This window comes from Halomonas urmiana (assembly GCF_005780185.1).
Lineage (GTDB): Bacteria > Pseudomonadota > Gammaproteobacteria > Pseudomonadales > Halomonadaceae > Halomonas > Halomonas urmiana.
In genome coordinates this window covers 54,176-101,105 of record NZ_VBUI01000018.1, presented here as the reverse complement: position 1 = coordinate 101,105, position 46,930 = coordinate 54,176, and the positions used below count along the sequence as shown (strand labels likewise).

Sequence of the window (46,930 nt, the reverse complement as noted above, 5' to 3'; positions counted from 1 at the left end):
TGGCTCCCCGAACAGGACTCGAACCTGTGACCCAATGATTAACAGTCATTTGCTCTACCAACTGAGCTATCGGGGAACGATGCAGGGTATTGCGAGGGATACGGCAGGCAGCTAGGAGCGGTTGGCTCCCCGAACAGGACTCGAACCTGTGACCCAATGATTAACAGTCATTTGCTCTACCAACTGAGCTATCGGGGAATGACCGCATGCCGTATGGTGCTCGTCGCGACGTGTACCGAGACACGCTGAGCGAAGCTGGCTCCCCGAGCAGGACTCGAACCTGCGACCCAATGATTAACAGTCATTTGCTCTACCAACTGAGCTATCGGGGAATGACCTCGAACACGGGGCGTAGTATACGGATCGGGCCCGCAAGGTCAAGTCGTGATTGGCATATCGGTGCCCGCCAGGCCGGGTGAACGCTCAACGAAAAACGCCCGACGGGCCGAGGCCTGACGGGCGTTCTTGCATGTTCTGGTGGCTACGCCCTGATTCGAACAGGGGACCCCATCATTATGAGTGATGTGCTCTAACCAGCTGAGCTACGTAGCCTTATCAACAGGTTGCCCGACCAGGGCCGGGCAACGGGGATGGATTATGCACGCGGGCCCGCGCCATGGCAAGCCCGCGAGGCACTCAGCTCTCGATATCGAGCGCGTCCTGCACCGCCGGCAGTCCCGGCTCGCCCTCGCGGGTCGTGACACCCTCGAGCCAGGTCTCGAGCACCGCGGGATTGGCCTGCAGGTAGGCGCGGGCCGCAGCGCGGGGATCCTCGCCCTGATCCATGATCTCGCCCATCAGCTGGTTCTCCATGGTGAGGGTGAACTCGAGGTTCTCGAGCAACGCGCCGACGTTGCTGCACTCCTCGACGTAGCCGCTCCGGGTGTTGGTATACACCGTGGCCCCGCCCAGGTTCGGCCCGAAGTAGTCGTCGGCCCCCGAGAGGTAGGCCATGTCGTAGTTGGTGTTCATGGGGTGCGGCTCCCAGCCGAGGAACACCATCCACATCTCGTCGGGGCTGCGCGCGCTCAGCTCGGCGAGCATGCCGGCCTCGCTGGAGTCGACCAGCGACCAGTCGCCGAGGCCGAAGGCGTCGTCGTCGATCATGTCCTGGATCAGCTGGTTACCGTCGTTACCGGCCTCGATACCGTGAATATTGCTGTCGAACTTCTCGGCATGTTCGGCGAGATCGGCCACCGAGGTGACGCCGGCATCGTGCACGTACTGCGGCACCGCCAGGGTGTACTTGGCGCCCTCGAGGTTGGCGCCGAGACGATCGACGCTGCCATCCTCGACATAGGGGTCGCTGATCGACGCCATGGAGGGCATCCAGTTGCCCAGGAAGACGTCGAAGTCGTCGTTCTTCATGCCGGAATAGGCGATCGGCACCGAGATGGTATCGATGCGCGTCTCGTAGCCCAGCGCCTCGAGCACCTCGGTGGTCAGGGCGGTGGTGACCGTGATGTCGGTCCAGCCGACCTCGGCGAAGCGCACCGTGTCGCAGCTCTCGGGCTCGGCGGCCTGCAGCGGTGAGACGGCAAACCCGAGGGCGGCGGCGCCGACGCCGAGGGCCGTGCGACGATTCAGGAGGGTCATGTTCATGGGAGCGTTCCTCTTGTTGGACATCCAGTATAGCCACGGCGACATCGCCACCGACTGACGGAAAATCGCATCAGACCTTTATTGATTGAACGTTCAATAAAGAAATGGCAAGCTACATGGTAACCACGCCTGATGCGTTGGGTGCAAGATCAATTCACGGGAGAGGAGCCAGCAACGGTGCCAAAGGTCGGAATGGAACCCATCCGCCGCCAGCAGCTGATCAAGGCGACCATCGCGGCCATCGACGAAGTCGGCCTGGCCGACGCGACGGTGATGCGCATCGCCCGCCACGCGGGGGTCTCCGCCGGCATCATCAGCCACTACTTCGGCGGCAAGGACGGCCTGCTGGAGGCCACCATGCGCCAGATCCTGGGCGACCTGGGCGAGGCGGTGGCCGCACGGCGCAACGCCCTGCAGACCTCGAACCCGCGGGCGCATCTCGGCGCCATCATCGACGGCAACTTCGATGGCAGCCAGGTTACCGGGCCGGTGGCCAAGACCTGGCTGGCCTTCTGGGCCAGCAGCATGCACCGGCCGACGCTGGCGCGCCTTCAGCACGTCAACGACCGGCGCCTCTACGCCAATCTCTGTCACCAGTTCCGTCGGCTGATGCCCCGTCACGAGGCGCGCGCCTGCGCCCGCGCCCTAGCCGCGCTGATCGACGGTCTGTGGCTGCGCGGCGCGCTGACGCCCGAGGGCCTGAACAGCGACGAGGCGCGTCGCCTGGCCCACGACTATCTCGACCGGCTGCTCGACACCCACGATACCCTCTCCCCTACCTGAACGGAGGCCAGCATGGCATCTTCCGCCCCCCAGACTCTCTACATCGACGGCCGCCACGCGGCCGCCACCTCGGGCGAGACCTTTCCCGTGGTCAATCCCTTCGACGGCTCGCTGCTCGCCGAGGTGCCCCAGGCCGCCGAGGCCGACGTGGACGCCGCCGTAGCCGCCGCTCGCCGGGGCCAGCAGGCCTGGGGCGCGATGAGCGGCATGGAGCGTGGCCGCATCCTCTATCGCGCCGTGGCGCTGCTGCGCGAGCGCAACGACGAGATCGCCGAACTCGAGACCCGTAACACCGGCAAGCCGATCAGCGAGACCGCGGCGGTAGACGTGGTCACCGGCGCCGATGTGCTCGAGTACTACGCCGGACTGGCCCCGGCCCTCGAGGGTGCCCAGATCCCGCTGCGCGAGGACTCCTTCGTCTACACCCGGCGCGAGCCGCTGGGCGTGATCGGCGCCATCGGCGCCTGGAACTACCCGATCCAGATCGCCTGCTGGAAGAGCGCCCCGGCGCTGGCCGCCGGCAACGCGGTGGTCTTCAAGCCCAGCGAGGTCACGCCACTGACCACCATGATCCTAGCCGAGATCTTCAGCGAGGCGGGCCTGCCCGACGGCGTCTTCAACGTCGTCCAGGGCGATGCCCGGGTCGGGGAGATGCTCACCGGCCACCGCGGCATCGACAAGATCTCGTTCACCGGCGAGGCCGGGACCGGCCGCAAGGTGATGGCCGCGGCCGGCGGCTCGACCCTAAAGGACGTGACCATGGAGCTCGGCGGCAAGTCGCCGCTGATCGTCTTCGCCGATGCCGACCTGGACCGCGCCGCCGACGCCGCGATGATGGCCAATTTCTACTCCAGCGGACAGATCTGCACCAACGGCACCCGGGTCTTCGTCGATCGCACCGTCAAGGCGGCCTTCGAAGCGAAGCTCGTCGAGCGGGTGGCGCGCATCCGCGCCGGCGACCCGCTCGACCCGAGCGTCAACTTCGGCCCGCTGGTGAGCTTCGAGCACCAGGAGAAGGTGCTCGCCTACATCGCGCTGGGCCAGCAAGAAAGCGCCCGCGTGCTGGCCGGCGGCGAGGCCTGGGATCAGGACGGCACAGGCGGCGTTGACTGGGCCAGCGGCGCCTGGGCCGCACCGACCATCTTCACCGACTGCACCGACGAGATGCGCATCGTGCGCGAGGAGATCTTCGGCCCGGTGATGGCGATCCTCGCCTTCGACGACGAGGAGGAGGTGATCCGCCGCGCCAACGACACGGAGTACGGCCTGGCCGCCGGTATCTTCACCGAAGGGCTCAACCGCGCTCACCGCGTGATTCGGCGCCTGGAAGCCGGCATCTGCTGGATCAACACCTGGGGCGAGTCCCCGGCCGAGATGCCGGTAGGCGGCGTCAAGCAGTCCGGGGTGGGCCGCGAGAACGGCATCGAGACCCTGGCCCACTACACCCAAACCAAGTCGGTGCAGGTCGAGATGGGGCCCTTCGAATCGGTGTTCTGATCGCACGCCGATGATCCGCCGCTAGATGAGCGCCGGGGACAAGCCATAGCGAGGGTCCTATGCCAGGGATGGCATCGGTAGCGCCCAGGGAAGGGTTCACAGCGCCCTCGCGAGGCTTGTCGACGGGCAAAGCTCATCGCACCGAAGAGTCAACGAAGCCCTTCACCTTCCCCGTCCACGCTCATCTCGTTGCCTTTTTCAATCATCACCCGGGCGCGGGGGCCTTTCCCCGCCGCCTGACCGGCGAGCACCTCGCCGTCGTAACCCTTTGCTCTCTCAGGGAGGCTCCATGTCACCGTCCCGCGAATTCGACTACGTCATCATCGGCGCCGGCTCCGCCGGCAACGTCCTGGCCACCCGCCTGACCGAGGACCCCGAGGTCAGCGTCCTGCTGCTCGAGGCCGGCGGCCCCGATCATCGCTTCGACTTCCGCACCCAGATGCCGGCGGCCCTGGCCTACCCGCTGCAGGGCAAGCGCTACAACTGGGCCTTCGAGACCGACCCGGAGCCGTACATGGACGGCCGGCGCATGGAGTGCGGCCGCGGCAAGGGGCTGGGCGGCTCCTCGTTGATCAACGGCATGTGCTACATCCGCGGCAACGCCCTGGACTATGACGGCTGGGCCAATAACTCAGGGCTCGAGGACTGGACCTACGCCGACTGCCTGCCCTACTTCAGGAAGGCGGAGTCCCGCGACATCGGCCCCAACGATTATCACGGCGGTGATGGCCCCGTGTCCGTAGCGACGCCGAAGGAAGGCAACAATCCGCTCTATCACGCCTTCATCGAGGCGGGCCAGCAGGCGGGCTATCCGGCCACCGAGGACGTCAACGGCTACCAGCAGGAGGGCTTCGGCCCCATGGACCGCTTCGTCACCCCCAACGGGCGACGCGCCTCCACCGCCCGGGGCTACCTCGACCAGGCTAAGGGCCGGCCGAACCTGACCATCGAGACCCGCGCCATCACCGACGTCATCACCTTCGAGGACAGGCGCGCCACCGGCGTGCGCTACGCGCGACACGGCAAGCCCCAGGCGGTTCACGCCCGCCGCGAGGTGCTGCTGTGCGCCGGCGCCATCGCCTCGCCGCAGATCCTGCAGCGCTCCGGCGTGGGCCCGAAGGACGTGCTCGACGAGTTCGGCATCGAGGCGGTCAAGGTCAACGAGAACGTCGGCGCGCACCTGCAGGATCACCTGGAGATGTACATCCAGTACGAGTGCACCCAGCCGATCTCGCTCTATCCGGCGCTCAAGTGGTACAACCAGCCGAAGATCGGCGCCGAGTGGCTCTTCCTCGGCACCGGGGTGGGCGCCAGCAATCAGTTCGAGGCGGCGGGCTTCATCCGCTCGAGCGACGAGGAGGCGTGGCCCAACCTGCAGTACCACTTCCTGCCCATCGCCATCAGCTACAACGGCAAGAGCGCGGTGCAGGCCCACGGCTTCCAGGCCCACGTGGGCTCGATGCGCTCGGAGAGCCGCGGCCGAGTGCGCCTGACCTCCCGCGACCCCGAGGCCGCGCCCTCGATCCTCTTCAACTACATGTCCACCGAGAAGGACTGGCAGGAGTTCCGCGACGCCATCCGCCTGACCCGTGAGATCATCGCCCAGCCGGCCTTCGACGAATACCGCGGCCGGGAGGTCTCCCCTGGACCGGATGTGCAGTCCGATGAAGCGCTCGACGCCTTCGTCAAGGCGCATGCCGAGACCGCCTATCACCCCTGCGGCAGCTGCCGCATGGGCGAGGGGGAGGATGCCGTGGTCGACGGCACCGGCCGGGTCCACGGCCTGGAGGGCCTGCGGGTGATCGACGCCTCGCTGTTCCCGGTGATCCCCACCGGCAACCTCAACGCGCCGACGATCATGCTCGCCGAGAAGATGGCCGACAAGATCCGCGGCCGCGAGCCGCTGCCGAGAAGCGATGCCCCCTACTACGTGGCAGGCGACGCCCCCGCCCGACGGGAACCGCAGCGCCGCCTGGCCTGACCCGCCCGGTCCCCTCCCTACGCCCCGCCTCGCGCGGGGCGTTTTCGTTGGTGGCCGCGCAGGATTCGGTGGTGGTCAGGCGGCGTTTATTGCGCTAGGCTGATAGGATTCAAACAAGTGTTCGAATTCGTCGGAGCCCACCATGCTGACCCTGATCCTGCTCGTGCTGGCCGTCATCGGCCTGCTCATCGTGATGCGCCGGGAGGCCGGTGCCCTGCCCGCCCTGGCCGTGACCGCGGGGCTCGGCCTCGTCGGCCTGGTGGCCGGCGCGTCGATCCTCGGCGCGCTGCTGCTCATCGCGGCCGCGGGCATCGCCGCCTGCGGCCTGCCCGCCCTGCGCACCCGCTGGCTGACGCCGCGGCTGTTCGCGCTGTTCAAGAAGGTCGCCCCCAGGGTCTCGGACACCGAGCGCGTAGCACTCGAGGCCGGCAGCGTGGCCTGGGACGGTGAGCTCTTCACCGGACGCCCGGACTGGCAGACGTTGCTCGACTATCGCGACGAGGGGCTCTCGGACGAGGAACACGCCTTCCTCGATCACCAGTGCAGCGTGGCCGCCGGCATGTGTAACGCCTGGGAGATCGCCCGGGAACGCGCCGACCTACCCCAGGAGCTCTGGGACTACCTGAAGCAGGAAGGCTTCTTCGGCATGATCATCCCCAAGGCCTACGGCGGCCTGGGCTTCTCGGCCAAGGCACAGTCCCTGGTGCTGCAGAAGCTGTCGATCAGCGAGACGCTGATGGTCACCGTGGGCGTACCCAACTCCCTGGGGCCAGGCGAGCTGCTGCTCAAGTACGGTACCGAGCAGCAGAAGGATCACTACCTGCCGCGCCTGGCCGACGGCCGCGAGATCCCCTGCTTCGGCCTGACCGGCCCGCGGGCCGGAAGCGATGCCACGGCCCTCCCCGACACCGGGGTGGTGTGCAAGCGGGTCATCGACGGCGAGGAGGTCCTCGGCCTACGGTTGAACTTCGAGAAGCGCTGGATCACCCTGGCCCCCATCGCCAGCGTCGTGGGCCTAGCCTTTCGACTCTTCGATCCGGACCAGCTGCTCGGCAAGGAGGAAGATCGCGGCATCACTCTGGCGCTGATTCCCCGCGATACCGCCGGCATGGAGATCGGCCGTCGCCACCACCCCATCGGCAGCCCCTTCCTGAACGGCCCGATCAAGGGCCACGACGTCTTCGTGCCGCTCTCCACCATCATCGGCGGGCCGGAGATGATCGGCCAGGGCTGGCGGATGCTGGTCGAGTGTCTCTCCATCGGGCGCTGCATCACCCTGCCCTCCGGCGCTACCGGTACCGCCCGCTACGCCCTGGGCTGGAGCGGCGGCTTCGCCCGGATCCGCCGTCAGTTCAACGTGTCGGTGGCCGAGATGGAGGGCGTCCAGGAGCCCCTGGCGCGCATGGCCGCGCTGGCCTATGTCTCTCGCGCCGCGGTCTACCAGACCGCCAACACCATCGACCACGGCGAGAAGCCGGCGGTGCCCTCGGCGATCCTCAAGAGCCAGCTCACCGAATTCCAGCGGGTGATCCTCGGCGACGCCATGGACATCCACGGCGGCAAGGCGGTGACCCTAGGGCCGCGCAACTACCTCGGCATCGGCTACAGCGCCAACCCGGTGGCGATCACCGTCGAGGGCGCCAACATCATGACCCGTAACCTGATGATCTTCGGCCAGGGCGCCATCCGCTGCCACCCCTTCGTGCTCGAGGAGCTGGCCGCCAAGGACGCCGATGACGTCGCGGCCTTCGACCGGGCCTTCTTCGGCCATGCCGGGCTGATCTTCGGCAACGCCGCCCGCGCCCTCACCCAGGGCTTGGGGCTCGGCCATCCGAGCGTGCCCTTCGACGAGATCGCCGCGCCCTACGCCCGGGACATCGCCCGCCTCTCGGCCGGCTTCGGGCTCTGCGCCGACGCCGCCATGGCGAGCCTCGGCTCCCGGCTCAAGCAGCGCGAGATGCTCTCCGCACGGCTCGGCGACGTGCTCTCCAACCTCTACCTCGCCTCGATGACACTCAAGCAGTGGCACGAGGGCCACAAGGTCGAGGGCGAGGCGGCCTTGCTGCACTATGGCTGCCGGTTCCTTCTGGGCCGCGCGGAACAGGCCCTCGACGAGCTCTTCGACAACCTGCCGAGCCGCGCCCTGGGCCGCGCGCTGCGCGTCATCGTGATGCCCACGGGCCGGCGCTGGAAGCGCCCCGAGGACACGCTGACTCGCGAGATCGCCCAGGCCGTTTCCCGGGACACGCCCCTGCGCCGCTACCTGCTCGACGCCACCTGGCAGGAGAACGACGGCAGTCGCGATAACCCGCTGGCCCGCTACAACGCCCTGCTGGCGAGCCAGGAGCGCGCCGAGGCGCTCTATCGCCGGGTCAACAAGGCCTACGCCAAGGGCGAACTGCCGGCCGAGGCACTGCATCCGGAACAGCGGGTCGAGGCCGCCCTGGCACAGGGGCTGATGAGTGAGGAGGACGCTACCTTCATGCAGGAGCGCGAGGCCGCGGTGCTGGAGCTGCTCAGCGTGGACGACTTCGCCTACGACGCCTTCGTCACCGACAAGACCAAGGTGCTGCGCCACCAGCCGGCCTGAGCCCTCTCCACCGAGGTCTGGCGAGCGGACATTTCTCCTGCCCCCCGCTACAGCGGCCAGACGACCAGGATCAGCGGGATCGCCACCGCCATCACCACCAGGGTCAGCGGCAGTCCCAATGTCCAGTAGTCGCCGAAGCGGTAACCGCCCGGGCCCATCACCAGGGTGTTGGACTGGTGGCCGATGGGGGTCAGGAAGGCGCCAGAGGCGCTGATCGCCACCACCATCAGGAAGGGGTCCAGGGAGACGCCGAAGCCCTCGGCGAGACTCGCCGCGATGGGCGCCATCAGCAGCGCCGCCGCGGCGTTGTTGATCACATTGGAGAGCAGCGTACAGATCAGGAACAGCCCCACCAGGATGGCCACCACCGGCCACTCGCGACCCATGACCAGCAGGGTATCGGCGATCAGGGTAGCCCCACCGCTGGTCTCCAGTGCCTGGCCCACCGGGATCATCGCCCCCAGCAGCACGATCACCGGGCCATCGATGGCCTGGTAGCCCTCGCGCAGCGACAGCACGCCCACCATCAGCGATACCAGGGCGGCAGCGGTCAGCGCCACCGACGAGGGCATGAGGTCCAGCACCATGGCGATGACCGCCGCGGCGAAGATGGCCACCGAGACCGCCAGCATGCGCGGCCGGCCCAGGGTCAGGTTGCGGCTGGCCAGCGGCAGGCAGCCCAGGGTGGTGAGGCTCTCGCCGATCTCACCCTCGCCGCCCTGCAGCAGCAGCACGTCGCCGGCCCGGAAGCGAATGTCGCGCAGGCGCTGGTTGAGGCGGCCCCCGTCCCTGGCTACCGCCACCAGGTGCAGGCCGAACTGGTTGTGCAGGCGCAGCTGGGTGACGGTGCGATGGATCATCATGGAGTCGTTGCGCACCACCGCCTCGACCAGTTGCAGGCCCTCAGTATCCACCGCGGAGTGCTTGGCTTCCTCCTCCTCGCCCTGCGGCTCGTCCTCCTGCGACGCATCACCCTGTCGGGCCTCGCGAGGCGTGGCCGACGCCTCACGCTCCTGCGCCTCCTCGTCCGGCGGCGGCTCGGGGCCGACCACCAGGCCCGCCTTGTCCTCGATCAGCTTCATCTCCTCGGGCCCGGCCTCCACTAGCAGGATATCGCCCTCGTCCAGGGTGCCGTGGAAGGCGTGCCCGGCATGGCGCTTGTCGCCGCGCACCACCGCCAGCACCGGGATGGTCTCCTCCAGGGCCTGGTGCAGGTCACGCAGCGACCAGCCCACCGCCTTGCCGTCCTCGGGTACGCGCAGCTCCACCAGGTAGTGGGCGGTGTCGAACATCTCCTCCCGGGAGGCCTTGCCGGCCCGCTGGGGCACCAGGCGCCAACCCACCAGCACGATGAAGGCCAGGCCGACCAGCGCCACGCTGGCCCCCACGGGGAAGAAGTCGAACATGCCGAAGCTCTCTCCGGTCGCCTGGGCACGGTAGCTGGAGATGATGATGTTGGGCGGGGTGCCGATCAGGGTGGTGAGGCCGCCGAGCAGGGAGCCGAAGGCCAGCGGCATCAGCAGCAGCGACGGCGGACTGTCGTGCTCCCGGGCCATGCGGATTGCCACCGGCAGCATCAGCGCCAGGGCACCGACGTTGTTCATCACCCCGGAGAGCACCAGCACGGTGCCGGTGAGCACCAGCATCTGCAGGATCAGGCGATCGCCGACCTTGAGGACCTGCTCGGCGATCAGGTCGACGAGCCCCGAGCGCTCGAAGCCGCGACTGAGCACCAACACCGCGGCGACGGTGATCACGGCGGGATGGCCGAAGCCGTAGAAGGCCTCGTCCGTCGGCACCAGCCCCAGCAGCACCGAGGCCAACAGCGCGCCCAGCGCCACCAGGTCGTAGCGAAACCGGCCCCACACGAAGGCCGCGAGCGTCGCGCCGAGGATCAGGAACACCTGGGTGCTGTCGCTCATCTCCGATCACCTCCCTGTGCCGTCAGGATGACGTCAGCACAACAGCCGTGGCCAAGAAAAGCCAGCGTTTCCCGCCGGCCATCGCCCACGATACGCGCCCCCGGCACGGGGCCGGGGGCGTGCAGGGTGGAGAACGTCGGACGGCTCGGCGCTGCCCGACGGCCCCGTTACGGCTCGGCGAACGGCAGGGGCTCCGTGCCCCGGCGCACCTCGAAGACGTTGAGGGTCATGGCCACCAGGGCGTAGTAGCCGAACACCCCCACCAGCTCCACCACCGCCGGCTCGCCGAAGGCCGCCACCGCCTCGGCGTAGAGCGCCTCGTCGACGCGCCGGGTGGTGTAGAGCGTCTTGCCCAGGCGGTATATCAGCGCCTCGTCGTCGCGCTCGAAGGCGGGCTCGCGCCCTTCCCGGAGCGCCTCGATCACCGCCTCGCCGATCCCGGCATCGCGGGCGATGGGCGCATGGATCTGCCACTCGGCCTGGGACTGCCACCAGGACGCGGTGAACAGGATCGCCAGTTCCGTGAGTCGCAGCTCCAGGCGGGTACCGTAGCGACAGAAGGCGCCGAGGCGCTGGGCGTGGTCGGCCAGCTCCGGGCTGTGGATCCAGGCCAGGAAGGGGCCGTCCAGGTTGCCGCGGGGGCCGCTCAGGATGGCGTCCAGGACGCGGCGCTGCTCGGGCGCCATGGTGGCCTCGTCCAGCGGGGAGAGGCGAGAGTCGATCGACATCGGACTTGGACTCCGTTAGGCGTGGTCGAAGACGGTCTTCAGGGTCGCGTCAAGCTTGTCGACGATCTCGTCCAGATGGGACTCCTCGAGAATGAAGGGTGGGGCCAGCAGGATATGGTCGCCCTGGCGCCCATCCAGGGTGCCGCCCATCGGATAGCACATCAGGCCCTTGTCCATGGCCGTGCGCTTGACCGCCGCATGCAGCTTGCGCGACGGATCGAACGGCGTCTTGGCGCCGCGGTCGGCCACCAGTTCGAGCCCACGGAAGAGCCCCCGGCCGCGGATGTCACCGACGTAGGGATGCTCTCCGAAGCGCGCCTCGAGGCGCTGCTGGAGCCCCTCGCCCAGGCGGACGACCCGCTCCAGCAGGCCGCGCTCCTCGACGGTACGCTGCACCGCCAAGGCGGCAGCGCAGGCGGTGGCGTGGCCGATGTAGGTGTGGCCGTGCTGGAAGAACCCCGATCCCTCGGCGATGGCCGCGCGGATTCGCTCGCTAACCAGGGTCGCCCCGATCGGCTGGTAGCCGGCGCCCAGGCCCTTGGCAATGGTCATCAGGTCAGGGGTCACGCCCTCCTGTTCGGCGGCGAACAGGCTGCCGGTGCGGCCCATGCCGCACATCACCTCGTCGAGGATCAGCAGGATGCCGTGGCGATCGCAGATCTCGCGCACCCGCTTGAAGTAGCCCGGGACCGGCGGCACCGCGCCGAGCGTCGCGCCGACCACCGGCTCGGCGACGAAGGCCATCACCGTCTCCGGCCCCAGGGTCTGGATCTCGGCCTCGAGCTCCGCCGCCAGCCGCTCGCCGTAGGTCTCCGGGGTCTCGCCGGGAGCCTGATCCCGATAGGCATAGCAGGGACTGACGTGGCTCACCTGGACCAGCAGCGGCTCGAACTGCTGCCGGCGCCAGGCGTTGCCGCCGGTCGCCAGGGCACCCAGGGTGTTGCCGTGATAGCTCTGGCGACGCGCGATCAGGTGCTTGCGCTGGGGCTCGCCGCGCTCGATGAAGTACTGGCGCGCCAGCTTGAGGGCCGCCTCCACCGCCTCGGACCCGCCCGAGACGAAGTAGACCGACGAGAGCCCCTGCGGCGCGCGCTCGACCAGGAAGTCCGCCAGGGCCTCCATCGGCTCGTTGGTGAAGAAGGAGGTGTGGGCATAGGCGAGCCGCCCGACCTGCTCACGTATCGCCTCGATCACCTCGACATTGCTGTGGCCCAGGCAGGACACCGCGGCACCGCCGCAGGCGTCCAGGTAGCGCTTCCCCTCGGCATCGATGAGGTAGGGGCCGTCGCCGCCCACGGCGGTCGGATACTGTTGATGCAGATGACGATGGAAGACGTGGCTCATGCTGACCTCATACGGGATATATGCAAATCACCTTGTCATTTTTATTGAAAGGAAATATTTTTGCAAATGGATTCGACACCTTTCTGACGCCACGACCGACGAGCGCTACAATGCCCTTCCCCGATCGCCACAGGACGTGCTGAGCCCCCATGATGACATCCGAGCCCCCTCGACCGGACACCCTCGGTGATCTCCAGCGCCTGCTCACCCAGATCGAGGAGGGCAGCAGTCCGATACGCCTGGGCAAGCGCTCGCGTCGGGTGCTGACGGCGATGGTCACCGCCCCCCAGCAGGCCGCGGTCTCGTCGATCAGCGACCTGGCGGACCGCCTGGGCGTCAGTCCCTCGACGCTGTCGCGCCTGGCCAGGCGCCTGGGCTTCGACGGCTTCGCCGGCCTGCAGGCCGTGTTTCGCCGCAATGTCACGGAGGGCAAGAGCTTCTACAGCGATCAGGTCTCCCGCCTGCTGGACAGTGAGGGGGACGGCGATGCCCTCGCCCGGCTGGCCCGCCTGGGCCGTCAGGAGAGCGCCAATATCGTCGACATGGTGACGAGCATCGACGGCGAGGCCTTCACGGGGAGCGCCCGGCTGCTGGTGGAGGCGCGTCGGGTGAGGGTCCACGGCATGCGCCAGTTTGCCTCGCTGGCCTCGTTCCTGGCCTACGGCCTGGGCATGCTGCGCTCGGATGCGGCACCGCTCGATGCCGTCCGCCACGGGGTGGCGGATGCGCTGGCCCAGCTCGACGAGGGCGACGTGCTAGTGGTGGCGAGCTGCTTTCCCTATACCCCCAGCGTGCTGGCCACGGCAGAGGTGGCGGCGCGCCAGGGCATCCGCGTCATCGCCCTGACCGACTCCAGCGGCTCCCCCCTCGCCAAGGTGGCGGAGTACCACGTCGCGGTGCCCAACCACAGCCCCTTCTTCAGCAACAGCATGTGCGCCTTCATGCTGCTGGCCGAGGGACTGCTCTGCGAGGCGGCAAACTTGCTCGGTGATGAGGGGCTCGCCGCGCTGAGGCGGCGCGAGAAGTTGATCGGCGAGCTCCACGAGTCGCTGTGATTTCCCCCGGGCGGGGGAGGGATCACGGCAGCAGGATGGTCGACCCGGTGGTCTGGCGGCCCTGGAGGGCCTCCTGGGCCTTGCCCGCCTCCGCCAGGGGGTAGCGGTTAGAGATGTCGACCGTCACCTGGCCGCTCTGGAGCATCGCGAAGAGCTCGCCGGCCATCCACTCCAGCCGCTCGCGGGTGTCAGCGTAGCCGTTGAGGCTCGGACGGGTGACGAATAGCGACCCCTTCTGGTTGAGGATGCCGATGTTGACCCCCTCCACGGCGCCGGAGGCGTTGCCGAAGCTGACCATCAGCGAGCGCGGTTTCAGGCAGTCCAGCGAGGTCTCCCAGGTGTCTTTGCCCACCGAGTCGTAGACCACGTCACACATCTCACCATGGGTCAGCTCGCGCACCCGCTCGACCACGTCCTCCTTCGTGTAGTCGATAGTCGCCCAGGCGCCGTTCTTCTCGGCCAGCGCCGCCTTCTCCGGGGAGCTGACGGTGCCGATGAGCCTCACGCCGAGCGCCTTCGCCCACTGGCAGGCGATCGAGCCGACCCCGCCGGCGGCGGCGTGCCAGAGAATGGTCTCGCCGCCTTGGAGGGGAGCCGTCTGGCGCAGCAGGTACTGCACCGTGAGGCCCTTGAGCATGCCGGCCGCGGCGGTCTCGACGTCGATCGCCTCGGGCAACACCACCACCTTGTCGGCCGGCAGCACGTGCTGCTCGGCGTAGGCGCCCAGCGGCCCCTGGGCATAGGCGACCCGGTCGCCTGCCGCCAGGTGGGTGACGCCCTCGCCCACCGCCTCGATCACGCCGGCGCCCTCGGTGCCGAGCCCCGAGGGCAGGCCGGGCGCCGGATAGAGGCCGGTGCGAAAGTAGATATCGATGAAGTTGAGGCCGACTGCCTGGTTGCGGACGCGTACCTCACCGGCGGCCGGTTCGGCCGGCGTGGCCTCGACGAGTTCGATCACCTCGGGGCCGCCGGTGCGGGCAAACTGGATACGCTGGGCCATGGGAATTTCCTTGTGACGTTGACGGATGAGTCCATCAGTCAAGCCCCCGGGCACCCCGGGGGTCAAGGCGAGGGCGATTCATGTCGCCCGAACACGCGACTCAAAGCGTGGCGGGGAAGGACTCCAGCCCACGCACGAAGCGCGCCTTGTAGTCGTCGAAGAGCGCACGGTCACGCTTGAACGACTGGATCACCGAGGCCTCGTCGAAGGTCAGCGCGCGGGGCAGCTCCGCCACGGAGGCGGCGGGATGCTTGGGCCCGAGCCCGATGCGCACGCCGGCCTTGCCGTCGAGCCAGCGGGTGATGCCCGCCTCGCGGAAGCGCGCCTCCTGCTCGGGGCCCACGGCATCCACGCGCAGCGGCGCCTTGAGCGCCAGCTCGGCGACCAGCCGCTCGGCCGGCCGGGTCACGCCCTCGCCGTCGAGGTCGGCCAGCAGCATCACCGTCATGCTGCTGCCGACCTCGTCGAGCACCAGCAGGGCCAGCGCCACCGGGCGTGACCGATCGTCCACCAGCGCCAGCACCCGGGCCGCCTCCTGCTTGACCAGCACCCCCAGGGTGCCGGCGAAGGTCGCCAGCGGCGTGAGCCCGGCGTCCTGGCCATAGGCCTCGGCGCACAGCCGAGCCAGGCAGGCATCGCGCTGCTGGGGATTCTTGATGTGCACGACTCTCATCTCGGTGTCCTCGCATCGTCGTATGTCCGGCGCCAGCGCCAGGATCGAAAGCGCGCAGCCTACCACATCCTGGCGCGATCGCGCCGGGCCCGAGGTCCGGGGCGTGGGGGCGTTTCCCGTCGCCGGCCGATGACGCTACGCTGTCCCCTTCGCGCCGCGAATGAACGGCGCCTCGCCGACCAGGAACCGATCCATGACCGACGCCGCGCTCGCCCTGCCCCGCCTGATCGCCCATCGCGGGCTATCCGCCCGCGCCCCGGAGAACACCCTGGCCGCGGTGCGCGCCGCCCATGCCGTGGGCGTGACCTGGGTCGAGCTCGACGTCCAACTGCTCGGCGACGGCACCCCGGTGATCTGGCACGATGCCGGCCTCAGGCGCTGCTCCGATCGCCGCGGCCGGCTGGCCGACCTGGATCTGGCCGCGGCGCGGCGCCTCGATGCCGGCGGCTGGTTCGGCGAGGCCTTCCGCGGCGAGCCCATGGCCACCCTGGCGGATATGTTGGCCCTGCTCGACGAACTCGACATGGGGGTCAACCTGGAGCTCAAGGTCAATCGCGGGCGCGATCCCCGGGCGCTGGTCGAGGCCGCGGTGCCCGCCGTGATAGCGGCCGTGCCGTCATCGCGCCGGCTGCTCTCCTCCTTCAACGACGCGGCCCTCGCCCACGCCCGCGTCCTGGCCGGGCCCGAGACGCTGTCGCTGGGGGTGCTCGTCGAGGGGGTCGGCCGCGACTGGCGGCGGCGCTGCGAGGCGGTGGCGGCCTGCAGCGTGCATGCCGACTGGAAGCGCTTGAAGGCGGACCGGGCCTGGGAGGTAAGCGAGGCCGGCTATCGGCTGCTCTGCTACACCGCCAACGACCCCATCGCCTTCGCCCCGCGCTGGGAGTGGGGGGTCGAGGCGGTGATCAGCGACGACCCGACCCGCTTCATGCCATGAACACGAGCCCTCAGGCGCGTTCGGCGGCGCCCGCCATCACCCGCGGGTAGTCACGGGGAACGAAGCGCAGCGTGACCAGCAGCATCGCCGCGACGCCCAGCGCCAGCAGCATCCAGGCGGCCAGGAAGCCGCCGGTGGCCTCGCGCAGGGCGCCGCTGACCCAGGGCGAAAGCGCGTTGAGCATGAAGCCGAAGCCTTGCATGAAGGCGGCCAGGCGGCCCGCCGCGCGGGGATCGGGCAGGTGATCCAGGGCCAGGATCAGCCCCAGGGAGAAGCAGGCACCGAGGCCGAAGCCCGCGATGGCCACCCAGGCGAGCGCCCCCTGGCCGGGCAGCAGGATCAGTCCCAGATAGCCGGTGAGCTGGGCCAGCAGGCTCGCGGCCAGCAGCCAGCGGCGATCCGCATGGGACTGGCGCTGCGCCAGGGCCGGCATCGCCAGGGCGGCGATCACCTGGAAGATGGTCATCCAGGCCAGCAGCAACCCGCTGGACGAGGCGCTCCAGCCGAGCTCGCGATAATAGACCGGCAGCCAGGTAACCACGCTGGAGTAGCCGGCGTTGATCACCCCGAAGTAGAGCGCCAGCAGCCAGGCCCGGGGCAGCCGCCAGGGCCGCGGGCCGGCCAGGGCCACCCAGGCGGGCTCCGGGGCCCGGGGGCGCCGGGCGAGCCACCCCCATACCATCAGGGTAATCACCGCCGGCACCCACCACAGGCCCACCCCCAGCTGCCAGCCGCCGAGGCTCGCCAGCCAGGGGCTCGCCCAGGCGGCCAGGCCGCCGCCGGACATCAGCGCCGCGGAGTAGACGCCCATGGCGAGCGGCATGCGTCGGCCGAAGCGGCGCTTGGCGAGCCCCGGCACCAGCGCCTGGATCAGGGCGATGCCGGCACCGCCCAACAGCGCCGTGGCCAGCAGGGTCGTGCCGCTGCCGTTGACCTGGCGCAGGGCGCAGGCCACCGCGATGGCCAGCAGGGCCAGGGCGATGCCGCGCTGCTCGCCCAGCCAGGCCTGCAGGCGCCCGCTCGCCAGCGCCACGGCCCCCATGCACAGGAAAGGCAAGGTGGTCAGCCAGGCCAGCACCGTATAGCTGAGCCCGGTGGCCAGGCGGATCTCCTCCATCAGCGGGCTGGCGGCGGCCAGCAGCGGTCGCAGGTTCAGGCCCAGCGCCACCAGCAACGCCAGCCCCCCGATAAACTGCCAGGTCGTGGAATCCTCCCGGGAAGTGCCGCTCCGTGCCGTCATTACCGCCTCATGTCGCTGTCCCTTGGAGGGTGCATTGTATACAAAACTCCCTCGTCCGGGACACGTACTCCTCAGCCACGGACCAGCGCCACGATGGCATCCATGTCCAGGCTCGCCTCCAGGCCATCTGCCAGGCGGTCGAGTTCGCGTTCGCGATGGGCGGCGAAGTCGACGGCGGCGTCCTCCCCTGTCCCTCCGGTCAGGCCGAGCCTGGCGAGCAGTGCCGCGCAGGCGCCGGCCTCGTCGAAGAGGCCGTGCAGGTAGGTGCCGAGCACCTGGCCGTCATCGCTCACCGCGCCGTCCGGCCGGCCGTCGAGCGTCATCAGCGGCCGCGCCAGCGCCGGGCCCTCGCTCACGCCGTGGTGGATCTCGTAGCCGCGCACCGGCGCACCCTCCCCGGCCGGGGGGTCCAGGAGGGTGCCGGCGACGTTGCGCAGCTGCTTGCCCGCCGCCATGCGGGTGCGCATCGCCAGAAGCCCCAGTCCCGGCACGCTGCCGGCCCGGCCCTCCAGGCCGTCGGGGTCGTCGATCGTCTCGCCGAGCATCTGGAAGCCGCCGCAGATCCCGAGCACCCGGCCGCCGTAGCGGAGGTGGCGGCGGATCACCGCCTCCCAGCCCTGGGCGCGCAGCCAGGCGAGGTCGCTGGCCGTCGCCTTGCTGCCGGGCAGCAGGATGACGTCGGCGGGCGGGATCGGCCGGTCGGGGCCGACCAGGGTCAGGGCGACCCGTGGGTGCAGGCGCAGCGGGTCCAGGTCAGTGTGGTTGCTGATCCGCGGCAGCGCCGGCACCACGACGCGCAGGTCGGGCGCCTCCACCTCGCGACCGACGAGGCCCACGCCATCCTCGGCGTCGAGCAGCAGGCCCTGGAGGTAGGGCAGCACGCCATGCACCGGCTTGCCGGTATGCGCCGCAAGCCAGTCGAGGCCGGGCTCGAGCAGGGCGATATCGCCGCGGAAGCGGTTGATGACGAAGCCCCGGGTGCGCACCCGCTCGCTCTCGGAGAGCAGCGCCAGCGTGCCCACCAGCTGGGCGAAGACGCCGCCGCGGTCGATGTCGCCGACCAGCAGCACCGGGCAGTCGATGGCCTCGGCGAAGCCCATGTTGGCGATATCGCCCTGGCGCAGGTTGACCTCGGCGGGGCTCCCCGCCCCCTCGGCGATGATCACGTCGAAGCGCGCCGACAGCCGCTCCCAGGCCGCCAGCACGCTCTCCCGCGCCTGGCGCTTGAAGGCGTGATAGTCGATCGCATCCATGTGCCCGTAGACGTGGCCGTCGAGGATCACCTGGGCACCCCGGTCGCTCTCTGGCTTGAGCAGCACCGGGTTCATGTCGGCGTGGGGCGCGATGCCGCAGGCCACCGCCTGCAACGCCGTGGAGCGGCCGATCTCGCCGCCCTCCGGCGTCACGGCACTGTTGAGCGCCATGTTCTGGGGCTTGAAGGGCGCCACCGAGATGCCGCGCCGGGCGAGCGCCCGGCAGAGCCCCGCGACCACGGTGCTCTTGCCGGCATCGGAGGTGGTGCCCTGGATCATCAGGGTCGGCATGTCAGACTCCTCATGTCGGGGGCGTCAGCGCATGGAGGGCACGCGTCAGCGCCTCGTCCGCCGGCGGCATCTACCATGCGGCGGTCTCCTGGAAATCTGGATGGTGGGATAGGGCTGACCTCGCAGGACGATGAGCTGACCCGGCGCCAAGGCCAGCCCGTTCGAAGCGGTGCTTCTCACCCCTTGCGTAGAACCCTCTCGCCGTCTTGCCCCCGGCGCTCATCCGGCGACGTCAAAGTCGGATCTACTACAACTCAATTCCCTTTTGCGCCTTGATGCCCTGATCCTTGAAGGCGTGCTTGACCACCTTCATCTCGGTCACGGTGTCGGCCAGCTCGATCAGCGCCTCCGGCGCGTGGCGGCCGGTGACCACCGCGTGCTGCATGGTCGGGCGGGCCTGCAGGTCGTCGAGCACGGCGTCGAGGTCCAGGTAGCCGTGGCGCAGGGCGATGTTGAGCTCGTCGAGCAGCACCAGCGCGTAGTCCGGGTCGGCGAGCATGCGCCGAGCCTCGGCCCAGGCCGCCTCGGCGGCGCGCACGTCGCGCTCGCGATCCTGGGTGTCCCAGGTGTAGCCCTCGCCCATGACGTGGTAATCCACCCCCGGCAGGTCGCGGAAGAAGGCCTCCTCGCCGGTGCTGAAGGCACCCTTGATGAACTGCACCACGCCGACCTTCATGCCGTGGCCCAGGGCGCGTGCGACCATGCCGAAGCCGGAGCTGCTCTTGCCCTTGCCGGGGCCGGTCAGCACCAGCAAGACCCCCTGCTCCTTGTCGGCGGCTTTGATCCGCTCGTTCATGATCTTCTGCTTGGCGGCCATGCGCTCGGCGTGGCGCCGGGGGTCGATCGAGGGTCGGCTCATATCGGGACTCCTGAAGAGAAGGGAAAAGGAAGGAACGCCTCAGCACCGCGGCACGAAGACCGGCGCGCCATCGACCTCGACGCGAGTCAGCGCCTGGTCGTAGAGGCGTTCCAGGGCCGCGGGCGCCAGCATCGCCTCTGCGGGGCCCCAGCACGCCTCGCCGTCGGGATAGAGCAGCAGCAGGTGGCTGCACCAGCGCGCCGCCAGGTTGAGGTCGTGCAGGCACATCATCACCGCGCCGCCGCCCTCGGCCTGTTCCGCGAGCAGGCCCATCACCGCCACCTGGTGGTGCAGATCGAGGTGGTTGGTGGGCTCGTCGGCGAGCCAGACCGCCGGCGCCTGGGTCAGCACCGTGGCCAGGCTGACGCGCTGGCGCTCGCCGCCGGAGAGCGTTGCGAGCTCGCGCTCGGCCAGATGCGACAGGTCCAGGCGCGAAAGCGCCGCCTCGGCGCGGGCATGGTCCTCGGGCCCCTCCTGCTGCCAGGGCGACAGGAAGGGGTGGCGGCCGATCAGCGCGGTCTCCCGCACCGTGGCCGGGAAGTCGTCGTGGCGCTCCTGGAACACCACCCCCAGCCGCCGGGCCAGCGCACGGCGGCGCCAGCCGGACAGCGCCCGCCCCTCGAGGTGGACCTCTCCCGAGCGCGGCGGCCGCAGCCCGGCCAGGGTATGCAGCAGGGTGGTCTTGCCGGCGCCGTTGGGCCCCAGCACCCCCCAGCGCTCGCCGGGGGCCAGCCGCAGGTCCAGCGGCCGGCCGTCCGCGCGACCGGGAACGTCGATGAGCAGCCGATGCGTCGCCAGGGCCGCCATCAGCGACTCCGATAGAGCAGGTAGAGAAAGCTCGGCACCCCGAGCAGCGCCGTGATCACCCCCACCGGCAGCTGCTGGGGGGCAATCAGGGTACGCGCCAGGGTGTCGGCGAGGGTCAGCAGGATGCCGCCGGCCAGCAGGCTCGCCGGCAGCACTCGCCGCTGGTCGTTGCCCAGGCGCAGGCGCAGCATGTGCGGCACCATCAGCCCCACGAAGCCGATGCTGCCGGCGGTGGTGACCGCCACGGCGGTGAGCAGGCTGGCCAGCAGGTAGAGGGTCCACTCCAGCGGGCGCACCGCCACGCCCAGCGCCGCGGCCTGCAGCCCGCCCCGAGCCAGCACGTTGAGGGTGCGGCCCAGCGGCAGCACGACGACCAGGGCCAGCACGGCCACCGTCAGCACCGGCCAGGGCGTGCCCGCGTAGGCGAGATCGCCCATCAGCCAGTAGAGCATCCCGGGCAGCCGCTCCACCGGACTCACCGCCAGCAGGAAGGTGATCACGGCCCCCCAGCCGGCGGCCATCACCACCCCGGTGAGCAGCAGGCGGGTCGGTGTCCAGCTGCCGGTGCCGTGGGCCAGGCCGAAGACGATCAGCGTCGAGACCAGCGCCCCGGCGAAGGCCGCCCCACCCACCAGGGCGGCGCCTAGACCCGCCAGCATGGCGGCCAGCGCCGCCACCGAGGCGCCGCCCGAGAGCCCCAGCACGTAGGGGTCGGCCAGCGGGTTGCGCAGCAGCACCTGCATCAGCGCCCCGGCGAGCGCCAGCAGCGCGCCGGTGCCGAAGGCGGCGAGCGAGCGCGGCAGGCGCAGCTCGAGCACCAGGGTGCGATGCAGCGCCTCCCCCTCGCCGGTCAACACCGCGGCGAGTTCGCCCGGGGCGATGGCGACGCTGCCCAGCGCCAGCGACAGTGCCAGCGACAGCAGCGCCGCCAGCGCCAGCCAGGCCAGCGGCGCGGGCCGCCGCCCGAGGCGATCAAGCACGGCCCTAGCGCCGCTCACGGGCGCTCTCCAGCCGGTCGCACAGCGCCCTTGTGCCCTCGAGCAGCCGCGGCGTGGCCCGCTGCACCAGGTCCGGGTCGATGAAGAAGAGGTTGTCGCGGCGCACCGCGGTCATCTCCGGGAAGTCGCGCCAGGCCTCGAGCCAGGAGGAATCGGGCTCGCCCATGCCGCCGGTGATGATCGCCTCCGGATCCCGGGCGAGCACCGCCTCGACGCCGATGCGCGGCACCAGCGGCGCCTCCTCGGCGAAGAGGTTCTCGCCGCCGCACAGCGCCAGCGCCTGGCTGATCCAGTGCTCGCCGTTAACGGTCATCAGCGGCTGCTCCCAGACCTGGTAGAAGACCGGGATCGGCGCGGCCTCGGCGTGCTGCTCGCGCAGCGCCGTCACTCCCTCGCGCAGCGCGCGGGCCGCCTCGTCCGCCACTGTCTCGGTTCCGGCCAGCGCGCCGAAGCGCTCGAGGCTCGAGGCGATGGCGGCGAAATCGCCGGCGTCGGAGAAGAAGACGGGAAGGCCGAGCCGCGGCAGCCGATCGACCTGTTCACGGGGGTTGCCGCCGGCCCAGGCCACCACCAGGTCGGGTTCCAGGGCCAGCAGCGCCTCGAGGTCGAGGCGGTCGTAGCTGCCCACGCGGGGCAGCCGGGCCGCCTCGGCCGGATAGTCGCTGAAGCTGACCGCCCCGACCACCCGCTCGCCTGCCCCGGCGGCATAGAGTAGCTCGGTGACGCCCGGGGAGAGCGCGACGATGCGCCGCGCCGGGGCGTCCAGGCAGACCTCGCGCCCGGCATCGTCGGCGACGCAAGTGACCGGGACGCCGTGTCCCGAGTCGGCCATAACCGAATTCGCCGCAGTCAGGATGGCGGCCATGATCAGCCGCCCCCCTATTCTCACCCAGCGTGGCGTGTCTCCCTTACAGCGCACCAAAGTTCACGCTCAGATAGGCTGCACGACCGGCCGGATCATACCCTTTGGCCGTTTGGTACTCCTTGTCCAGCACGTTATTCACGGTCAGCTTGGCTTCCCAGCCCCGGGTAAACTTCCAGCCAGCACGCAGGTTGAGCAGCCCGAAGCCGCCCAGGCGCGAAGCATTTCCGGAGTAATCGTAATCATAACGATGATTCTCGGCGATCCATGAACCGCCCAGCACCCAGTCGTCCAGTTGCTTATCCACGTCGATACGCAAGAGTTGACTCGCGCGGCGGTGCAGCTGCTCACCGGTATTGCGATCCTCAGGGTCCATCCAGGTCAACGCGGTGGCAAGCGTCCAGCCGTCTACCTCAATACCGCTCGACAGCTCAACGCCACGAATGCGCGCTTGATCAACTTGCTCCGGTGCCGACGTCCAGTTTCCCTGATCCTTCCAGATGATCAGATCATCAATATCCGTCTGATACGCCGCCAGATCCCAGAACCAGGCCTGGTATTGACCGCGCACACCAACTTCGATGCTTTCCGAGGTCTCCGCTTCAAGATCAGGATTACCGGCATTGCCCCACATATCCTGGTAATACAGATCGTTGAAGGTCGGCGCACGGAAGGCCGTCGCGTAGCTGGTGCGCAGGGTGTGACGATCATCCAACGCGTAGCCTAATCCCAAGCTGCCAGTGACTTCTTCGCCGAAGGCTTCGTTATCATCGAAGCGCAGGCTTGGTTGAACGGTAACGGGTGAGTAATCCAGAAGGCCCTGAACGAAAACGGCGACATTATCGCGACTGTCCTCCAGGTACGTGTCAGACGTGACGACGCTATCTTCGAGATACTCGCCTCCTACAATGAAGTCGTGAGCGCCGACATCAATGGTATTCTCGAGCCGCACGGTATGCGACTTAGTTTCGAACCGGCTGCTGCGTGTGGGGTAAGTATTCAGCTCTTCGTCGCGAGACTCACTAAGGGTCAACCGGCTTGTCATTTGACGACCGACGGGGAGCTCTCCATAGACCCCGGTCACCTGCTGCACGAAGTCGGTATCGGCGTTGCCCCCGAAGGAATCAAACTCCGTATTGCCCCGGGCGCGCATGGCCAGCACGCCCACTTCGGCGCCATTGTCGAAGCCGTGGGCGAGCCTGACCAGGCCGGTGGTGTTGTCGTAGCCCTTGTGACCCTTTCCCTCGATGATCTCATAGCCGTCGGTATCCAGGCGGCTGGCGGCGACATGGTAGCGGGTGCCGCCCTCGCTACCGGAGAGCGAGGCGCTGGCGCGCCGGGTATCGAAGCTGCCGCCGCCCAGCGAGATGCGCGGCGTGGGCTCCCCTTCCCCTTCTGGTGTGAACAGCTGCACCACGCCGCCCACGGCATCGGCGCCGTAGAGACTGCCCCGCGGGCCACGCACGATCTCGGCGCGGTCAAACATTCGCGGATCGAGGAACTGCCAGGATGCCCCCCCCAGGGTCGCCGAACGCAGGCGAATGCCGTCGATCATCAGCAGGGTGCCATTATTGGCGACGCCACGAATGCTGACGCCGGTCGCCTTGCCAAAATCGCCATTAGAATTGACGTTGACCCCAGGCTGGCCGCGCAGCAGGTCGGTGATATCGGTGGGGTCCTGCCGGCGCAGGGTGGCCTCGTCGATCACGGTAACCGATGCCAGCGTCTCGTCGGCGGTGCGTGGCGCGCGAGTGGCGGTGACCGTCAGCGGATTGAGGGTCTCGGTATCCACCTCGTCGGAGGCGGGGGTCGTCGGGCCCTGGGCCTGGACGGCCAGGGGCAGTGCGGCCAGGGCGAAGGCCGCCAGGCCACGGGAAGCGTGAGTGGTATTCATGAGGGTCCCTTGCCGCCGTGCTCACCCGCACGGCGCCTTGCGTTTTTTTCTGATGGGCCGGCGGAAGGGAACGAAAATACAGGCGCAGGCGGCATGGTGCCGGGATCTCCGCCTCGTGATCGCCCTCCGCGATCCGGCATGTGCTCTCAGGCCGGTCTCCGGGCTGACGAACGAAGGGCCTGGCCGAGCCAAGACTCCTTCCGGACCGCCGCCTTCCCATGCCGCGGGGGCACAGTGGCCTACCAGTGACGGTAGTGGCGGACCTCGATTCGATCACCGTTGCGGGGGCAGCGTCGGATTCGCCGCGAGGGCGCACCGACTTCCCGTTTATCCGGCGAAGCTTGCTCCACCGGCACCTGAGAGTGCGGCTAAGCTAGCAACCGGCCCCGGGGGCGTCAACGCGAATCGCCGCGGGAGTTGACCCGGCTCATGCCAAAGATCAGCCAACTTTCAGACAACGGTCAGGCAACGAGCCAACCCATGGCGCACGTACCAGACCTCGTCGGCACGCGCCGCCGCGTCCTGGCCAAGCCAACCGGCGAGGTCGCGCAGGCGCCGATCCGCCGGGTCGAGGGGCACGATGCCGCGGCCCACCTCCGGCAGGATCAGCACGACCTCGCCCTGCCCCCGGCGCTCGGCCTCGACCATCGCCTCGAGCTCGGCAGCGAGCCGGGCGCGCAGCCGATCGTCGTCGGGCTCGTCGACCAGGGCCGCGGCGAGCCCGTCGAGCCAGCCGGTGATCACGAGGCACTGCCCCGGGGCGAGCCGCGTGCGCCAGCTGTCGGGGAAGGCGCCCTCGCCCGCCCGGCACCAGGCCGCCGCGGGGAAGCGATTGGCTACGAGATCGCGCTTGCCGGCGCAGGCACCGCCGATGAACAGCCGCATTGCCAGCCCTCCTCGCCGTGGCTGAAGACGAATCGCCGCCCCTGGGCCTGGCCCACCACGCCGGCCCAGAAGTCGGCGCCCTCCAGGCGCCGGGAGAGCTCGCGGATGGCGCCGCCGTGGCTGACCGCCAGCACTCGCCGATGGCCGTGCGTGCGGGCCTGCACCAGCACCTCGTCGAGCCAGGCGGAGAGCCGCGCCCAGAGGTCGTCGGCGGATTCGCCGCCGGGGGTCGCCCGCATGCCGCGGCTGTCGACCCATGCCCGATAGTCCGGGTCGTCCTTGAGCGCCGCCCAGGTGCGTCCCTCGTAGTCGCCGAAGTCCAGCTCGCGCAGGCGGCGGTCGAAGCGCGGCGTCTCGGGATGGCCCGCCCATGCGCTGCCTTCCCGAATATGGGCCAGCGTCTGGCGACAGCGGGTCAGATCGCTCGCGTGCACGGCATCAAAGCCGGTCTCGGCCAGCGCCTTGCGCAGCCGGTCTAGGTCGGGCAGCGCCTCGGGCAGCAGCAGCGGCATATCGCGCTGGCCCTGGTAGCGGCGCTCCTGGTTCCAACTCGTCAGGCCGTGACGAACGACCACCAGCTCCAGGCGATCAGCAGCAGCCATAGTTCTCCTCCTTCGATGGCGGCCCCGACGATATCGCCGTTGATGCCGCCGAAGACCCGGCGCATCGCCAGGCCGTAGCCGATGATAAAGACGCTGAGGCCGGCCGCCAGCCAGGCGCCGCCGGGCCACCCGGCCAGCAGCGCCAGCGGCAGCGCGGCGGCCAGCGTCAGGTCGACGCGGGTCAGGCTCTGCTGCCAGGCGTGGGCCAGCCCCTCGGCGCGGGCCGCCGGCACCGTCACCAGCAGGCCGACGCCGCCGAGCCGCCCCAGGGCCAGCAGCGCCACCAGCCCCCAGGGAGACGCGCCGGCGTCGAGCAGCGCCCACAGCAGGGCGAGCTTCCAGGCCAGCAGGAAGACCAGCGCCAGCACGGCGAAGCTGCCCACCTGGGCGTCCTTCATGATCGCCCAGCGCTTCTCCAGCGGCGCGTTGCTGCCCAGGGCATCGGCGAGGTCCATCACGCCATCCAGGTGCAGGCCGCCGGTCAGCGCCACCCACAGGCTGAGCAGGGCCAGGGCCAGCAGCGGCGTAGGCAATAGCGGCTGCAGCAGCGTGCCCGCCCCGGCCACCAGGGCCCCCAGCAGCGCGCCCACCAGTGGATAGACCCGGGCGGCCCAGCGCCGGGTGGCCGGCGTCCAGGGACAGGCCAGCGGCGCCGGCAGCCGGCTCAGGAACTGGATCGCCAGCAGCACCCCGAAGGCCGCGCTTTTCATCAGGTCTCTCCCTTCACGTCGATGGCCTTCCCCTCGGTGGCCTTCCAGTCGATGGCCCGGCCGGCCACCACCTCGATCACCCGATCCGCCTCCTCGGCCAGGTCGCGATGAAGCCGCTGCAGGAAGGCCAGGTAGCGCCACACCAGGGCGTCCCGGGGCGGCAACTCCTCGTTGAGGTCGTTGGAGACCACCACCAGGGCGATATCCCGGCGCCGGGCCGCGCCGATCAGCCGCCCGAGCATCGCCCAGCCAGCCGCCTCGTCGCGCTCGGCCTCGAACAGCCATTGGCCGGCCCACAGGGTCAGGCAGTCGAGCAGCACGCTGCTGCCCGCCTCAAGGCCGTCCAGGGCACCAGCGATCTCCAGCGGCGCCTCGCGGGTCAGCCAGCCCTCGCCGCCCTCGCCGCGCTCGCGGCGATGCCGGGCGACCCTTGCTGCCATCTCGTCGTCGCCGACGCGCGCCGTGGCGAGATAGACGAGCGCGGACCCACCTTGCCCGCCCAGGCTCTGGCGGGCCAGGGCCTCGGCCACCGCGCTCTTGCCCGAGCGCGCCCCGCCGGCGACGAAGGCGATCATCCGCGCCTCCAGGCCGCCAGGGCCGCGAGCAGGCGCGCGTTGTCGGGCCCATCGCGCAGGGCGAGGCGTAGCCAGCGGCCGTCGAGGCCGGGGAAGTTGTGGGTGTGGCGCGCCAGCAGGCCGCGGCGCAGCAGGAAGGCGAACAGCGCCTCGGCCTCAACGGCGTCGCGACCGCTACGCAGCAGCAGGAAGTTGGCGGCGGTGGGCGCCACCGCAAAGCCCAGCTCGCGCACCCGCGCGGACAGATCGCGCTGCTCGGCCAGCCACGCCCGGGTGCGCGCGAGATAGTCGGCGTCGGCGAGCAGCGGCGCCACCAGTTCGAGCGCCAGGGCGTTGACGCTCCAGGGCAGCTGGCGCGCGGCGAGGCGCGCCACCATCTCGGGCGCACCCAGCAGGTAGCCGAGTCGCAGCCCCGGCAGGTCGTAGAGCTTGGTCAGCGAGCGCAGCAGCAGCAGGTTCGGCGCCTCGGCCAGCAAGGGCGTTAGCCGCTCGTCCTGCGCGGTGAAGTCGACGAAGGCCTCGTCCACCACCAGGGTGGTGCCGGTATCTTGGCCACGGGCCAACAGGCGCTCGATGGCCTCCCGGGGGATCAGAGTGCCGGTGGGGTTGTTGGGTCGGCAGAGGAACAGCACCTCGGCCTCCTGCATGGCCCGCTCGGCGGCGTCGATATCGAGCTTGAAGGCCTCGCCGCCCAGCGCCAGGGACGCGACGCCGAGGCCGTGGTGCTCGCAGGCCCGGGCGTATTCGCTGAAGGTGGGCTGCACGATCAGCGCCCGCCCGCCGGCATGCAGGCCCGCGGCAAGATAGATCGCCTCGGCCCCGCCACCGGTCACCAGCACCCGCTCGGGTCTCACACCCTCGTGGGCGGCGATGGCGCGCCGGGCCCGGTCGTCGTCGGGGTCCGGGTAGCGGGTCAAGCAGTCGACGGCGCCGGCGCCGGCCAGCCAGTCGCCGAGCCAGGGCGGCGGCCCCAGGGGGTTGAGGTTGGCGCTGAAGTCGATCAGCGGCTGGTCCGCCGGCAGGCCGTAGCGGGCGAGCAGTGACCCGGCGCGCCCACCGTGACCGGGCCAGGTCGATGCGACACCCCCGCTCATGAGAGAAGCTCCCGGGCCAGGATCGGCAGGCTCATCAACAGCAGGAAGGCCAGCCAGCCGCCGTGCATATGGCGGATGGCGCGGCCGATGTGCGCCACGGTCAGAGGCTCGAGGGCCGTGCCCAGGGTGGCGCGATGCGAGGAGCGCCCGGCGTAGTGGTTGAGGCCGCCGAGGCGCACCCCCAGCAGGTTCGCCACCATGGCCTCCGGCCAGCCGGCGTTGGGGCTCGGGTGGCGAGGCGCCTCGCGGCGCGTGGCGGCGAGCGCCCCGGCCCGCCGGCTGCCGGGCATCGCCCAGGCGGCCAGCCACAGCGCCAGCGCGGTGAGCCGCGCCGGCAGCCAGTTGACGGCATCGTCGAACCTCGCCGCGGCGCGGCCGAAGTCCAGGTAGCGCGGGCTGCGGTAGCCGACCATGGAGTCCAGGGTGTTGGCCGCCTTGTAGGCCAGTGCCAGGGGCGCGCCGCCGAGCAGCGCCCAGAAGAGCGGCGCGGTGATGCCGTCCACGGTGTTCTCGGCCACGGTCTCCACCGCGCCCCGGGCCAGCTCTGCCTCGTCGAGCTCGCCGGTGTCGCGCCCGACGATCCTCGAGAGCGCCTGGCGCGCCGGGGCCAGCTCGCCACGGGCCAGCGGCACGGCCACCGCCCTGCCGGCCTCGGCGAGCCCCCGGGCGGCCAGGGCGGTGACGAGCAGGCCGAGTTCCACGGCGAGCGCCAGCCAGGGGCTGATCCAGGCGAGCGCCGCGAGCACGCCCCAGGCAAGCGCCCAGCTGCCGCCCGCCACGACCAGCACCAGCCAGCGACCGCGGCGCCGGCGCGCGGCGGCGGGCCCATGATTCCAGCTCCGCTCGAGCCGGGCGATCACCCGCCCCATGCCCACCACCGGGTGCGGCAGCCAGGGCGGATCGCCGAGCATCAGGTCGATGGCGAGCGCCGCGCTGATCAGCGCCAGCAGCTCCAGGCTCAGGGGGGCGAGCGCCACGGGCTCAGGACGCCTGGCTGTCGTCGACGCCGGCGGCGCCGAAGGTCGCCATCTCCGCCAGCATGGCGGTGGCCGCTTCCAGCAGCGGGAAGGCCAGGACCGCACCGGTGCCCTCGCCCAGACGCAGGTCCAGATCCAGCAGCGGCTCGGCGCCGAGCGCTTCGAGAGCCACGCGATGGCCGGGCTCGTGGGAGCGATGGCCGAAGATCAGGTAGGGGCGCAGGGCGGGCTCGAGCCGGCAGGCGGTGAGTGCGGCCACCGTGGCGATGAAGCCGTCCACCAGGATCGGCAGACGCCGCGCCGCGGCCTCCAGGTAGGCCCCAGCCATGGCGGCGATCTCCAGCCCGCCTAGCCTAGCGAGCAGGTCTAGGGGATCGGCGGGATCCGGCCCACGCTCGGCCAGGGCCGCCTCAATCACCGTCCGCTTGTGGGCCAGCGCCTCACCGGCCATGCCGGTCCCGGGTCCCACCAGCTCGGCCACCGGGGCGCCGGTCAGCGCCGCCAGCATGGCGCTGCTGGCCGTGGTGTTGGCGATGCCCATCTCGCCGGCGATCAGGCAGCGGCAGCCGGCCTCGGCGGCGCGGCGGGCGGCGCGCCGGCCCGCTGCAATGGCGGCCAGCGCCTCGTCGCGGCTCATGGCATCCTCTCGGGCCAGATTGGCGGTGCCGGGGCGGACCCGATCGCGCACGATGCCGCCCGGCGGCAGCTCGCTGGCCACGCCCACGTCGACCACCTCGAGTCGCGCGCCGATGCGCCGCGAGAAGACGTTGATCGCCGCGCCGCCGGCGACGAAGTTGGCCACCATCTGCGCCGTGACGGCCTGAGGGAAGGCCGAGACGCCCTCTTCGGCCACGCCGTGATCGGCGGCGAACACCACCACCCCGGGCGGCGTCACGCCCGGGAAATCCTCACCGGTCAGGCCGGCCAGGGTCACCGCCAGGGCCTCGAGACGCCCCAGGCTGCCGGGCGGCTTGGTGAGAGTATCGAGGTAGTGGCCGACACGCTCGGCGCAGGCCGAGTCCGGCAGGGCAATCGATGGCACGGGATCATTCACGGGGCGCTCTCCGGCATCTTGATGAGGCCGTACATGCTACCAGAGCCGCGGCCTTCGCACCGCCATCCACCCCGTGCCGGGAGTGCTACGCTTGAGGATGGCAGCACAATCATAACAAGGCCCGGCCGACCGCCTGCCAACCGCTCGCCGGGCATGCCAGGAGTGTCGTCATGACCAGACAGCCCCCCGATACCCGGACGCGTGGCATCCATGAGCTCTACGCCGAGGACCCCGAGGCCGCGGACCGAAAGCTCTGGGACCGCGAGGTCGACCCCGTCACCCGCCGCGGTTTCTTGAAACGCTCGAGCCTGCTCGCCATGGCCGCCGCGGTGGGGGGCTCCATCCCCTTCGCCGACCGCATGCCTGGCGGCCTGATTCCCGCCGCCCTGGCACAGAGCGACGCCCCCTTCACCCTCAAGGGCAAGGAGGGCCTGACCGTCCTCAACGACCGCCCCATCAACGCCGAGACACCGCCGCACCTGCTCGACGACGACATCACCCCTGGCCGGGTCATGTTCGTGCGCAACAACGGCATCCCGCCGGCCCTGGAGAACATCGACGCTGATACCTGGCAGCTGGAGATCGGCGGGGAGTCCTGCGAGAACCCCCAGAACTTCTCGATCGCCGAGCTCAAGGAGCGCTTCGAGCACCACACCTACCAGCTCCAGGTGGAGTGCGGCGGCAATGGCCGCAGCGAGTACGTCCCCTCGGCCAGCGGCAACCAGTGGACCACTGGCGCGGTGGCCTGTCCGACCTTCACCGGGGTGCGGCTGCGCGACGTGCTCGAGGCCTGCGGCATCAAGGACGACGCCGTCTATACCGGCTACTACGGCGCCGATGCCCATGCCAGCGGCGATCCCAACAAGGATCCGATCTCGCGCGGCGTGCCCATGGAGAAGGCCCTGGAGGACGAGTCACTAATCGCCTGGGCGATGAACGGCGAGGACATTCCCTACCTCAACGGCTATCCCCTGCGCGTGGTCTGCGGCGGCTGGCCGGGGTCGGTCTCCGGCAAGTGGCTGCAGCGCATCGTGATCCGCAACCAGAAGCACGACGGCACCAAGATGGGCGCGCCCTCCTACAGCGTGCCCAAGCACCCGGTCGCGCCGGGCAGCGAGGTGCCCCTGGAGGATTTCGTTACCATCCAGTCGATGCCGGTCAAGTCGCTGGTGACCTACCCCCGCTCCGGGATCGATCACGCCCTCGGCGAGGCCATGACGGTGCGCGGCCATGCCTGGGCCGGCGACCTGTCCGTCCAGGAGGTGCATGTCTCGATCGACTTCGGGGCGACCTGGCAGAAGGCCGAGCTGAAGGATCCGCCCAACCGGCTGGCCTGGCAGCGCTGGACGACCCAGGTGGAGTTCCCAGAGCCCGGCTACTTCGAGGTCTGGGCCAAGGCCACCGACGAGAACGGCCGCTCCCAGCCGATGGTGGTGCCAGGCTGGAACCCCAAGGGCTATCTCAACAACGCCTGCCATCGCATCGCGGTCCAGGTGGCCTAGGAGGTCGTCATGAAACGCTTGCAAGTGCTGGCCATGACCGCCCTGGGAGTCGCATTGATCTGCCTGCCGCTGGCGGCAGGCGCCCAGGAGGGGGAGGCCCCGCCCAAGGACCCGGAGACCGGCCTGATCAAGGCGGAAGGATGGGAGACGGTGCGCAGCAACTGTACCGCCTGCCACTCGGCCAAGCTGGTCACCCAGAACAGCGGCTCGCGCAACCACTGGCAGTACCTGATCCGCTGGATGCAGGAGACCCAGGGGCTCTGGGAGTTCGATGCCGAGACCGAGTCGACCATCCTCGACTACCTGGCGGAGCACTACGGGCCCAAGGAGGGCGCGCGACGGCCGCCCATCCCGCGCGCGCTGATGCCGGACAATCCCTACTCGACGGTGGCCGAGTCGAGCTGACCCGGGACGCCCTTCCTCCACTGGCCCAACGACAACAGGCCCCTCGCCAGGGGCCTGTTGTCGTTGGGGGCCGGCAGGGGCTCAGGGCATCAGCACCGCCGCGCCGGAGAGCCGCCCCCGGCGCAGATCCTCGAGCGCTTGATTGGCCTCTTCCAGCGGATAGGCGCGCGTCTCGGTGCGAATCGGCACCCCGGGCGCGAGGGCCAGGAACTCCTCGCCGTCGCGACGGGTGAGGTTGGCCACCGAGCTCAGTCGCCGCTCCTCCCAGAGCAGCCGGTAGGGAAAGGCGGGAATGTCGGACATGTGGATCCCCCCGGAGACTACCGCCCCGCCGGGGCGCACCGCGGCCAGCGCCGTGGGGATGAGCGCGCCCACCGGGGCGAAGAGCAGCGCGGCATCCAGCGGTTCGGGCGGCGTCTCGTCGCTGCCGCCGGCCCAGACGGCGCCGAGCCGACGCGCGAACGCCTGGGCCTGGGTATCGCCGGGCCGGGTGAAGGCATAGACCGACTGCCCCCGGGCGACGGCGAGCTGGGCGAGGATATGTGCCGCGGCGCCGAAGCCGTAGAGGCCGAGCCGCCGGTTCGCCTCGCCACCGGCCAGCCGCCAGGTGCGATAACCGATCAGCCCGGCGCAGAGCAGCGGTGCGGCGGCCTGGGCATCCTCGGCCGGCAGGGGAAAGCAGTAGCGGGCGTCGGCCACGCAGTACTCCGCGTAGCCGCCGTCGCGGGTGTAGCCGGTGAACTCGGCGCGTTCGCAGAGGTTCTCGCGGCCGGCGCGGCAGGGATCGCACTCGCCGCAGGTCCAGCCCAGCCAGGGCACACCGACCCGCTGCCCGATGGCCAGGTCGGTCACGCCGTCGCCGCGCGCCGCCACGTCGCCAACGATCTCGTGCCCGGGGATCAGCGGCAGACGGGGCTCACTGAGTTCGCCGTCGAGCACGTGGAGGTCGGTGCGACAGACCCCGCAGGCCAGCACCCTGACCCGCACCTCGCCGGGTCCCGGCTCGGGCATCGGCAGGCGCTCCAGTTGCAGCGGCTGGCCGGCGGCGTGCAGCCGCATGGCACGCATCTCGCTCATCGGGCTCTCCTCCTGTGGCGCAGTGATTCGCTGCCCGCAGGATAGCCCAGGGCTCAGGCGGAGACCCGCACCTCATAGCCGGTGAACTTGCGCAGATTGATCACGCCGCTGTCGAGGATCAAGTACTGCCCCTTGATCCCCAGCAGGGTGCCGTCGACGCGCGGGTGCTTGTCGAGGTTGTGGGAGACCACCTTGGTGGGAAACTCAAGCACCGGATAGTCGAAGCTCAGCGGCGCCGTGTCGAGGACGCGGATGGCGTCGGCGCCGAAGCGTTCGCGCAGGTTATCGAGGCCGCTGCCCAGGCGCTCCAGCAGGCGATCGCGCTCGGCGGCGAGATCGAGCGGCTCGGTGGTGCCCTTGAGCATGGCCCGCCAGTTGGTGCGATCCGAGACCTGCTCCTTGAACAGCACCTCGACGAAGCCCGACTGCTGACGGGTATCGACCTCGAGGATCGGCAGGGCCTGCACCGCGCCCTGGTCGAGCCAGCGGGTCGGCATCTGGCTGGCCCGAGTGATGCCGACCTTGAGCCCCGAGGCGTTGGCCAGGTAGACCACGTGGGGCTGGAAGCAGTGGCGCTCGGCCCAGTCCGGCTCCCGACAGGTGCCCTCGAAGAAGTGGCAGAGCTCCGGCTTCATGATACAGGTGTCGCACTGGGCGAGTTTCTTGAAGCAGGGGTAGCAATACCCCTGGGCGAAGCTCTTCCTGGTGGGCCGGCCGCAGTGAGTGCAGGCAATGGCACCGGTCCAGTCGAGGCTCAGGGGCTTGCCAAGGCAGGCATTGAGGTCGAGACGCTCCTCGCCGGCGCGCAGCACGTAGCGAGCCGGCGAGCCGGGCTCGATGGCCATCTTGGCCAGGCAGCCCTGGCGCGTCTGGGCGGCGTCGATCCGGCGCGACTCATTCACTGCCGACGTCCCGGGCCAGGCCGGCCCGTTCGGGAGGCACCTCGGCGCCGCTGCTGACGCTGCCGCAGGTGCGGCGCTGCAGGTAGCCGACCCGCTGCTCCTCGGGCACCTGATTCTCCACCTCGTAGCGCATCACCGCCTCCAGACAGAGCTCGGTCTGCTCGGCGGTCAGCATCCGGCCATCGGGCCACTTGCGCAGCGAGACGGCCTGCTTGAGGCTCTCGTAGATGGACGGGGTCATCTGCTGGATCATGCGATCGAAGGACATTTCGCTCATGACGGATTCTCTCAGGATGGGGCCTCAGGATGGGCGACGGGCACGGCCGGAATGATACCAGCCCAGCGCCAGCCCCACGACCAGCCCGCCCAGGTGCGCCTCGTTGGCCACGTTGCCGAACCCCACCAGGGCCGCCATGTCGGTCATGGCGAAGACCAGCCAGCCGAGCATGAAGACCACCAGCATCTGGGGCACGAAGAAGCCGCTGCGCGGCGCGCGGCGGGACATCAGCCAGACATAGCCCAGCAGCGCGAAGTCGACGCCAGACATGCCGCCGAACAGCACGGTGCCGGCGGCGTACTGGGCCAGGTTGGCACCGATGCCGGCGACCAGCAGCAGCGTCAGCATGCGGCGGCTGCCCTGCAGCGCCTCGACCTGGCGGCCGAAGTACCAGAGCCAGAGCATGTTGAAGATCAGGTGCATCCAGCCGAAGTGGAGGAAGGCGGGCGACAGCAGCCGCCAGACCTGTCCCGAGGCGAGGGCCTCGACGAGTCCACCGAAGGCCAGCCCGCCCTTGACCACGATCACCGGCACGATGGTCAGCGCCGCCACCACGCGATCGTCCAGCAAGCCCATCAGGGCGAAGACCGCCAGACAGAGCGCCAGGGTCAACGAGGTCACCGGCACCTGCCGGAACGGCGCCAGCCACTGGCTCGCCGGAACGCCTCCGGCCCGCAGCGCGTCGGGCATCAGCGGCTCGCCCCGCCGCCAGCGCTCGAGCACGGAGAGCATCGCCTCGTGCTGCGCGGGGTCGACCAGCCACAGCACCTGCCCCTCGCCCTCCTCGGTGATCCGATGCCCGATACGGTGGGCCCACAACGCCTGTCGCAGCGCGCGGGTATCGACATCGTGGGGCAGCAGGATTACCCGGTGCATGGTTTCTCCAGGGGTACTCTCTTCGGCGGTACTATCTCAAGCGCTGCTCTCTCACGCATTGCTCTCTTGAGCAGTGTCCATGTCGGCCGTGACGGCGCCGGTCGGTCGCGCAAAGAAAAAGTCCGGCGGAGGGGGCCGCCGGACAAGAGCAAGGGATCATTCAAGGGAACACCTACTCTGAGGGCGTCGGTCAACAAGAGTTCACCCCGATGACGCGATTTTTGCGTAACAAATTGTATCAATCGAAATCGATCTCCCAGGGCTGCGGACGGGTCTCTTCCTCGCGGGGCACGCGGATCCACACGAAGTGGTTGGCATCGAGCCGCGCCTCGCCGCTCCAGCGGTAGGCCACCAGGCGGCCGAACTTGACGGCGCTATAGTCCAGGCAGGCGATATTGCCGGCCGGCAGGGCCGGAATTCCCTCGCACCAGTAGTGGCCGATGAACAGGGGCGGCTGCTCGGGACCATAGTAGCTGAGCCGCGCACGCTCCTCCTCGGTGAGTGCGCGCCGCTCCAGGTCGCCCGGCAGGTTGTCGGGCTGGAACACCACATCGCCCCAGGTGCGCGGGTGGTGCGCCCAGAAGTGGGCGCGGAAGCTGCGTCGCGTGAAGCCGTCCCCCGAATGGATCGCCACGCCCTCTGGCAGCGGCACGTGGGTGCCGCGGGTCAGGCGATCGAGGATCCGAAACTCCCGGGTCCCGGGCACCACCGAGGCGGCCAGGAAGTCCTCATCGATGCGCCCGTCCGGATGCTCTTGGCGCAGGTCATCGATCAACGCCGGATCCCAGCAGGCGTGCACCACCCTCAGGCCGTCGAGCTCGAGGAACAGGGGTATGTCCATGAACCAGGCCAGCGCCTCCTCCCATTCCTGGGGATGGTCGCGATACTGCTCCAGGGTCTCCTTGATGATGCGGTTGTGCCGCGGCGTATGCTCGCGCATCCAGTCGCGGCCCATGCCGACAGGCGCGCGGTGGCAGTAAGCCAGGGCGTTGGCCTCATGGTTGCCCATGACGATATGCGCCTCCCCCGCCTCGACCATGCGCCGGGCGATGGTGACGGCCAGGCGGATACGCGGCCCCCGGTCGATCAAATCGCCCAGGAAGATCACCTTGCGGCGAGGATGACGATAGACCCCGCCGCGCTGATGATAACCGAGGCGCTCGAGCAGCGCGCCCAGGGTCGCCCCGCAGCCGTGAACGTCACCGATCAGGTCATAGCCTTCGAGGGCGCCCGGGTGGGTCCGTTGGCCCGAGTGAGTCTGTTCGAGAGTGCCTTGCATGCTCACCTCAGTCGCCCAGGCGATTGCTCCAGCCCAGCTTGCTGCGCAGGACCTCGAAGAAGTTGTGGCCCAGCGGATGGACCAGCTGGACTCGCCGCGGCTTGCGGCGGATCACCAGCACGTCGTCGGGCTTGGCCACCGCCCGCGTCTGGCCGTCGCAGCTGATGTGCGGATAGGTCTGGTTAGTCTCGCCAATATGGATGCGAATCTCGCTGGCGGCATCGATGACGATGGGGCGACTCGACAGGGTATGCGGGAACATCGGCACCAGCGTGATGACGTCGAGCTTGGGGTGCATGATCGGCCCGCCGCCGGAGAGCGCGTAGGCCGTGGAGCCGGTGGGCGTGGCCACGATCAGGCCGTCACTGCGCTGGCTGTAGACGAACTGGCCGTCGAGGAACAGCTCGAACTCGATCATGCGCACCGCCTTGCCCGGGTGCAGCACCACCTCGTTCAGGGCATCACCGTTGCCGACCTGCATGCCGTCACGGTAGAGCTCGGCATCCAGCAGGAAGCGCTCCTCCAGCTCATAGCGACCCGCGAGGACCTCGCCGACCCGCTCCTCCAGCTCGTCCGGGGAGATGTCGGTGAGAAAGCCCAGTCGACCGCGATTGACGCCGAGCACCAGGGTACCGCTGTGGCAGAGGGTCCGCGCGGCGCCCAGCAGGCTGCCGTCGCCGCCGACCACGATCACCAGGTCACAGAGCTCCCCCAGCAGCCGACGGCTGGCCTCGGGGTGGCCATGGTCGAGCAGCACCGTGGCGGTCCGGTCCTCAATGATGACGTGATAGCCGCCGTCTTCGAGAAAGCGGATCAGCCGCTTGAGGGTATCGACCACCTTGGCGCTGCCCAGACGACCGATCAGACCGATGTTCTTGAAGGTTGTCATGCACGGGCCTCTCGCTTCGCGGCCGGCCATTATGGCGATTGGCCACGAGGCGAGCAAACGCCCTCAGGCGGCGCTCAGGCGCCGGCGCTTCAGCCACCACTCATTGAGCCACAGCGAGCCGACGATGATCGCCCCGCCCACGCCCAGGCGCATGAGGTCGGCATCGCGGTTCCAGATCAGCAGATTGACCAGCAGCCCCGCCGGGATCAGCAGGTTGTTCATGACGGCGAGTGCCCCGGCATCGACGCGGGTGGCGCCGAGGTTCCACAGGAAATAGCCGAGCCCCGAGGCTGCCAGGCCTAGCCACAGCAGCACGCCCCACTGCATCGCGGTGGTGGGCAGGCCTGCGGCGTCACCCAGCAGCGCGAAGGCCGGCACGGCCACCGCCAGGGCACCGAGGTAGAACCAGGCGAAGATGCTGTGGCGGGGCAGCGAGTCCGGCAGGCTCGCCGACAGCCGGCGATAGCCCACCTGACCCAAGGCGAAGCAGAGGTTGGCCCCCTGCACGACCAGGAAGCCGGACCAGAAGCCGCTGTCGAGCCCCTGGTAGCGGATCACTGCCGCGCCCAGCACCGCCAGCGACGCGGTCAGCAGATAGAAGGGTGTAAAGCGACCGAACAGGGCGTCGTCGAGCAGCGCGATATAGAACGGCGTGAAGATGGTGAAGAGCAGCACCTCCGGCACGGAGAGCAGCAGGAAGGACTGATAGAAGAAGATGTACATCATGCCGAGCTGCACCGCCCCCAGCCCCATGAGGGCCAGACGCTGGCCGCCGCGCAGCCGAGCGGGGCGCAGGAACGGTAGGAAGACCAGCGTCGCCAGGATGATGCGCATCAGCACGGAGAAGTAGCTGTCTACCTGACCGGCCAGGTAGACGCCGATCAGCGAGAACGAGAATGCCCAGAGGACGGTGACGCCGACGAGAAGGCCCAAGGTAAACTCCCGGAGGGTGAGTGGTTGACGGCGATTATACCCACCCCGGTCGCAGAACCAAGGCCCCGGTACCCTGCCACATCAGGGCGACGAGCGACGCAGCCACCAGAGCGCGTAGACCACCCCAGGCAGCCAGCCGAGGAGGGTCAGCGCCAGGCTGAGCGCCACGCGCATCGCCCCGCCTCGCGAGAGTCCAACGGCCAGGGGCGGCAACAGCACGGCCAAGGCATGCAGGGCCACTCTGGGTCCGGCGGTGGGCGGCAGGGACCGGGTCTCGGGCGCGGCATGATCGGGAACCTCACTCGACACCCGATCCACGCGCGGCGACGCGGTCGCTTCCCCCTCCTCGACCTTGACGCGCTCGCCGGCGGCCGGCGTGAAGTGCCCGACGCTCGAGCTCGCCTCGTGGTCGAGGGCGCGACGATGGGCCTCGTGATCGATCTTCTGCTCCAGCGACTCCGCGCCCTCGGCCAGCGTTTCGTGATAGCGCTCCCAGTCCTCCCAGTCGAAGGGCGTGCCCGCGCGCGGCCGGTGCTCTCCCGCCTCGCGGGCACGCGACCAGGCCTTCTCCTCCAGGGTGTTGGGTCGCTCCTGGTCACGCCCCGAATCCAGCCCCTTGCGGGCCATGTATTCCCGAGCATCCATGGTGCGGCTCCCTTGGTCGGTCCACGCCGGCGATGCCGACGGTTGGTGTGCGTGAGTGTGCCATATTGGAGCCGGTAAGCGGGGCTGGGTTCCTGACCGACGACCGGACGCGGGCGACTCGCGCCGCCAGCGTTAACAGGCCCCTTCGCCGCACGTGGAAAGCGTCGACTATGCTGGAAGCGAGGCGAGGCCGCGCCACGAGCCGTCGCGCCAGGAGCCGCGGCGCCGCCCAGGTCATCACTGCCCGGCACAAGGAGCTATGCCATGCCCAACAAGGCCCCCACCATCGTGCGCGAGATCATGTCCCGCGACTGTTATCGGGTCACCGGCCAGACCTCGGTCTCCACCCTGGCCGAGGGCCTCGCGCTGCACCGCCTGCCCGGCGTGCCCGTGGTCGACGAGCGGGATCACCTGATCGGCTTCATCTCGGAGCAGGACGTAATGGGCAAGGTGCTGGAGAGCTCCTACCTCGGCGACGAGCCGCCGCTGGTCCGGGAGATGATGCGCAACGAGGTGCTGTCGGTGTCGCCCACCAAGAGCATCACCGACCTGGCCCAGGAGATGCTGGGCGCCAAGCCCAAGGTCTATCCGGTGGTCGAGCAGGGTCGGCTGGTGGGAATCGTCACCCGCCGCGACGTGCTGAGCGCGCTGATTCGCATGCGTCACTCCTGATCTTCGGCCGCTGACCGCGACATGCAGGCCGCACCACCCGGCTCCGCGCGGGGTGGTGCGGCCTTCTGGCGCGCGCCACCATGCGAAGGGCCATGCCGAATCCCGACAGCGCACTTGACTCCCCCCAGGCAACGCCCACGAAGAAAAGCCGCCCCATGAGGCATGGGGCGGCAAAGATCGAAAGTGCAAGCTGAGGCAACAGTGTTAGCGACTGCTATCGCGTTGTTGCCTACGCCACTTCTGACAGCGGTAAGGAGAAAAGTTCGCCAAGGCGCCAAAAAATATCGCCCCGGCGTGCTCGGCGCATCGCGACGCCCCGGCGAGGCACCGCGAAACAGCCACTTAGCGCGGATTCGACAAAAAAGGCCGCGGCTCGCTTGCAAAGGCTAACCACTTGGTTTTACTATCGAAACTCCCTCGCGGGTGTAGCTCAATGGTAGAGCAGAAGCTTCCCAAGCTTAAGACGAGGGTTCGATTCCCTTCACCCGCTCCACGCCCTGGCGTGCCGCCTCAGCCTTCGATCTCGTCCGCCTTTTGGATCCGCCGCAGCCGCCGCTGAGCGATCGGTACCCGCTCGCCTGCACGGAGCCGCGAACCATGACCCTTTTCCTGCTGGTCCTCACCGTCTGCCTGGTCATCTTCGGCGGCATGATCGCCCTGATGATGCTCTCCGGCACCCCACGCTATCGCACGGAACCCGAGCAGTTGATGACGCTGTTCGACCAGGCACTCGCGAGCCGCGTCAGCGAGACCGAGTGGAACACCATCATCGGCTACCCGATCCGCCACGACGACTACCTGGAAGGGATTCGCCGCCGGGCCCAGCGACTGATGGACGAACACGGGCGGCATGGCCGCATGGCTCGCGGCAAGCCGCTGCTCGACGACGAGGGCCGGGAGGAACTCGCGGCACTGCGTGACCACCTGGCGGCCCACACCGCCCTGCGCCGCCGCCAGGATTGATGCAAAGCGTTGAAGCCTCGCCTGGTATACTGTGATGTCATGCCGCTGACATGCCCAGCCGGAGGCCTCTCATGACCAGTGCCATCCGTCAGATCCCCCTCGACACCGCGATCCACCACCACGCCCACGACTTCCATCAGATCGTGATCGGCCTGCGTGGCGAGGCGGAATTCGAGATCGAGGGGCTGGGCGGTTCCATCTCGGCCCTTTCCGGCTGCATCGTGCCGGCCAATCACCTGCACTTCTACGCCGGCAACGGCGACAACCGCCAGCTGATTCTCGACCTGCCCCACGACGCCTTCGCCGTGACGGGCCACCAGCGCGACCTGATCCAGCTGTTCGACGCGCCGCGCTTCTTCTCCCTCGATACTGCACTTCGCCACTACCTGGATTTCCTGCTTCAGGAGCTGAACCTGCTGGCACCCGAGGGCCACCTGGATCCCCTGCACGGCGAGCGACTGGCCGGTACCCTGCTGGGCTCGCTGCATGCGCGGCTGGCCAACGAGCCGGCCACGCCCGCGCGTCGACTCGACCTGGTGGCCCTCGATCGTTTCATCGACCATCACCTGGGCGAGCGGCTCCGCGTGGCCGACCTGGCCGCCCAGGCCTGCCTCAGCGAGGCACACTTCAGCGAACGCTTCCGCCAGAGCACGGGAATGTCCCCCTGGCAGTACGTGATGCGCCGTCGACTGGAGAGCGCTCGGTATCTGGTGCAGCAGAGCCGGCTGCCGCTGTCGGAGGTCGCCGCGCGCACCGGCTTCACCAGCCAGAGCGCCCTGTCCCGGGCCTGCCGTCAGGCCTTCGGACGGCCTCCCAGCCAGCTGCGTCGCGACCCGCGCGGCCAGCTGGGCTCCCCAGCCACCTCGCCGGTGCGCGGCGCCGCGGCCACCCCCCTTAGACGAAAGTAGAAATTTCAACCGTTTCACGACGATAAACCGTGAAACCGTTAAATTCTGCCGAGAATTCGCCAAGCAGGACGGCACGCGCGCTCCTACCCTCAACGCATCTCCCGCGCCGCCCGCGACAGCCCTCCGGCGGCCGGGCATCACCCTCTGACGACGGCTTACACTCTGGGGAGTTAGATGCTAAACGCCAACACCATGCTGGCAGGCGCGACCTGGCAGCAGGATCCCGATGTTCTCTTCGCGCGCATCAGCGAGCACTATGCAATCGACGAGGAAGCCTTCGTTCGCGAACTGGTCGACCTGCTGTCCGCCGACGAGGCCGATTTCGAGCGCACCGCCCACCAGGCGGCCGAGCTGGTGCGGGAAGTCCGCGAGATGGATACCGCCGTGGACTCCATCGACGAGCTGCTTCAGCAGTACAGCCTCGACACCCATGAGGGCCTGATGCTGATGTGCCTGGCCGAGGCCATGCTGCGCATCCCCGACAAGGCCACCGCCGATGCCCTGATCGAGGACAAGCTGGGCCCGTCGGACTGGAAGTCGCACCTGGGCCAGAGCGAGTCGTGGTTCGTCAACGCCTCGACCTGGGGCCTGCTGATGACCGGTCGCGTCATCAACCTGGACAAACCCAAGGAAGGCAAGCCCGCCCACTTCATCAACAAGCTCGTCAACCGCATGGGCGAGCCGGTGATTCGCCGCGCCATGTACGAGGCGATGAAGATCATGGGCAAGCAGTTCGTGCTGGGTCGTGACATCGAGGAAGCCCTCAAGCGCTCCAAGCCGCTGTTCGACAAGGGTTACACCTACTCCTACGACATGCTCGGCGAGGCCGCCCGCACTCGCGCGGATGCCAAGCGCTATTTCGAGTCCTATGCCGCGGCCATCGAGAGCGTCGGCAAGACCAGCAAGGCCCTCTCGGCCAGCACGCCTTCGCCGTCGATCTCCATCAAGCTCTCGGCCCTGCATCCCCGCTACGAGTTCGGCCGCCGCGAGCAGGTCCTCGAGGAGCTGGTCGGCACCGTTCGCGAACTGGCCGCCATGGCTCGCGAGCGCGACGTCGCCATGACCATCGATGCCGAGGAGGTCGATCGCCTGGAGCTGTCGTTGGAGGTCTTCCGCGCCGTCTACGAGAGCGACACCTGCCGCGGCTGGGGGCACTTCGGCCTGGTCGTGCAGGCCTACGCCAAGCGCGCCCTGCCGGTGCTGCACTACCTCAACCGCCTGGCCGACCGCCAGGGCGACGAGATCCCCATGCGCCTGGTCAAGGGCGCCTACTGGGACACCGAGATCAAGGAGTCCCAGCAGATCGGTGCCGATGGCTACCCGGTCTTCACCCGCAAGGCCAACACCGACGTCGCCTACCTGGCGTGCGTGAACTTCCTGCTCTCGGACAACACCCGCGGGCGCATCTTCCCGCAATTCGCGACGCACAATGCGCACACCATCAGCACCATCCTCGAGCTCGCCAACGAGGCTAGGCGCCCCTTCGAGTTCCAGCGCCTGCACGGCATGGGCGAGGCGCTCTACGACGCCGCGCTCAAGCGCGCGCCGAAGGGCACCTACTGCCGCATCTACGCGCCGGTGGGCGCTCACAAGGACCTGCTGCCCTACCTGGTGCGTCGCCTGCTCGAGAACGGCGCCAACTCCTCCTTCGTGCACCAGCTGGTCGACCCGCGCGTGCCGGTCGAGTCGCTGTGCGTGCATCCGGTCGAGACGCTCACGCAGTACTCGACCTATGCCAACAACCGGATCCCGCTGCCCAAGGACATCTATGGCCCGTCTCGGCGCAACTCACGGGGCGTCAACCTGAACATCAACAGCCAGTACCGGCCGCTGATGGACGAGATGGCCACCTTCATGGATCGTGAGTACCACGCCCGGCCGCTGCTGGCCTTCGACGTCGCCGAGGACGCCGGCGCTCGCCGCGACGTGCTCTGTCCCTTCGACCGCCGGGTCAGGGTCGGCAGCGTGCAGTGGACCTCCAGGGATCAGGCCTCCAAGGCCGTCGACGCCGCCTGGGCGGCCTTCCCGCGTTGGGACGCCACGCCGGTGGCCGAGCGCGCCGCCATCGTCAGCCGCCTAGGCGACCTGATGGAGGAGCACCTCGCCGAGCTGATGACGCTCTGCTCCCGCGAGGGCGGCAAGCTGCTGACCGACGGGGTCGACGAGATCCGCGAGGCGGTGGACTTCTGCCGCTACTATGCGGTGCGCGCCGAGGAGCTGTTCGGCAGCGCGACCCGCCTACCGGGCCCCACCGGTGAGTCCAACGAGCTGATGATGGGCGGCAAGGGCGTGTTCGCGGCGATCAGCCCCTGGAACTTCCCGATCGCGATCTTCTGCGGTCAGGTCGTGGCCGCCGCCGTCGCCGGCAACCCGGTGCTGGCCAAGCCCGCCGAGCAGACCTCGCTGGCCGCCAACCGCATCATCGAACTGCTGCATGAAGCCGGCATGCCCCGCGACGTGGTGCAGCTGCTGCCCGGCGACGGCCCCACCGTGGGCAGCGTGCTGAGCGGCGATCCGCGTATCACCGGCGTGGTCTTCACCGGCGGTACCGATACCGCCCAGATCATCAACCGGGCGCTGGCCGCCCGCGAAGGCGCCCCCCTGCCGACACTGATCGCCGAGACCGGCGGCATGAACGCCATGATCGTCGACTCGACCGCCCTGCCCGAGCAGGTCGTGGCCGATGTCATCCAGTCGGCCTTCCAGAGCGCCGGCCAGCGCTGCTCCGCCCTGCGCGTGCTCTACGTTCAGGACGTCGTGGCCGACCGAGTCATCGAGATCCTCAAGGGCGCCATGGACGAGCTGCACGTGGGCGACCCGCGCCACCTGGGCACCGACGTGGGCCCGGTGATCGACGAGGACGCGCGTCGGGGCCTGATGGCGCATATCGAGACGCTCAAGGGCGAGGGCCGCCTGGTGGCCGAGACGCGACTCGACCCGACCCATACCGCCCAAGGCACCTTCGTCGCACCGGTGGCGTTCGAGATCGATGGCATCGAGGCCCTGGAACGCGAGCAGTTCGGTCCCATCCTGCACATCGTGCGCTACCGTGCCAGCGAGATCGATGGGGTGATCGACTCCATCAATGGCCGGGGTTATGGTCTGACCTTCGGCGTGCACAGCCGCAACCAGACCTTCGCCGATGAGATCGCGCAGAAGATCCGTGCCGGCAACGTCTATATTAACCGTAATATCATCGGTGCAGTCGTGGGCGTGCAGCCCTTCGGCGGGCAAGGGCTATCGGGTACCGGTCCCAAGGCTGGTGGTCCGCACTACCTGCTGCGTTTCGCCACCGAAAAGACCGTGACGGAGAACACGGCTGCCCTGGGTGGCAACGCGTCGCTGCTGGCGCTAGGCGACGAGTGATCCCCGCTCGTCATCACAATAAGACGGAAGGAACCCCCTGATGATCGAAAGCAATGCCGCTTCTGGCTTTATCTCCGTGCCCGGCCCGATCGCGATGCTCGCCATCGACGCTACGGCCTGAAGGCGCACTAACAACTTGTCGGTGCTACATCCGACCCAATAATTTGGAGAAGTTCATATGGCTATTGGCGTGTGGATCAGTCTATTTGCCTACTTTGCGCTCATGATCGCCATCGGCTTTTATGCCATGCGCAAGTCCACTTCCACGTCCGAAGATTACATGCTGGGCGGCCGGGCCCTCAGTCCCCAGGTCGCCGCCCTGTCGGCCGGCGCGTCGGACATGAGCGGCTGGTTGCTGCTGGGCCTGCCCGGCGCCATGTTCGTATCGGGCCTGGGGTCGGCCTGGATCGGCATTGGCCTGCTCGTGGGGGCGTTCTTCAACTGGACGCTGGTGGCGCCCCGTCTTCGCGAGCAGACGCTCCACTACAACGACGCGATCACCATTCCGGAATTCCTGGGAAATCGGTTCCCGACTCAGGCCATTCCGCTGAGAACGGTGTCCGCTATCGTCATCGTGGTCTTTTTCGCGGTCTATACCGCTTCGGGCCTGGTGGCTGGCGGCAAGCTGTTCGAAAGCGCGTTTGCCGGCGTCATCAACATCGGCGGCATGAGCGACTACGCCGCCGGCGTGGCCATCACCCTGGTCGTGGTGCTGGCCTATACGGTGGTCGGCGGTTTCCTGGCCGTAAGCATGACGGACTTCGTGCAGGGCTGCATCATGATGCTGGCACTAGTGATCATGCCGGCGGTGGTGCTGTTCGGCGAGGGGGGTGGCGGCTTCGGCCAGGCTTCCCAGACCCTGAATGAGGTCGATCCCACGCTGCTCTCCTGGACGGAAGGGCTGACCATCGTCGGCTGGCTGTCGGCGGTGACCTGGGGGCTTGGCTACTTCGGCCAGCCGCATATCATCGTGCGCTTCATGGCCATCCGGTCTCAGAAGGACGTTCCTATTGCTCGTAACATCGGCATGAGCTGGATGCTCATCTCCCTGATCGGGGCGGTCTCGCTGGGCATCTTCGGCCGAGCCTATGCCGTCCGCAACGGCATGAATGTGGAAGACCCAGAAACGATCTTCATCATCCTCGCAGACCTGCTGTTCCACCCGCTGGTCACCGGCTTCCTCTTTGCGGCCCTGCTGGCGGCGATCATGAGTACCATTTCCAGCCAGCTGCTGGTGTCGTCCTCTTCCCTGACCGAGGACTTCTACCGCCTCTTCCTGCGCAAGGAAGCGAAGGAGAAGGAGGTCGTCGCCATCGGCCGGCTTTGTGTCGTGTTGGTGGGTCTGGTGGCCGCCGTCATCGCCTCGGATCCGACCTCCAAGGTGCTGGGTCTGGTCAGTAACGCCTGGGCAGGGTTCGGTTCGGCGTTCGGCCCGCTGATTATCCTGTCACTGATGTGGCCGCGCACGAACGGTGCCGGCGCCCTCGCGGGCATGGTGGCGGGGGCCCTCACCGTCATGCTCTGGATTAACCTGGGCTGGAACGCATCGTTCATGGGCGGTCCCGGGGTGTATGAGATCATTCCCGGCTTCATCGCGGCCTTCATCGCCATCATGGTGGTCAGCAGCGTGACCGCCGATGCCGGTGAATATCGGGAAATCACGCGGTAACGAGCACGCGTCTGTCGCTTGAGGCAGTTAAAGGGCTCCTGCGGGGGCCCTTTTCCGTTGGTACGACGGGCCGCGGGACACCAGGCCGCCTTCGGGCGGCTTTCGTCGTCTCGGGATCAGCCCCACACCTCGAGCCACACGACCACGCCCGCGAAGCCCCACAGGGCCCATCGATTCCAGGTCATGCCCGACAGGCGCCAGAGCCGGCCCTCACCCACCTCGAGGGCCAGCGGCCGCACGAAGGCCGCCCCCAGTGTCCAGGCGCCGAGCAGGATCAGCGGCAGGCGCCACGCCATCGGCACCGCGAGGAAGAGCTCGGGGTGAAGCAGCAGCCAGACCGCCACGCCCGCCGCCAGC

The 46,930-nt window shown here is 69.1% G+C and carries 42 protein-coding genes, 5 tRNA genes and 1 riboswitch (1 of these 48 only partly in view); of the genes, 14 read left to right on the top strand and 33 right to left on the bottom strand.

Going from position 1 to position 46,930, the window contains the following annotated elements; genetic code table 11:
* From FEI13_RS12630 to FEI13_RS12610, 5 genes are all read right to left on the bottom strand, one after another.
* A tRNA-Asn gene (locus tag FEI13_RS12630) sits at positions 1-76 on the bottom strand.
* Between the two features lie 46 nt (positions 77-122).
* A tRNA-Asn gene (locus FEI13_RS12625) sits at positions 123-198 on the bottom strand.
* Positions 199-256: 58 nt separating this feature from the next.
* A tRNA-Asn gene (locus FEI13_RS12620) sits at positions 257-332 on the bottom strand.
* 143 nt (positions 333-475) lie between these two features.
* Positions 476-552, bottom strand: a tRNA-Met gene (locus FEI13_RS12615).
* Between the two features lie 84 nt (positions 553-636).
* Complete coding sequence (locus tag FEI13_RS12610; protein ID WP_138181881.1) at positions 637-1,596, bottom strand: choline ABC transporter substrate-binding protein; 960 nt, start codon at positions 1,594-1,596, stop codon at positions 637-639.
* 183 nt (positions 1,597-1,779) lie between these two features.
* Here FEI13_RS12610 and betI point away from each other — a divergent pair, with 183 nt between their 5' ends.
* The 4 genes from betI (at position 1,780) to FEI13_RS12590 (ending at position 8,453) form a co-directional block, all read left to right on the top strand.
* Entirely contained in the window at positions 1,780-2,385 is a 606-nt protein-coding gene (gene betI / locus FEI13_RS12605; protein WP_193555738.1) for a transcriptional regulator BetI, read from the top strand.
* A gap of 12 nt (positions 2,386-2,397) precedes the next feature.
* On the top strand, positions 2,398-3,882 hold the full coding sequence (betB, locus tag FEI13_RS12600) for a betaine-aldehyde dehydrogenase (protein WP_138181872.1): 1,485 nt from the start codon (positions 2,398-2,400) through the stop codon (positions 3,880-3,882).
* Positions 3,883-4,171: 289 nt separating this feature from the next.
* Complete coding sequence (gene betA / locus FEI13_RS12595) at positions 4,172-5,863, top strand: choline dehydrogenase (protein WP_138181871.1); 1,692 nt, start codon at positions 4,172-4,174, stop codon at positions 5,861-5,863.
* Positions 5,864-6,005: 142 nt separating this feature from the next.
* Positions 6,006-8,453 carry an acyl-CoA dehydrogenase gene (locus FEI13_RS12590; protein WP_138181870.1) on the top strand — a complete coding sequence of 816 codons (2,448 nt, stop codon included), beginning with the start codon at positions 6,006-6,008 and terminating at the stop codon, positions 8,451-8,453.
* Between the two features lie 47 nt (positions 8,454-8,500).
* Here FEI13_RS12590 and FEI13_RS12585 read toward each other — a convergent pair whose 3' ends face one another.
* The 3 genes from FEI13_RS12585 to FEI13_RS12575 form a co-directional block, all read right to left on the bottom strand.
* The gene (locus tag FEI13_RS12585; protein WP_138181869.1) at positions 8,501-10,375 is read right to left on the bottom strand and encodes an SLC13 family permease; all 1,875 of its coding nucleotides are present in this window, start codon (positions 10,373-10,375) and stop codon (positions 8,501-8,503) included.
* A gap of 167 nt (positions 10,376-10,542) precedes the next feature.
* A complete protein-coding gene (locus FEI13_RS12580) occupies positions 10,543-11,103 on the bottom strand; it encodes a carboxymuconolactone decarboxylase family protein (protein WP_138181868.1) in 561 nt (186 codons plus the stop codon).
* A 15-nt stretch (positions 11,104-11,118) separates the two neighbouring features.
* Positions 11,119-12,447 carry an aspartate aminotransferase family protein gene (locus FEI13_RS12575; RefSeq protein WP_138181867.1) on the bottom strand — a complete coding sequence of 443 codons (1,329 nt, stop codon included), beginning with the start codon at positions 12,445-12,447 and terminating at the stop codon, positions 11,119-11,121.
* Between the two features lie 149 nt (positions 12,448-12,596).
* Here FEI13_RS12575 and FEI13_RS12570 point away from each other — a divergent pair, with 149 nt between their 5' ends.
* Complete coding sequence (locus FEI13_RS12570) at positions 12,597-13,502, top strand: MurR/RpiR family transcriptional regulator (RefSeq protein WP_138181866.1); 906 nt, start codon at positions 12,597-12,599, stop codon at positions 13,500-13,502.
* 22 nt (positions 13,503-13,524) lie between these two features.
* Here the strand turns inward: FEI13_RS12570 and FEI13_RS12565 are convergent, their stop codons facing one another.
* Together FEI13_RS12565 and FEI13_RS12560 are read right to left on the bottom strand one after the other, a co-directional pair.
* Positions 13,525-14,502, bottom strand: coding sequence for an NADPH:quinone reductase (locus FEI13_RS12565; RefSeq protein ID WP_138181865.1), 978 nt, complete (start codon positions 14,500-14,502; stop codon positions 13,525-13,527).
* Between the two features lie 100 nt (positions 14,503-14,602).
* A complete protein-coding gene (locus FEI13_RS12560) occupies positions 14,603-15,175 on the bottom strand; it encodes a hypothetical protein (RefSeq protein ID WP_138181864.1) in 573 nt (190 codons plus the stop codon).
* Positions 15,176-15,368: 193 nt separating this feature from the next.
* Between FEI13_RS12560 and FEI13_RS12555 the strand changes: the two genes are divergently transcribed.
* Entirely contained in the window at positions 15,369-16,109 is a 741-nt protein-coding gene (locus tag FEI13_RS12555; RefSeq protein WP_138181863.1) for a glycerophosphodiester phosphodiesterase family protein, read from the top strand.
* Between the two features lie 10 nt (positions 16,110-16,119).
* Here the strand turns inward: FEI13_RS12555 and FEI13_RS12550 are convergent, their stop codons facing one another.
* The 14 genes from FEI13_RS12550 to cobT form a co-directional block, all read right to left on the bottom strand.
* The gene (locus tag FEI13_RS12550) at positions 16,120-17,349 is read right to left on the bottom strand and encodes a CynX/NimT family MFS transporter (protein ID WP_138181862.1); all 1,230 of its coding nucleotides are present in this window, start codon (positions 17,347-17,349) and stop codon (positions 16,120-16,122) included.
* 71 nt (positions 17,350-17,420) lie between these two features.
* Positions 17,421-18,893 (bottom strand): cobyric acid synthase, encoded by a 1,473-nt coding sequence (locus tag FEI13_RS12545; RefSeq protein ID WP_138181861.1) that lies wholly within the window; start codon positions 18,891-18,893, stop codon positions 17,421-17,423.
* A gap of 247 nt (positions 18,894-19,140) precedes the next feature.
* Positions 19,141-19,752 (bottom strand): cob(I)yrinic acid a,c-diamide adenosyltransferase, encoded by a 612-nt coding sequence (gene cobO, locus FEI13_RS12540; protein WP_138181860.1) that lies wholly within the window; start codon positions 19,750-19,752, stop codon positions 19,141-19,143.
* Positions 19,753-19,791: 39 nt separating this feature from the next.
* Positions 19,792-20,559 (bottom strand): ABC transporter ATP-binding protein, encoded by a 768-nt coding sequence (locus FEI13_RS12535; RefSeq protein WP_138181859.1) that lies wholly within the window; start codon positions 20,557-20,559, stop codon positions 19,792-19,794.
* Complete coding sequence (locus FEI13_RS12530; RefSeq protein ID WP_420841597.1) at positions 20,559-21,557, bottom strand: FecCD family ABC transporter permease; 999 nt, start codon at positions 21,555-21,557, stop codon at positions 20,559-20,561. The genes FEI13_RS12535 and FEI13_RS12530 overlap by 1 nt, the downstream gene beginning before the upstream one ends.
* The gene (locus tag FEI13_RS12525) at positions 21,544-22,389 is read right to left on the bottom strand and encodes a cobalamin-binding protein (RefSeq protein ID WP_240036510.1); all 846 of its coding nucleotides are present in this window, start codon (positions 22,387-22,389) and stop codon (positions 21,544-21,546) included. The genes FEI13_RS12530 and FEI13_RS12525 overlap by 14 nt, the downstream gene beginning before the upstream one ends.
* A gap of 76 nt (positions 22,390-22,465) precedes the next feature.
* Positions 22,466-24,313, bottom strand: a complete 1,848-nt coding sequence (locus FEI13_RS12520) for a TonB-dependent receptor domain-containing protein (RefSeq protein ID WP_138181857.1) — start codon at positions 24,311-24,313, stop codon at positions 22,466-22,468.
* Between the two features lie 132 nt (positions 24,314-24,445).
* A riboswitch (cobalamin riboswitch) is annotated at positions 24,446-24,688 on the bottom strand.
* Positions 24,689-24,763: 75 nt separating this feature from the next.
* Positions 24,764-25,198: a bifunctional adenosylcobinamide kinase/adenosylcobinamide-phosphate guanylyltransferase gene (locus FEI13_RS12515; protein ID WP_138181856.1), complete on the bottom strand. Its 435-nt coding sequence runs from the start codon at positions 25,196-25,198 to the stop codon at positions 24,764-24,766.
* Entirely contained in the window at positions 25,150-25,800 is a 651-nt protein-coding gene (locus FEI13_RS12510; RefSeq protein ID WP_138181855.1) for a histidine phosphatase family protein, read from the bottom strand. The genes FEI13_RS12515 and FEI13_RS12510 overlap by 49 nt, the downstream gene beginning before the upstream one ends.
* A complete protein-coding gene (gene cobS / locus FEI13_RS12505; RefSeq protein WP_138181854.1) occupies positions 25,752-26,510 on the bottom strand; it encodes an adenosylcobinamide-GDP ribazoletransferase in 759 nt (252 codons plus the stop codon). The genes FEI13_RS12510 and cobS overlap by 49 nt, the downstream gene beginning before the upstream one ends.
* Positions 26,510-27,085 carry a bifunctional adenosylcobinamide kinase/adenosylcobinamide-phosphate guanylyltransferase gene (locus FEI13_RS12500; RefSeq protein ID WP_138181853.1) on the bottom strand — a complete coding sequence of 192 codons (576 nt, stop codon included), beginning with the start codon at positions 27,083-27,085 and terminating at the stop codon, positions 26,510-26,512. Before FEI13_RS12500 ends, cobS begins: the two co-directional genes overlap by 1 nt.
* The gene (cobD, locus tag FEI13_RS12495) at positions 27,082-28,179 is read right to left on the bottom strand and encodes a threonine-phosphate decarboxylase CobD (protein ID WP_138181852.1); all 1,098 of its coding nucleotides are present in this window, start codon (positions 28,177-28,179) and stop codon (positions 27,082-27,084) included. Before cobD ends, FEI13_RS12500 begins: the two co-directional genes overlap by 4 nt.
* Positions 28,176-29,156, bottom strand: coding sequence for an adenosylcobinamide-phosphate synthase CbiB (cbiB, locus tag FEI13_RS12490; RefSeq protein WP_138181851.1), 981 nt, complete (start codon positions 29,154-29,156; stop codon positions 28,176-28,178). The genes cobD and cbiB overlap by 4 nt, the downstream gene beginning before the upstream one ends.
* A gap of 4 nt (positions 29,157-29,160) precedes the next feature.
* Positions 29,161-30,210, bottom strand: coding sequence for a nicotinate-nucleotide--dimethylbenzimidazole phosphoribosyltransferase (cobT, locus tag FEI13_RS12485; protein ID WP_138181850.1), 1,050 nt, complete (start codon positions 30,208-30,210; stop codon positions 29,161-29,163).
* Between the two features lie 170 nt (positions 30,211-30,380).
* Here cobT and FEI13_RS12480 point away from each other — a divergent pair, with 170 nt between their 5' ends.
* Both FEI13_RS12480 and FEI13_RS12475 read left to right on the top strand, forming a co-directional pair.
* Positions 30,381-31,712, top strand: coding sequence for a sulfite oxidase (locus FEI13_RS12480; RefSeq protein WP_138181849.1), 1,332 nt, complete (start codon positions 30,381-30,383; stop codon positions 31,710-31,712).
* 9 nt (positions 31,713-31,721) lie between these two features.
* Positions 31,722-32,117, top strand: coding sequence for a hypothetical protein (locus tag FEI13_RS12475; protein ID WP_138181848.1), 396 nt, complete (start codon positions 31,722-31,724; stop codon positions 32,115-32,117).
* 81 nt (positions 32,118-32,198) lie between these two features.
* Here the strand turns inward: FEI13_RS12475 and FEI13_RS12470 are convergent, their stop codons facing one another.
* From FEI13_RS12470 to FEI13_RS12435, 8 genes are all read right to left on the bottom strand, one after another.
* On the bottom strand, positions 32,199-33,194 hold the full coding sequence (locus FEI13_RS12470; RefSeq protein WP_138181847.1) for a zinc-dependent alcohol dehydrogenase family protein: 996 nt from the start codon (positions 33,192-33,194) through the stop codon (positions 32,199-32,201).
* 53 nt (positions 33,195-33,247) lie between these two features.
* On the bottom strand, positions 33,248-34,039 hold the full coding sequence (locus FEI13_RS12465; RefSeq protein ID WP_138181878.1) for a DUF2797 domain-containing protein: 792 nt from the start codon (positions 34,037-34,039) through the stop codon (positions 33,248-33,250).
* A gap of 49 nt (positions 34,040-34,088) precedes the next feature.
* On the bottom strand, positions 34,089-34,373 hold the full coding sequence (locus tag FEI13_RS12460) for a YeaC family protein (protein WP_138181846.1): 285 nt from the start codon (positions 34,371-34,373) through the stop codon (positions 34,089-34,091).
* Between the two features lie 24 nt (positions 34,374-34,397).
* Positions 34,398-35,249 carry a rhomboid family intramembrane serine protease gene (locus tag FEI13_RS12455; protein WP_138181845.1) on the bottom strand — a complete coding sequence of 284 codons (852 nt, stop codon included), beginning with the start codon at positions 35,247-35,249 and terminating at the stop codon, positions 34,398-34,400.
* 238 nt (positions 35,250-35,487) lie between these two features.
* Positions 35,488-36,528, bottom strand: coding sequence for a metallophosphoesterase (locus FEI13_RS12450; RefSeq protein WP_138181844.1), 1,041 nt, complete (start codon positions 36,526-36,528; stop codon positions 35,488-35,490).
* A gap of 7 nt (positions 36,529-36,535) precedes the next feature.
* Positions 36,536-37,417, bottom strand: a complete 882-nt coding sequence (locus tag FEI13_RS12445; RefSeq protein ID WP_138181843.1) for an NAD(+) kinase — start codon at positions 37,415-37,417, stop codon at positions 36,536-36,538.
* A gap of 63 nt (positions 37,418-37,480) precedes the next feature.
* A complete protein-coding gene (locus tag FEI13_RS12440) occupies positions 37,481-38,350 on the bottom strand; it encodes an EamA family transporter (RefSeq protein ID WP_138181842.1) in 870 nt (289 codons plus the stop codon).
* Between the two features lie 81 nt (positions 38,351-38,431).
* Positions 38,432-38,995: a YqaE/Pmp3 family membrane protein gene (locus tag FEI13_RS12435; protein WP_138181841.1), complete on the bottom strand. Its 564-nt coding sequence runs from the start codon at positions 38,993-38,995 to the stop codon at positions 38,432-38,434.
* A 264-nt stretch (positions 38,996-39,259) separates the two neighbouring features.
* Between FEI13_RS12435 and FEI13_RS12430 the strand changes: the two genes are divergently transcribed.
* The 6 genes from FEI13_RS12430 (at position 39,260) to putP (ending at position 46,573) form a co-directional block, all read left to right on the top strand.
* The gene (locus tag FEI13_RS12430) at positions 39,260-39,667 is read left to right on the top strand and encodes a CBS domain-containing protein (protein ID WP_138181840.1); all 408 of its coding nucleotides are present in this window, start codon (positions 39,260-39,262) and stop codon (positions 39,665-39,667) included.
* Positions 39,668-40,086: 419 nt separating this feature from the next.
* Positions 40,087-40,160, top strand: a tRNA-Gly gene (locus FEI13_RS12425).
* Between the two features lie 104 nt (positions 40,161-40,264).
* The gene (locus FEI13_RS12420) at positions 40,265-40,630 is read left to right on the top strand and encodes a hypothetical protein (RefSeq protein ID WP_138181839.1); all 366 of its coding nucleotides are present in this window, start codon (positions 40,265-40,267) and stop codon (positions 40,628-40,630) included.
* Between the two features lie 71 nt (positions 40,631-40,701).
* Positions 40,702-41,538, top strand: coding sequence for an AraC family transcriptional regulator (locus tag FEI13_RS12415; protein ID WP_138181838.1), 837 nt, complete (start codon positions 40,702-40,704; stop codon positions 41,536-41,538).
* A 174-nt stretch (positions 41,539-41,712) separates the two neighbouring features.
* Positions 41,713-44,904: a bifunctional proline dehydrogenase/L-glutamate gamma-semialdehyde dehydrogenase PutA gene (gene putA, locus FEI13_RS12410; RefSeq protein WP_138181836.1), complete on the top strand. Its 3,192-nt coding sequence runs from the start codon at positions 41,713-41,715 to the stop codon at positions 44,902-44,904.
* A gap of 178 nt (positions 44,905-45,082) precedes the next feature.
* Positions 45,083-46,573 carry a sodium/proline symporter PutP gene (gene putP, locus FEI13_RS12405; RefSeq protein ID WP_138181835.1) on the top strand — a complete coding sequence of 497 codons (1,491 nt, stop codon included), beginning with the start codon at positions 45,083-45,085 and terminating at the stop codon, positions 46,571-46,573.
* Between the two features lie 116 nt (positions 46,574-46,689).
* Here putP and FEI13_RS12400 read toward each other — a convergent pair whose 3' ends face one another.
* On the bottom strand, positions 46,690-46,930 hold the 3' portion of the coding sequence (locus FEI13_RS12400; RefSeq protein WP_138181834.1) for a hypothetical protein. 80 nt of this gene lie beyond the right edge of the window; the window shows 241 of its 321 coding nt (coding positions 81-321); its start codon lies beyond the right edge, outside the window — the gene reads right to left on this strand; its stop codon occupies positions 46,690-46,692.

Coding starts and splice junctions, on each gene's coding strand:
- FEI13_RS12445 (WP_138181843.1), bottom strand. CDS start 37,417: ATGACAACCTTCAAGAACATCGGTCTGATCGGTCGTCTGGGCAGCGCC.
- FEI13_RS12545 (WP_138181861.1), bottom strand. CDS start 18,893: ATGCCGACCCTGATGATCCAGGGCACCACCTCCGATGCCGGCAAGAGC.
- FEI13_RS12510 (WP_138181855.1), bottom strand. CDS start 25,800: ATGGCTGCTGCTGATCGCCTGGAGCTGGTGGTCGTTCGTCACGGCCTG.
- cobS (WP_138181854.1), bottom strand. CDS start 26,510: ATGAAAAGCGCGGCCTTCGGGGTGCTGCTGGCGATCCAGTTCCTGAGC.
- FEI13_RS12500 (WP_138181853.1), bottom strand. CDS start 27,085: ATGATCGCCTTCGTCGCCGGCGGGGCGCGCTCGGGCAAGAGCGCGGTG.
- FEI13_RS12610 (WP_138181881.1), bottom strand. CDS start 1,596: ATGACCCTCCTGAATCGTCGCACGGCCCTCGGCGTCGGCGCCGCCGCC.
- FEI13_RS12455 (WP_138181845.1), bottom strand. CDS start 35,249: ATGCACCGGGTAATCCTGCTGCCCCACGATGTCGATACCCGCGCGCTG.
- FEI13_RS12590 (WP_138181870.1), top strand. CDS start 6,006: ATGCTGACCCTGATCCTGCTCGTGCTGGCCGTCATCGGCCTGCTCATC.
- FEI13_RS12560 (WP_138181864.1), bottom strand. CDS start 15,175: ATGAGAGTCGTGCACATCAAGAATCCCCAGCAGCGCGATGCCTGCCTG.
- FEI13_RS12580 (WP_138181868.1), bottom strand. CDS start 11,103: ATGTCGATCGACTCTCGCCTCTCCCCGCTGGACGAGGCCACCATGGCG.
- FEI13_RS12525 (WP_240036510.1), bottom strand. CDS start 22,389: ATGGCCGACTCGGGACACGGCGTCCCGGTCACTTGCGTCGCCGACGAT.
- cobO (WP_138181860.1), bottom strand. CDS start 19,752: ATGAGCCGACCCTCGATCGACCCCCGGCGCCACGCCGAGCGCATGGCC.
- putP (WP_138181835.1), top strand. CDS start 45,083: ATGGCTATTGGCGTGTGGATCAGTCTATTTGCCTACTTTGCGCTCATG.
- FEI13_RS12555 (WP_138181863.1), top strand. CDS start 15,369: ATGACCGACGCCGCGCTCGCCCTGCCCCGCCTGATCGCCCATCGCGGG.
- FEI13_RS12575 (WP_138181867.1), bottom strand. CDS start 12,447: ATGAGCCACGTCTTCCATCGTCATCTGCATCAACAGTATCCGACCGCC.
- FEI13_RS12460 (WP_138181846.1), bottom strand. CDS start 34,373: ATGAGCGAAATGTCCTTCGATCGCATGATCCAGCAGATGACCCCGTCC.
- FEI13_RS12415 (WP_138181838.1), top strand. CDS start 40,702: ATGACCAGTGCCATCCGTCAGATCCCCCTCGACACCGCGATCCACCAC.
- FEI13_RS12480 (WP_138181849.1), top strand. CDS start 30,381: ATGACCAGACAGCCCCCCGATACCCGGACGCGTGGCATCCATGAGCTC.
- betA (WP_138181871.1), top strand. CDS start 4,172: ATGTCACCGTCCCGCGAATTCGACTACGTCATCATCGGCGCCGGCTCC.
- putA (WP_138181836.1), top strand. CDS start 41,713: ATGCTAAACGCCAACACCATGCTGGCAGGCGCGACCTGGCAGCAGGAT.
- FEI13_RS12435 (WP_138181841.1), bottom strand. CDS start 38,995: ATGGATGCTCGGGAATACATGGCCCGCAAGGGGCTGGATTCGGGGCGT.
- FEI13_RS12430 (WP_138181840.1), top strand. CDS start 39,260: ATGCCCAACAAGGCCCCCACCATCGTGCGCGAGATCATGTCCCGCGAC.
- FEI13_RS12550 (WP_138181862.1), bottom strand. CDS start 17,349: ATGACGGCACGGAGCGGCACTTCCCGGGAGGATTCCACGACCTGGCAG.
- FEI13_RS12450 (WP_138181844.1), bottom strand. CDS start 36,528: ATGCAAGGCACTCTCGAACAGACTCACTCGGGCCAACGGACCCACCCG.
- FEI13_RS12465 (WP_138181878.1), bottom strand. CDS start 34,039: ATGGCCATCGAGCCCGGCTCGCCGGCTCGCTACGTGCTGCGCGCCGGC.
- FEI13_RS12420 (WP_138181839.1), top strand. CDS start 40,265: ATGACCCTTTTCCTGCTGGTCCTCACCGTCTGCCTGGTCATCTTCGGC.
- FEI13_RS12585 (WP_138181869.1), bottom strand. CDS start 10,375: ATGAGCGACAGCACCCAGGTGTTCCTGATCCTCGGCGCGACGCTCGCG.
- FEI13_RS12565 (WP_138181865.1), bottom strand. CDS start 14,502: ATGGCCCAGCGTATCCAGTTTGCCCGCACCGGCGGCCCCGAGGTGATC.
- FEI13_RS12470 (WP_138181847.1), bottom strand. CDS start 33,194: ATGAGCGAGATGCGTGCCATGCGGCTGCACGCCGCCGGCCAGCCGCTG.
- FEI13_RS12475 (WP_138181848.1), top strand. CDS start 31,722: ATGAAACGCTTGCAAGTGCTGGCCATGACCGCCCTGGGAGTCGCATTG.
- betB (WP_138181872.1), top strand. CDS start 2,398: ATGGCATCTTCCGCCCCCCAGACTCTCTACATCGACGGCCGCCACGCG.
- FEI13_RS12520 (WP_138181857.1), bottom strand. CDS start 24,313: ATGAATACCACTCACGCTTCCCGTGGCCTGGCGGCCTTCGCCCTGGCC.
- FEI13_RS12570 (WP_138181866.1), top strand. CDS start 12,597: ATGATGACATCCGAGCCCCCTCGACCGGACACCCTCGGTGATCTCCAG.
- FEI13_RS12535 (WP_138181859.1), bottom strand. CDS start 20,559: ATGGCGGCCCTGGCGACGCATCGGCTGCTCATCGACGTTCCCGGTCGC.
- cobD (WP_138181852.1), bottom strand. CDS start 28,179: ATGAGCGGGGGTGTCGCATCGACCTGGCCCGGTCACGGTGGGCGCGCC.
- FEI13_RS12515 (WP_138181856.1), bottom strand. CDS start 25,198: ATGCGGCTGTTCATCGGCGGTGCCTGCGCCGGCAAGCGCGATCTCGTA.